This is a genomic window from Leptolyngbya sp. GB1-A1 (assembly GCF_039962475.1).
Taxonomy (GTDB): Bacteria; Cyanobacteriota; Cyanobacteriia; order Elainellales; family Elainellaceae; genus Leptolyngbya_A.
Window position 1 is genome coordinate 1 of record NZ_JAMPLI010000035.1, and the last position, 52,306, is coordinate 52,306.

The 52,306-nt window shown below is 51.4% G+C and carries 42 protein-coding genes; 24 read left to right on the plus strand and 18 right to left on the minus strand.

The window, feature by feature from the left end:
* A partial coding sequence (locus NDI45_RS22930; protein ID WP_348248964.1) for an SNF2 helicase-associated domain-containing protein occupies positions 1–1,577 on the minus strand: 1,577 nt, incomplete at its 3' end.
* Between the two features lie 258 nt (positions 1,578–1,835).
* Here NDI45_RS22930 and NDI45_RS22935 point away from each other — a divergent pair.
* On the plus strand, positions 1,836–2,450 hold the full coding sequence (locus NDI45_RS22935; protein WP_348248966.1) for a thermonuclease family protein: 615 nt from the start codon (positions 1,836–1,838) through the stop codon (positions 2,448–2,450).
* Positions 2,451–2,473: 23 nt separating this feature from the next.
* Here NDI45_RS22935 and NDI45_RS22940 read toward each other — a convergent pair whose 3' ends face one another.
* The 14 genes from NDI45_RS22940 to NDI45_RS23005 all read right to left on the minus strand — a co-directional run bounded on the left by NDI45_RS22940 (position 2,474) and on the right by NDI45_RS23005 (position 15,949).
* Positions 2,474–2,731 (minus strand): hypothetical protein, encoded by a 258-nt coding sequence (locus NDI45_RS22940; protein WP_348248968.1) that lies wholly within the window; start codon positions 2,729–2,731, stop codon positions 2,474–2,476.
* 13 nt (positions 2,732–2,744) lie between these two features.
* Positions 2,745–3,299, minus strand: coding sequence for an aminotransferase class III-fold pyridoxal phosphate-dependent enzyme (locus tag NDI45_RS22945; RefSeq protein WP_348248970.1), 555 nt, complete (start codon positions 3,297–3,299; stop codon positions 2,745–2,747).
* A gap of 284 nt (positions 3,300–3,583) precedes the next feature.
* Positions 3,584–4,357 (minus strand): thioredoxin domain-containing protein, encoded by a 774-nt coding sequence (locus NDI45_RS22950; protein WP_348248972.1) that lies wholly within the window; start codon positions 4,355–4,357, stop codon positions 3,584–3,586.
* Positions 4,354–4,995 carry a hypothetical protein gene (locus tag NDI45_RS22955; protein WP_348248974.1) on the minus strand — a complete coding sequence of 214 codons (642 nt, stop codon included), beginning with the start codon at positions 4,993–4,995 and terminating at the stop codon, positions 4,354–4,356. The genes NDI45_RS22950 and NDI45_RS22955 overlap by 4 nt, the downstream gene beginning before the upstream one ends.
* 15 nt (positions 4,996–5,010) lie before the next feature.
* Complete coding sequence (locus NDI45_RS22960; RefSeq protein ID WP_348248976.1) at positions 5,011–5,403, minus strand: hypothetical protein; 393 nt, start codon at positions 5,401–5,403, stop codon at positions 5,011–5,013.
* A 40-nt stretch (positions 5,404–5,443) separates the two neighbouring features.
* The gene (locus NDI45_RS22965; protein WP_348248978.1) at positions 5,444–7,723 is read right to left on the minus strand and encodes a hypothetical protein; all 2,280 of its coding nucleotides are present in this window, start codon (positions 7,721–7,723) and stop codon (positions 5,444–5,446) included.
* A gap of 49 nt (positions 7,724–7,772) precedes the next feature.
* Positions 7,773–8,405 carry a hypothetical protein gene (locus NDI45_RS22970; protein WP_348248980.1) on the minus strand — a complete coding sequence of 211 codons (633 nt, stop codon included), beginning with the start codon at positions 8,403–8,405 and terminating at the stop codon, positions 7,773–7,775.
* 10 nt (positions 8,406–8,415) lie between these two features.
* Positions 8,416–10,662 (minus strand): hypothetical protein, encoded by a 2,247-nt coding sequence (locus tag NDI45_RS22975; protein ID WP_348248982.1) that lies wholly within the window; start codon positions 10,660–10,662, stop codon positions 8,416–8,418.
* Between the two features lies 1 nt (position 10,663).
* On the minus strand, positions 10,664–12,295 hold the full coding sequence (locus NDI45_RS22980; RefSeq protein WP_348248984.1) for an AAA family ATPase: 1,632 nt from the start codon (positions 12,293–12,295) through the stop codon (positions 10,664–10,666).
* Positions 12,296–12,298: 3 nt separating this feature from the next.
* Entirely contained in the window at positions 12,299–12,955 is a 657-nt protein-coding gene (locus NDI45_RS22985; RefSeq protein ID WP_348248986.1) for a DUF6753 family protein, read from the minus strand.
* A gap of 124 nt (positions 12,956–13,079) precedes the next feature.
* On the minus strand, positions 13,080–14,030 hold the full coding sequence (locus NDI45_RS22990) for a hypothetical protein (RefSeq protein ID WP_348248988.1): 951 nt from the start codon (positions 14,028–14,030) through the stop codon (positions 13,080–13,082).
* Between the two features lie 28 nt (positions 14,031–14,058).
* Entirely contained in the window at positions 14,059–14,508 is a 450-nt protein-coding gene (locus NDI45_RS22995) for a hypothetical protein (protein WP_348248990.1), read from the minus strand.
* Positions 14,505–15,605, minus strand: coding sequence for a hypothetical protein (locus tag NDI45_RS23000; RefSeq protein ID WP_348248992.1), 1,101 nt, complete (start codon positions 15,603–15,605; stop codon positions 14,505–14,507). The genes NDI45_RS22995 and NDI45_RS23000 overlap by 4 nt, the downstream gene beginning before the upstream one ends.
* A 53-nt stretch (positions 15,606–15,658) precedes the next feature.
* The gene (locus NDI45_RS23005) at positions 15,659–15,949 is read right to left on the minus strand and encodes a hypothetical protein (RefSeq protein WP_348248994.1); all 291 of its coding nucleotides are present in this window, start codon (positions 15,947–15,949) and stop codon (positions 15,659–15,661) included.
* 203 nt (positions 15,950–16,152) lie between these two features.
* On the opposite strand from NDI45_RS23005, the gene NDI45_RS23010 reads away from it, so the two are divergent.
* The 21 genes from NDI45_RS23010 (at position 16,153) to NDI45_RS23110 (ending at position 47,501) form a co-directional block, all read left to right on the plus strand.
* Positions 16,153–16,449 carry a hypothetical protein gene (locus NDI45_RS23010; protein ID WP_348248996.1) on the plus strand — a complete coding sequence of 99 codons (297 nt, stop codon included), beginning with the start codon at positions 16,153–16,155 and terminating at the stop codon, positions 16,447–16,449.
* A complete protein-coding gene (locus NDI45_RS23015; protein ID WP_348248998.1) occupies positions 16,446–18,644 on the plus strand; it encodes a relaxase/mobilization nuclease domain-containing protein in 2,199 nt (732 codons plus the stop codon). Before NDI45_RS23010 ends, NDI45_RS23015 begins: the two co-directional genes overlap by 4 nt.
* Positions 18,645–18,679: 35 nt before the next feature.
* The gene (locus NDI45_RS23020) at positions 18,680–19,330 is read left to right on the plus strand and encodes a hypothetical protein (protein WP_348249000.1); all 651 of its coding nucleotides are present in this window, start codon (positions 18,680–18,682) and stop codon (positions 19,328–19,330) included.
* 66 nt (positions 19,331–19,396) lie between these two features.
* The gene (locus NDI45_RS23025) at positions 19,397–22,576 is read left to right on the plus strand and encodes a hypothetical protein (RefSeq protein ID WP_348249002.1); all 3,180 of its coding nucleotides are present in this window, start codon (positions 19,397–19,399) and stop codon (positions 22,574–22,576) included.
* 5 nt (positions 22,577–22,581) lie between these two features.
* Entirely contained in the window at positions 22,582–23,736 is a 1,155-nt protein-coding gene (locus NDI45_RS23030; protein WP_348249004.1) for a hypothetical protein, read from the plus strand.
* Entirely contained in the window at positions 23,733–24,848 is a 1,116-nt protein-coding gene (locus NDI45_RS23035; protein ID WP_348249006.1) for a hypothetical protein, read from the plus strand. The genes NDI45_RS23030 and NDI45_RS23035 overlap by 4 nt, the downstream gene beginning before the upstream one ends.
* Before the next feature lie 3 nt (positions 24,849–24,851).
* Positions 24,852–25,622 carry a hypothetical protein gene (locus tag NDI45_RS23040; RefSeq protein ID WP_348249008.1) on the plus strand — a complete coding sequence of 257 codons (771 nt, stop codon included), beginning with the start codon at positions 24,852–24,854 and terminating at the stop codon, positions 25,620–25,622.
* Positions 25,623–25,641: 19 nt separating this feature from the next.
* On the plus strand, positions 25,642–27,327 hold the full coding sequence (locus NDI45_RS23045; protein WP_348249010.1) for a hypothetical protein: 1,686 nt from the start codon (positions 25,642–25,644) through the stop codon (positions 27,325–27,327).
* Positions 27,324–28,160 carry a hypothetical protein gene (locus NDI45_RS23050; RefSeq protein WP_348249012.1) on the plus strand — a complete coding sequence of 279 codons (837 nt, stop codon included), beginning with the start codon at positions 27,324–27,326 and terminating at the stop codon, positions 28,158–28,160. The genes NDI45_RS23045 and NDI45_RS23050 overlap by 4 nt, the downstream gene beginning before the upstream one ends.
* Positions 28,157–30,280 carry a type I DNA topoisomerase gene (gene topA / locus NDI45_RS23055; protein WP_348249014.1) on the plus strand — a complete coding sequence of 708 codons (2,124 nt, stop codon included), beginning with the start codon at positions 28,157–28,159 and terminating at the stop codon, positions 30,278–30,280. Before NDI45_RS23050 ends, topA begins: the two co-directional genes overlap by 4 nt.
* A gap of 1 nt (position 30,281) precedes the next feature.
* A complete protein-coding gene (locus NDI45_RS23060; protein ID WP_348249016.1) occupies positions 30,282–32,012 on the plus strand; it encodes a TraM recognition domain-containing protein in 1,731 nt (576 codons plus the stop codon).
* A 47-nt stretch (positions 32,013–32,059) separates the two neighbouring features.
* The gene (ssb, locus tag NDI45_RS23065; protein WP_348249018.1) at positions 32,060–32,758 is read left to right on the plus strand and encodes a single-stranded DNA-binding protein; all 699 of its coding nucleotides are present in this window, start codon (positions 32,060–32,062) and stop codon (positions 32,756–32,758) included.
* A 7-nt stretch (positions 32,759–32,765) separates the two neighbouring features.
* Complete coding sequence (locus NDI45_RS23070) at positions 32,766–33,071, plus strand: hypothetical protein (protein ID WP_348249020.1); 306 nt, start codon at positions 32,766–32,768, stop codon at positions 33,069–33,071.
* 77 nt (positions 33,072–33,148) lie between these two features.
* Positions 33,149–34,411, plus strand: coding sequence for a hypothetical protein (locus NDI45_RS23075; RefSeq protein WP_348249022.1), 1,263 nt, complete (start codon positions 33,149–33,151; stop codon positions 34,409–34,411).
* Positions 34,412–34,453: 42 nt separating this feature from the next.
* A complete protein-coding gene (locus NDI45_RS23080; protein WP_348249024.1) occupies positions 34,454–35,290 on the plus strand; it encodes a hypothetical protein in 837 nt (278 codons plus the stop codon).
* A 26-nt stretch (positions 35,291–35,316) separates the two neighbouring features.
* The gene (locus tag NDI45_RS23085; RefSeq protein WP_348249026.1) at positions 35,317–35,571 is read left to right on the plus strand and encodes a hypothetical protein; all 255 of its coding nucleotides are present in this window, start codon (positions 35,317–35,319) and stop codon (positions 35,569–35,571) included.
* Between the two features lie 21 nt (positions 35,572–35,592).
* Positions 35,593–37,356 (plus strand): hypothetical protein, encoded by a 1,764-nt coding sequence (locus tag NDI45_RS23090; RefSeq protein WP_348249028.1) that lies wholly within the window; start codon positions 35,593–35,595, stop codon positions 37,354–37,356.
* Positions 37,353–37,562: a hypothetical protein gene (locus tag NDI45_RS23095; protein ID WP_348249030.1), complete on the plus strand. Its 210-nt coding sequence runs from the start codon at positions 37,353–37,355 to the stop codon at positions 37,560–37,562. The genes NDI45_RS23090 and NDI45_RS23095 overlap by 4 nt, the downstream gene beginning before the upstream one ends.
* A 348-nt stretch (positions 37,563–37,910) precedes the next feature.
* Positions 37,911–39,182: an RNA-guided endonuclease IscB gene (gene iscB / locus NDI45_RS23100; protein WP_348249032.1), complete on the plus strand. Its 1,272-nt coding sequence runs from the start codon at positions 37,911–37,913 to the stop codon at positions 39,180–39,182.
* Between the two features lie 75 nt (positions 39,183–39,257).
* On the plus strand, positions 39,258–39,731 hold the full coding sequence (locus NDI45_RS23105; protein WP_348249034.1) for a hypothetical protein: 474 nt from the start codon (positions 39,258–39,260) through the stop codon (positions 39,729–39,731).
* A gap of 45 nt (positions 39,732–39,776) precedes the next feature.
* Complete coding sequence (locus NDI45_RS23110; protein WP_348249036.1) at positions 39,777–47,501, plus strand: hypothetical protein; 7,725 nt, start codon at positions 39,777–39,779, stop codon at positions 47,499–47,501.
* Positions 47,502–47,539: 38 nt separating this feature from the next.
* On the opposite strand, the gene NDI45_RS23115 is transcribed toward NDI45_RS23110, so the two are convergent.
* Entirely contained in the window at positions 47,540–48,715 is a 1,176-nt protein-coding gene (locus tag NDI45_RS23115; protein WP_348249038.1) for an RNA-guided endonuclease TnpB family protein, read from the minus strand.
* A gap of 124 nt (positions 48,716–48,839) precedes the next feature.
* On the opposite strand from NDI45_RS23115, the gene NDI45_RS23120 reads away from it, so the two are divergent.
* Together NDI45_RS23120 and NDI45_RS23125 are read left to right on the plus strand one after the other, a co-directional pair.
* Complete coding sequence (locus NDI45_RS23120) at positions 48,840–49,466, plus strand: hypothetical protein (protein ID WP_348249040.1); 627 nt, start codon at positions 48,840–48,842, stop codon at positions 49,464–49,466.
* Positions 49,467–49,493: 27 nt separating this feature from the next.
* A complete protein-coding gene (locus NDI45_RS23125; RefSeq protein WP_348249042.1) occupies positions 49,494–50,045 on the plus strand; it encodes a DUF192 domain-containing protein in 552 nt (183 codons plus the stop codon).
* 218 nt (positions 50,046–50,263) lie between these two features.
* On the opposite strand, the gene NDI45_RS23130 is transcribed toward NDI45_RS23125, so the two are convergent.
* Positions 50,264–51,094 carry a hypothetical protein gene (locus NDI45_RS23130; protein ID WP_348249044.1) on the minus strand — a complete coding sequence of 277 codons (831 nt, stop codon included), beginning with the start codon at positions 51,092–51,094 and terminating at the stop codon, positions 50,264–50,266.
* 46 nt (positions 51,095–51,140) lie between these two features.
* Positions 51,141–51,911: a hypothetical protein gene (locus NDI45_RS23135; protein WP_348249046.1), complete on the minus strand. Its 771-nt coding sequence runs from the start codon at positions 51,909–51,911 to the stop codon at positions 51,141–51,143.
* Between the last annotated feature and the right edge of the window lie 395 nt (positions 51,912–52,306).

Here is a 52,306-nt window from a genome sequence, read left to right on the forward strand (position 1 = left end):
ACCAGATTCTCAAACGAGAAGTATTTCTTCTTTTTATCGGCTCCGCTCGATCGCGACTTGCTCTTTGCCTTTAACCGCACCTTTGCCCGCTGTCTGCCCTGAGGTGTCCACCAGGAGGGCACGATTACCTTGTAGCCCGCGTTCTCTAGCACCCAGGCAGACTCTTTTAAGAAGGTAAATGCAGCATCCAGGTTGAGCTGGATACCCACGGGCTGATCGGTCTCTAATCCCTTCCAGAGGGCTGGATAAATCCTTGCTGCATAGCCTAAATTCATCAGCAGGTGTTGTTCAAAGTCTTTTCCCATCTGCTTTTTTACCTGCTGCTGATGTTTGGGGCGCATCCGCCAGTAGTCGTTTAATGCAACTCGCAGAGACGGATCACTTTTGGGAGCTACCCGCAACTGAAGTTCCCACGGATCTTCAAGCTTGACCGGGTCTTGCAACTGAAAACACAGATAAAAGGGTTGCTCAGTTTGCGTGCGAACAATGCGATCGCGCCATGCCTGCCATTGCTTGTACTGCTCCAACTTGTCTGCCGATGTCCAGGGCTTTCCTGAAGGGTGCAAACAGTAGTACAGCAAAGAATTTGCGATCGTTTTTTCGTAAGCCTGAGTCGTGGGCGTATGGGTGACAATATCCGACAACAGACACTCAGAAAAGTGCCGCAGGAGCGTTTCGCGATCGTAAAATTGAGGCGTTTCTTGAGGTTGAGAGAATCCAGCAACACAAGCCAGGGGCATATAGTTCACGTATTGCTGGATGGTTGATTCGTATTCTTCACCGACCCATTCCCAGGCTGGGTAAATTTCAAAGGAGACTGGGCTAGTGGTCTCTTCGACAATTTGGGTCGCTACGGCTGTTTTTTTCGCCAGGTTTGCCGATCGGCGGTTTGTTTGAGTTTTGCTTTTAGCCGTAGATTTACGACCCGTTTGTCGTTTGGGAGTCGGAACAATTTCAACGGGCACGGCTGTTGCCTGAGACGATCGATTCTTTGTTTTAGCCGGAGGTTGCGGCTGTTGGTCCCGATATTTTAGAGCAGGGATATACTGATCTTTGAAAATCAATCGTTTGAGCAGCTGAGTGTAGTGAAACCAGAACAATAAGTCTGACCCTAACTGGATCTCTGTAAGCTGGTGGAGCGCGAGAAAGTGTAGGTCGTTGAGCAGGGTGACAACTGAGTTGACAGCCCCCCCTGCACGAGTTGAGGCGATCGTGCGGTAGCAGTCTATCTGCCAATATTGCCACTGGAAGGCTTCTGGTAATTCTTCCTCTAAATATCGAGATAGCTCCAGTGAGGGAAGTGGCTGATTATCAACGGTTGGCAGGAGGAAGTACTGCGGTGAAATCAAATCCTTCAAATCTCGCAGATTGCCCGGAGGCTGTACGCCGACCTCCTGCTTCAGCAATAGTGCCAAGTCTTCGGCGGCAAGTTGCCTGGGGTGGCGTTGACTCGACTGACGATGCTCGTGCTTCTGGGTCGTTTCAACCCACAGATAGAACGCACCTGATTGGAAAAAGCTTTCTTCGCTTGCAGCCTCGGGCGATCGAGGAATCCACGTTCCATGAAGGATTTGCATAGCAACCAGCTCTGCATAAAAATGCTTACCTTTCAGGGTATCAAGAGATTTAGAACATAAGCGTTATTGCTTGCATCCCTGAAGGCGTTCGGAACCTCTACCCTAGCAGGGGCTACAGCCATTACGACGATCGCTGCCGCACTTCAGCAACGCACCAAAACGCGCAAGTTTGTTCACCATTCTCACTTCCCCTGAGGGAATCCTGATTTTTGACAGATATTCACTACCTTCTGAGGAAGACCATCAGGGGATACAGAAGTGAACAAAATCGGCGGAATGATTGGCTCGGTTGGACTGGGAATATCGCTGCTGGCAGTAGCTTCGCTCCACGCAGTGTTCGCCTTCATCTCAATGACAAAGCAGCTCTCAGCCAATCGCCCGGACTATGACAGCGGTAATCCATCGCCTAGAACGTCTCTTGCCCCTGAGCCAAAGCAAAGTGAGCGGGGACAGGTTGTTAGCGTCAGTGATGGGGATACCCTCGTCGTCCGTTCCGGGGGACGAGAACAGCGAGTTCGATTCTGTGGGATAGATGCCCCGGAAAAGGATCAGCCCTTAGGCTCTGAAGCGAAAGCCTACTTACAGAAGCTAGTTGATGACGCGGGCGGGAATGGGATTCTGATGCAGATCGATCGCGATAAGGATGGACAAATGGTGGCAGAAGTCTTTACACGGGCAAGTGACGGCTCAGAAAAATCGCTCCAGGAGGAACTTCTGATGGCTGGGCTGGCATATGTGTATCCGACATATGTTTCAAGTTGTCCCAATGGCAATAGCTTTAAGCAGGCTGAGGCAATCGCCAAAGAGAAGCGGGTTGGCGTGTGGGGTAGAAACGATCAGCGTCCGTGGGACTATCGGAAGGCAAATCGCTGAAATGGGGTAGAGGCGATCGCCCTTTACCCATAACTTCTATCAGTACACTCTGCCAGGGCTTGGTCTAAAATCATCAGTCCCTTATCCAACTCCTCTTTCGTAACCGTTAGAGGCGGAGCAATCCGCCACACACTGCCCATGCCGGGAAGGGTCGCAATATTCATGCTTAAACCCAATTCCATGCAGCGTCGTGTGACAGCAGCGCCCAGTTCAGGATGGGGCAGGCGGCTGTCTCGGTCTTTCACTAGTTCTACGCCCAACAGCAAACCCTTTCCACGCACATCCCCGATCGCCTCATATCACTCTTGCAGCTCCAGTAACCCAGCTCTGAGGTAGTTCCCCAGCTCCTTGCGCTCGTTGTGCCAAGTTTTCTGTCATCAGCACCTTCAGCACTGCTAACCCCACTTCTGCGGGCAATGGGTCAGAAACATGGGAGGTATAGTACACAAATCCTTTCTCGTGACACTCTGCTTCAATTTCAGCACTGGTGACAGTAGCTGCCAGCGGTAAACCGCCTCCCAAGGTCTTTGAGAGTGTCAAGATATCAGGGATGATGTCCAACTGCTCAAAGGCAAATAAGCTGCCCAGTCGTCCAAAGGCAGTTTGCGCTTCGTCCAGGATCAGGAGCATTCCGCGATCGCGGCACAGCGTTTGGAGCCGTTCAAAGTAGCCGTCTGGCGGTATAATCACACCTCCAGCACTAAGGACAGGTTCTACAATGACAGCCGCATAAGCCCCGACTGACTGACTATCCACGAGACTGAAGCTCACTTCCAGACAGGTCATGTCACATTTGGTTTGACAGTGCTGGATAGGGCAGTGGTAGCAGTTCGGCGTGGGGATTGCCATTGTCCCTGGCAGTGAGGGACCCTACCCTTTCCGAGCCGTAAGATAGATGCTGGAACTGGCAGCAGCAGTCATGCCGTGCCAAGAACCCGTTAGTCCAATCACTTCAAAGCCTTTAAAGAAAGGCTTTACATCCGTACCTACAAAGCTGAAGATTATTTTTAACTTTTGTAGGGTCTAATTTTTAAACTTACAAAATATCAAGATATTCAATCTATTGAAGAAGCGCGAGTACTCAAAGAGTTAAAACCATTGTTGATCTCCCAATATTTTGACGATTGCTTTTCCTACAATTGCGTGGTGTCAATGGCTATCTCGATTGCACTCAGATCGGCTCCGGTGACAGGAGTAATGGTCGATTGCGTTACAACGAGGAACGAGGGTGTACCTGTTACTCCGAGTTCGCCTGCCTGAGCCACATCCGCATCGATCGCTTTCTGGGCCGCAATCGAATTTCGGTCACGCTCCCATCGGCGCAAATTTAACCCAAGCTGCTGCGCTACTTTCCGATATTGATCATTGGACAACGGTTCATCTGAAGCAAAAAGCTCTTCATAAAACTCCCAAAACTTCCCCTGCTGTCCGGCTGCCCAGGCAGCACGAGCGGCAGGCAATGCCTGGTCATGCAGACCGATCAGGGGCAGATGCTTGAAGACAAATGCAACCTGGGGATGACGCTGAAGCAATGCTGCGATCGGCTGATATGCCTGAACGCAAAAGGGGCACTCAAAATCGGCAAATTCAATCAGCATGACCGAAGCCGCAGGATTGCCCCGCACCGGAGAATTGCCCACAAAGGCAGGAAGGTTCTGCCGCACCTGCTCAAGAGCTTGTACCTTTGCCTCCGCTTCAGCGGCAAGCTGCTGGTCACGATAAGCCATCAATGAATTCAAGATGGCTTCTGGATGTCGCGCCACAATGTTCAGAACAGCTTGCTCAGTAGGAGTCATTTCGACTGCCACAGGTTCGACTGCCCAACTTGGCAACGGCAGAAGTCCAATCCAGATCAGCAGGATTAACGCTGTACCTTGAAGAAGTCTCAATGCCTGTCGTGGCTTCATTGCGCTCCTCTCCCATTCGCGCTACCGTTCTCGATCGCTGAATTTGCCATTTTCACTAGCGAATCACGATCGCCCAGTTTGATCCCGACACTATAGCGATAGCCGTTTTCGTCCCACACGACCTGAGCATCCGTGCAGTTAGTCGCACACCGCCAGGGCAGAAACGTTCCTGTGATTCCATTGGCAAGCGTTACCTGCGCGACAGGTTCCTCGGAGCGACCATCGGGATACAGATAATCGGATTCTGTATAGTCGTCCTGCGCCGACTTTGTGGGCTGAACTTCGCCTATCACGGCCCCCAATCGGCAGGCGTTACTGCCATTGCAGTCCTTGCTGTAACCCAACACCACCGCATAGCTGCCGGATTCTACAGAGTCTACGCTGGCATAGACCGGAAGCGACTCAGACGATTGCCGCTGCCCACGACTAGGAATGTAGGTGGGCAACCGTAAGGGAACCTGAGCGCGTCCCAGTTGGGACAGCACAGGCTGGAAAATGGTAGTTGCATTGGCGATCGGGGAGGTAGTCTGGGAAGGCTGATCCGCATTAGCTCCACGCAGCCACCAGCCTGCGCCTGCGATCAGAAACAGTGCCCCAATCAGCGCAATTAAAATCCACTCGAGATTAAAGCGTCTCATGTCTAGGGTTCCCCGTCATTCTGCCAGGAGCGATCGCGCCGTTGCATCGTCAGGCACACCCAATTGACGCAGCGTTGAGACATCCATTGCGCCCCCGCCAAGCTGCACGATCGTCCACTGGTTATTGGCACGACGCAAAAGAGCTTGTCCACCTGCTTCGCCCTGAAGCCAGTGAGCCAGGGTATAGCTGCCTACCACTTTCACTGACCAAACACTTGCCTGAGCAGTACCCCCATCTTTCTCTAATTCGTTCACAACGATGCGAGAGATCTGATCTTGAACAGTTGCCTGAGCAATATAAACAGGCTGTGCTGGAGCCGTCTGAGCGATCGTGGGCAAGTTAGGTGCGTTCGTGACAATTAGTGCCCCCGTTACCAGCCAAATTAGCCAGTTCAAAATCCGTTTCATAAAGTGTTCTCCTTTGGTTTATAAATTGCTCAAGCTATTCCTATAGTTGCGTAACCCGATAAATTCGATTTGTGCCGCCGTAGCGGTCGTAGGCTCCATCAAAGTTGCCGTCCGAGTTCCAGGCGAAAACAGCACGGCTGGACGAGTTCGATCGAATCTGGCTGCACCCGGCGTTCATGCAGATACCAATGTGTCGCTGGTCTTTCGCAATCACAATGTCGCCTGCCTGCGCCTGTGCTGCCCTGACCTGCTGACCTCGCCCGTTTTCCAGTGCGGACTCAACAGATGGTACATAGTTGGGGTTGTCGCCCAGGGGACGAATTCCCGCATTCGAGAGAACGCGATTGACAGCCCAGGCACAGGCTTCTCGACCACTACTGGGACCAGATGCGCTGCTGAAGCTGCCCATGCGCTGCACCGACTGCATGATTCGTTGATCTGCTTCGCCTGCTGGAACTGCTCCACCTGCTCCACCAGCTGGCGCAGCCGTTGAGCAAATTACACCGCTGCCAATGTCTGATCCTGACCCACCAGAGCGAACTAATCCTGCTTTAATTCGATCGGCAGCAGCTCCAATTTCTTCCCAGCGGTATGTCCCGTTTACCTGCTGTCGGGCACAGCGATAATCGACTCTGCCGCCGCCAATACATTCCGCAATCGGGCGACCCTGCCCATACCATCCTTCTTTCATCCCCCGGCACAGGGCTTGCGCGGCAACGTCCGGCTGCTGCAAGCGACGATCGTTCATGCCGCCATAAGCAGGTAGTCCCAGTTCACGGAACACACGCTCCTTGTTGCCGCACCATGTTACCTGCACCATGCCCTCGCCCCAGCCGCACTCGTCGTACATCGTCCGGCTATACTCCTGCATGGTACGAAAATGATCAGTTTCATGCTGCGCGGTGGCGATGATATAGGCAAGCTGGTCACTATCGGTCACACCTGCCTCAGCACAGGCGTTCATGATGTAGGGAACCACATCCATCGCCCCTTCGCGGGATGCCGGATCAACCGAGGCGATCGCCGCTTTTGTCGCGCCGTCCAATTTGGAAGGATCAACGGTGCAGGTGCGTCCGTCTCCCCCGCCACCACCGTCCAAGATGCTGGAATCAAATGTCGTCATCGGGGGGAATCCACCCCCTTTTTTAGCTCTGGTCGGCGTAGAAGATTCTGTAGTGGGGGGTTCTTGTGTGATCAGTCCGACGAAAATAGGATCGTCTCGGTGATAGGTTATGAACGGAATGGGTCCGATGAAATAGGGTGTACAGCCCCAGTTGTCGCAGTAACGAGCAAACAAGGCAGTCGTCACGCTATCGGTCGTTTCGTCCGGTTCCCAGACCACGACTTTGAAGGTATCCCCAAACGGCAATCGTCCGGTTGGCTCTTTGCCATTGTTCACCCACTTGTACGCACCGTGTCCCCCTTCAACTTCCTGGTACTTGCCCGAAATCCACTGCACTCCTTCTAGTGGGGACTGCACTGACCGCCCTACATTTTCCGCATCATCGAGTTCGATATAGGCACAGTCATCGGGATTGCCGATCGTACAGGGCACACGAAATCCCATCACATCAGAACCCGAAATCGTATTGGTACGCTCCGATTCTTCGGGTCCGTGAACAAAATCAACTCGCATGATACCACCACCAACCAGGGGAGGCGCACCGGGAAATGAACCCATCGGCAGCTTGTTGAGTCCCGGCACTTCTTTAAGCGTGGTTTTCTCCCAGCCCTCCAGCTTGGAGATTGGCAGCTTATCGGCTCCGGGCACACTGTCGATCGAAAACTGGCTTAAGTCAATGTCATCTAGATTAAGCTGACTTAACTCCGGGTAATCCTGGAGGAGTTGACTTAAGGAAGCATCCTGAAGCTGACTAGGGTTTAGCGATGCCTTTTCGCCGAACAAGGATTGGAGAACAGGCAAATCCCTCATTGAGAATTGACCCAGTTCCGGTATTGCCTTCAACAAACTGCCTACACTTTGTGTTGCCAGGGGCGTAAAGTCCCCGATCGAAGTGCCGGACAAATCCTGCCCCAGAGCTTCAGATATCGTCTCGAGCGAGAGGGATTGGGGCAGCAGCGATTGAATATCGCCTAGCCGTAGGAACTGGTCAGGCGTTTGTCCCGCAGCCCATTGACGAGTGCTATCTTCTAGATCAATAGAGCCATTGTTGTTAATCGCTGGCAAATCAGAAAAACTAAGCTGAGATAGGTCGTCGGGAACTGCAAAGGCTGGAAATTTTAACACCAGTAGAAGAAAAACGCTGACGATGAAGCAGATGACGCTTCGATAAATCAGCCGACAAAGATTTGACAGCATAAGAGATGAATGAAGAGAGACTAATTCGGGTCATACAAAGAAAAACCTATTAGTTTTTGTCTTTCAAAACGCGCTCGATCTGGTTGGTCACGCTGTACTGCCCACCCGTATCGCAGAGCAAGAACTGCTTGAGAGTTATTTCACTTTCAATCTGATGAATTTGCAGACAGGGATGATCGTTAAGAGACTGTCTGGCTGCTGCAATCAAGGGGATGTTGGGTGGTAAGTTTGGCTGAAGATAGGTTCTTAGAAAAGCGTTAGAGCCAGATTTGTCGTAGATGCCATATAAGCAGCCAGCCGTACCACATAGCTCCGGCTGATTAAAATCCACAGCAACTACGTCATCAATCGCGATAGCTCGGACACGATTAATTTGCTCCTCACTGGGCTGGGTCAGTACTGAATTTGCCACCAGCAGTGCCCCTACCTGATCACGGCTAAACACCCCAGTTGCGTCCCGCCAGGACATTCCCCCGGTTGCCGAACAGCTCCACAAGAAAAAGCAGGAGATCGCCAGAAAGATGGTAATCCCCAGGCGAAAGAAATAAGCTGCCTTGCTGAGCCATAAGGGAGCAGATTCTTCTTCGGCTGAGATGAAAGCGGTTTCTGGTTTCACCTCAGCGACGGAATTGGCTTGAACTGTCGTCTCCGGGGATGATGAGGAATGAAGCGTGTCCTCCATTGAATGTCTCCTATGGCTGAGTAATGCGATAAATTGTTGAGCCAGTCAATTTCCCGTCAAAATCGTGGCTTGAGTCCCAGCCAAACGACTTGAGCGTTCCGTTGTTTGAGCGCACCGTATGACACCCCTCGTCCAGGCAAATGCCAATATGCTTTCCCGATGCTGCAATCACGAGATCGCCTGCCTCTGCCTGGTCAGGGTCATTAACGGTTGCTCCACGCCCATTGCGTAATGCAGATTCGATCGACGGAATATAGTTGGGATGCTCGCCCAGAGGACGGATTCCAGCTTGCGACAACACCTGATTAATTGCCCAGGCTGCTAACTCTTTTCCTTTGCCCGGACTGGAAGCTGTGCTGAACTTGCCTAATCGAGAGAGAGTTGCCGCGATTTGTGCAGCAGGTGTTTGTGCCGTTGACTGCGATCGCAGATCATCCACGCTGCATTTCAGTCCAACACCACCGCCCTGCGCTTCGTAGTTTAATCGCGCTTGCTGCCCGTACTGTTGAAGGGGTAAACCGTTTATTCCTGTAACGGTATTACCGTCGATTGCAGTAGCCGTTCCTCCCACTGACAACTGAGCCACGCGCTCAATCAATCGGCTATCCTGCCAGGTCGTTCCTGCTTGCGGGTCGGGCTGCGTCTGTACAAGTTTCAGCAGCGATTTAGTGTTGTTCGTCAGAACTTGGGTTTGCAGCTCTGGTGGAAAGAACTGTAGGAGTTCTGCGGGTTTGGGTTTGTCGCCAGAGGCGATCGCCTTCAGCCAATCCTGACCGCCTGGTTTTGAAGCGATCGCGGACTGCACGGATTCAGTATTGCTGGGTAGCTGGTATCGCCCTAAGAGCCGTCCGCACTGTCCGTCACGACAAACAAACAAGCCAATGCTTGTCGGACTAGATGGCTCAGAATCGACAGCCGCGATCGCGCTTGCGAGGGTGCTGACGCTGATCCCGCCAACACTCTCGCCCGTACAGCGACCTGGATTTACGTTTTCATAGCTGGTAGTTGCCTGCGGCAAAACGGGCAGTCTATCAGAATCGACAGGCGTTTCACTGTCTGCGCCAACCACAATCAGGCTGCCCATTGGGTAGCGGAGGAAAGGGACTGCGAACTGGTTATAGGGACTACAGGACTGACGGACACAGGTGCGAAACACCAGAGCCGAGCTTACGGTTTGCCTATCAATCCGGGTCAGCACTTGCTTAAATGCTGCGCCGAAAGGATGCCGTCCGGTTGGCTCATAGCCAGGGTCAAGCCCTAACGAAGACGGCAGGAATTGAAGTGCCCCGTAGCCGCCAGGAACAGCCTGACTCGCCCCCAACACCCACTGCTTGCCCGATAATCGCTGCCGATCTTGTGCCTGACGAGACTGCTTTTTATCTGCCGGCGGTGGCTCTACAGAGTCTGCAAGCGCAACCCCTGTACAAGATTGAGAAACGATCGAATTGCGGTCAGGACAGGTAACGTGAAATCCAATCTGGTTGCTGCCCGTCACGGTTTTAGAAATGACAGGGGATGTACCCATTGATTCAATTCGGGCAATTCTCGGAGAGCCATTTAGGACGGGCTGTGGCATCTGGGTCAGGGGAACCCGGCTCAACCCTGGAATATCAGCAAATGACTGCTGCTGCCATCCGGGAAAGGCAAGCAGGGGAGTTGCGGCGGCGTTTGGCAGATCGCTCAGGCTAAACGACTTCAGGCGATCGCCAAAGTCCGTAAGCGATCGTTTTGAGCTATCAGGCTGGCTTGCCACCATCGCTACCGTGCGAGGATCGCCACTTTCGGCATTGACCAAGGCGGCGATCGGAGTAACTTCGCGCACCGGGAAGTTTTTGAGATAGGGAATACTTTCGACCAGTTGCGCCAGCGGCTGTGCGGTGAGCAGCTTAAACTGGGAGAGCTGCACCTGCTCCGGCGTGAAGCCAACCATCCGCACAATTTGCTCAAGCGAGAATTGTCCAGCTCCGAGACTTGGGACATCGCCCAGTCGCAGTACCGTTGCCAGGGCATCTCCCGCTTTCCACTGACGGGTTGCAGTCAGTCCTGATGCGGCATCTAGAGTAATCTTGCCGCCTGCAGTCACTTTCCCCAGGTTGGAAAAGCTAATCTGCGAAAAATCAATACTGGTGAGTCCCTGCTCGCTCAGGTTAAACTCCTGGTCAAACGTTTGCGCTAGAGCCGCCGGAGTTCCCCAGCAGGCAAGGTTCAGATAGACTGCCAGAACGATTGCAGGAAAACATTTTTTCAACCATTGCATATCAAACATCCTCTACAGCCGGATGGCGAGGCACGGGGACAAAGATCGGAGTCGTAGCTGTTCGTACTGCACTTTCATCAATGCCCATCAATTGCTGTGGCGGACGGGCAAAGATCGAATTGTCGGCGCTGGAAACGGGCTTGGCATAGTCTGCTTTGTTCAAAATTGCGGCAATCTGATTGCTGATGTCGCGTTGAGCGGTCGCAGGCACAAACTGCTCGCGCTCAGTCACTAAATCCTGGAGTCGGGCGATCGGCAGTTCACGATCAATGCCACCTGAGTTCATCTGGTCAAAGTAGGTCTTGTCGGCAACCCGCTTCACGGCTTTACCAATTTCATCCGGGCTACAGCCGCGATACTCACGCAAGAGCGTCCGCCACTCAGTTTCCGTAAAGCTATAGCGGAAATACTTCTGCAAGTGCAGATTGAAAATCTGGTACATCGCGCCATCGTGGGGCATCCCAAAGAAATGCGTGTAGTCAAATCGGCGCACCATTTCTGGAGGCAGCATCTCCAGTCGGTTGATGGTGGCAAACATGATGACGGGTTCAGTGTGATCCTGCATCCAGGACAAGAGACGACCCGCAAGCTTACCCGATACTCCGCCTTCTGCGCTGGAATTCCACCCCAGGAAGGCTTTTTCAAACTCGTCAAAAAATAGAATGGCTGTGCCGATCCGCCCCACGAAGTTGAGCAGGTAATCCAGATTGGACATTGATTCGCGGATCGTCGCGCCCACCAGCTTGTTCCAGTCGCAGGCAACCAGCGTCGCGCCGATGTGTTTGGCGGCAAGCTTGGCAACCAGAGATTTTCCTGTGCCGGGAATGCCCCAGAGCAAAACGGCGCGAGGCGGTCTGAGGTTGCGCTGTTCTGCTTCGGGTTGCAGCAAAAGGCGAATTTTCTCCAGGGTTTCGTAGAGCAGATCTAGTCCTCCGGCGTACTGCACATCCGGCTTTGGCAGAAGCGTAATACCGCGCCCCTGAAGCTTTTTAGTTTTGTACTGCATTACATAGTCGGTCAGACTATCAATCGTGGGAGAAACAGCAACACCCCGATTCAGTACCAAATCAATTTCTCCTCGCGGCAGTCCGGCACAAGCCTGAACCAGAGATCGCTGCTGGTTAGAATCATGCTCAATTCGAGGAATCGCTGCGAGAGAAACTTTGACTTGTTGAGCCACTTCACTACGGGTCGGCAGCGGAATTTCCAGCACTGACATCAGGGGGTGGAGGTTCAAAGGAATGTCGAAATAGTCATCCACCAGCACCACGAACTGATTGCCCTGGCTCTGCTGCAAATCGTAGTAGGCGTTGCGGATTTCAAAGCTGCGGCTTGGGTTGTCTTCCAGATCTCCAATAACTCCCTCAACCAGAAAAATGCCCGGTTGGTTGATCTGCACCACAAAAGGGAGAACCGCCCCATTAACCTTATGCGCAGGAGATAGCCCTCTGCCGTCGCTCCGCTGCACCTGCTGAATTTCAGCATAGGCAGGATTCCAGAAAAATAGGGGCAGTTTCAGGTCTGCCGCGAACTGAGCAAATTGACGAAGCAGGTAAGGGCGATCGCAAACAGCACACCGAACGGCAGTGATCACATCACCGTTCTGGACAAACTGCTTCCAGCCATTCAGCATGATCTACTCCTGAAATTTTCGTTTACTGGGAGGTTGAGTCCACAAAAAGCAGTAACCGCTCGTCACTCTGCGATCGCCTACCCGCATTGCACTCAACTCGCGGACTCGCGCCTCACACTCACCGTTCATCAAGTCCGGGTTCCAGTCAAGAAACTGTTGGGCATAGCGACCTTCCTTGCTTTGTCCCCACTTCAACGCAACCACTTCATCAGCAGTCAGTCCCCGCGCGTCCATCTGCACCAGCCAGCGCGATGCACCAAAGCCGGAAAGCGCACCGACGAGCAATACTGTGAGCGTGATAAACCCAGCCCCCATCAGGGATTTATAGGTCACTACATTTTTGGCTTCGCTGCCTTTGGCGATCGCAGCACTCACCAACTGGCTGACAGTCTTGGCGATGTCCTGCTTCATCCCTGCCAGAGCCGCCTTTTCGTAGCCGCCGTACTCTAGCCGTAGCTTCTCAAAGCAATCATTAAACGTCTGTCTCAGGTCATTGGGAGCCTGGTTGAGCAAGACCTGAACGGTGGAGTTAGCGACCATCAGCAGAAACAGTGGGTCGCTCTCCCGCAACCCTGACTCATGCACAACGCTCATCACCTTTGCACAAGTGGCAGCGTCCTGTCCCTCCAGCAATTTTTCAAGCAGTTTATTTTCTGTCATAGCAGATTATTTTTGTCTAATGCAGACTCAGGTCTTGGACAGAGTTAGTTAGACTAGAATCTGAAATGAGTCTAATTAATTGAGTTTTCAGGTGAAGTTAATTAGACTTGATTTTCAGCCAAGTCTAATTATCTGAAATCGATGAATCAGTTTCCGTTACCTGAGCAGGAAGGGTAGCAACAGCTTCTCCTTTCTCTCTTGACCTACGGTATTGAGAGGATTTCGTTTCTTTCGTTGATTTTTCTGTCGTTGCTGGAGGTTCTGCATTCCATGCAGGTAAGTCAACCGTAAAAATTTGGGTTATAACTTCCATTGCTTGCTCAGCAAAGGTTTTGACGCGCTGTGCCTCAATTAGCTTACGTTCAGCCATTAATGCCTCAACACCTGCTTCGTAGGTCAGATTGTGTTTGTCCAGAAAAAATTGCTCCGCACTGCCCAAAACAGGAAAATCCCGCAGGCATACCAGATTGGGTCTGGGTCTACCAATAATCTCTTGATAAAGTGGTTCGTCGTCTAGATAGGCAAAGCTCTTGCTATTCAGTCGTCCCTCGTTACGAATGATAATATGAGGAAGCCTGCCATCCAGCATTTCGATCGACTCTGCTAGCAGCCGGATTGAGGCGTAGCAGCCATCGGTGACAAACCAGTGATACAGGTCAATATTCTGCTCCTGGCAAAGCCGAAGTAAATCGACCGATCGCATCCAGCGAGCCAGGGCATCATTCGTTTCTGCTGGAAGGTTTACGAGAACGCAGTGCTTCTCAATAGCCTGCTGGAAAATAACGTCCGGCTCGCTGTATTTGCGGGGATCGTCGCTAAGTGAGATTGTGACCGCATCTGTGGTCTTGCCGCCTTCAAAGCCACCGTAGACCCTGCCGACATCACCGATTGTAATATCAGCTTCAACCAGACTAAATTGCTGCTGCTTTTGGGTGAGGTATTCCGCTAAGTGGCGAGAGAGAAAAGTCTTGCCGACTCCGCCTTTACGACCCCCAGCTAAATGAATCTGTGAACGAACGGATGCGGTTGAAGCAGGAGATTCTGAAGATGCAGGTTGTGCGACTGAAGAGTTCATTTTTAGTCATAACGAAAGGGCAGGAATGCTATGAAGCAGAACGGCTGGAAGGCACACCCAGCATTCGATCAACCGAATTCAAATTAATACCAGAGCCTTTAGAAACAGGTTTGCGAGTAGGAACTTCTACTTCATGCTCCTCCGGCTCATCAAACTGCGCTGTAGGAGTGGCAATAGAGTCGGGAATGCAGTCGGGAAGCTGAGATTCTGATTTATTGGAGCTTGATTCAATTCCAGCAAGCTGCTCAATCTCGTAGATGTAGCCCTTGAGCTTACCAATGCAATCCAGAGCGATTCTCTGGCTTAATTTGCCGGATGCGTCCAGTGCAGCGGGGCAAAATCGCGCTTTTAGCAACTCCTTAACCACATCAGGAAGACAATAGCCCTCACGGTTAAGGTATTCCAACACCTCGGCGAAATGCTGATCCTGATTAGAGCGATATCGGAGCCGAAATTCGTTTGGGGAATTAACGGTCATGCTACTTTTTGAACCTCAAACTGGGACTCGAATAGGGTCATGACATCTGCAAATCGAGACTGCAAGCATGAGTCGAATTTACTTAATTCACCCACCCGACTTTCCAGCCATTCTGGAGCTGCCCATTCAAACAGCTTGTCTAGTTCAGTTTTAAGGTAAACACCCGTGCCACCGCTGATAATCAAGTGATTAAGGTCATCGGGCACGATTGTATTTAGAAAGTCCTGAACTAGCTGCCAGTACTCATGTCGGGCGATGCGAATTGCTTCAGTCAGCAACTTGGCTTCAGCATGGATATTTTCAGGCTGAGTCGATCGAATTAGAAATTGCAGCTCACGGTGGTTGGTTCGCACATCTGCACCAATGCTGTACACAGCTTCAACCAGCGCATAGCGGTTTTGTCCCGGCGTAAGGGCAATGACTTTATCGATCAGTTTAACAAAGCCAAGGTCAGTGGTGGAGCTATGCTGACCTTCAATTACACCCCGATTGAGCGTAAGACAGCTAATGTTGCGATAGCCGACAATTAGAACTGTAATACGATTCTGGCGAATCCAATCCATACCGTATTTGCGTATGAGGTGACACAGCATCCCCGTCCCCTCGCTGCCACAGTAATAAGATGTAAGCTGTCCCCGGATCAGAGTGTCCTGAAAATAATACTTCTTAAGACTTTTCGCAATTTTTTGTTCAAGCCATTCGCGGCTGTGAATCTCTCCATAGGGAAGCAGCAGCGCAACCTCTACCGCGACGCGATCGACTGCCTCACGTACCGCGATCGCACCGACTGCCGCTAAAAATTTGTAGAAAGCGTATTCATACTTTAATAGCTCGATCCGTTCAACCGCTTTATATTCTCTAGCGAGGAAGCCACAAACCTGAACGGTTTCCGCATCACGCGACAACTTGACCCAGGCTTGGTCTTCGGGTCGTGCGTTGAGCAATAAACGATTCACCGAGCAGGTCGGTAGCGTCAAAACGTCTGGCTCCATCATCAGAATTTTGGGTGGTGTGCCATTAATCGAGTACACGACCTTAGACAGCGAAGCACCGGGATCAAACCCAACTTGCAACTTTGCCGACTGTATCGGTGGCATGAATCTCTTCTCCCTTACATTTTATCTTGTGTTTTTGGCTTAAATTTCATCCGTCAATGGGCATTGTCTAGAGGGAGGAAAAGTGTCCCAAATTGTCCCAAAAAATCTGTCCCAAGTTGTCCTTTTTTGTCCCAAACTGTCTCAAATTGTCCCAATAAATCTGAATTATCTACACTTCTACTACGAAAAAAATAGGAGTCTTTCATCAAATTACCACCATTTTTTCTAAATTTATTAACTGCAAGAAACGCAACCGTCCCAAGCTGTCCCTCTTTGTCCCAAACTGTCCCAAATTGTTCTTGTTCTAGCTGTATAGCTTGTCCTAGTTGAGTTATAGCAAGCAAATCAAAACAGCATACCTTTGATTTTTAGACCAATTCTCAAACGAATTTCAGCAGCTTCAAAAATTCTTTTGAATTAACTTCTACAAATTTGTTGAGTTTTGTTTTTATATTCAATTCAACATTCCAACATCAGAGGGAGAACACTACACTGATTGAAAGCGAGCAATCATTCCTTAGCAGTATTCACTTGTCCTCCTTGAGCAATGTCTTCTCAATCCAAATGCCGTTTTTCTGTTTACGCCACATCGCAAGAGCATCAGATCTTTCGCGATCGGGCAAAAGCTCAACGCATGACAGTTTCTCGCTATGTTCTATCGCTTGCCGAATCTGAGCAAGTCGCAACGGCAGAACGGCTACAGAAAATTCAGCAGCATACGAGACAGCTCACAGCCTGTTTGAGTGGCTTAAGCCATGCTCTTTCAGGCAGCGAGCATTCTTCTCGTCTGTTTGATACAGCAGTCCTGCTGCTTACTCAAATTGAGGAGGAGGCAAGCCGATGATTGGCAAGACAACGCTCTCAACCAGTTTTGAAGGCACTTTACGCTATGTCTACAGCAAACCAAATGTAATGACGGTAGGTGCGACTCTAACAGCCGCATTTACCGGAGATCCTTTGCAAATTGCAAAGGCAATGGACACAGTTGCCCGTAATCGTTCCTCTAAACCCTGTTACCACATCTCACTGTCCCCCGCACAGAGGGATGTCCTGGAAGTTGAGGACTGGCATCGAATTAGCACTGACTTCTTGAAGGGCTTAGGTGCTGACACACACCAAGCTGTAGCGGTATTGCACACCGATGCAGATTATCCCGATGGAACTGCTAGACCGCACCTGCATTTTGTGATCAATCGGTTTGACTCTATCAATTCAGATGCTCGTGCCCTGTGCCTGCATTTTCCACGAATTGAAGCGGTAATTCGCAAGCTGGAACAAGACTATGCACTTGAAGCGGTTCCCTGTAGCTGGGAAGTTGATCGCCGAGGGGATGCTGCCTCACAGTACCACCGCACCCAGCGTGAAGGCGTTCCTTCAGTTCGCACCCAGGTTCAAGATTCAATCGATCAAACGATCGCTCAGGCAACGACTGTGAATAAGTTTCTTTGCGGACTGCAATCGCAGGGTATTCAATCAAACCTTACAGAAGAAGGCATTTCGTTTGAGCAAGAAGGCATTTCGTTTGCAGGCTACCAGCTTGGAAAAGCATACACCCGCAGTCATGTTGAGAAGGTTTTAGGCAGGAATAGCACCATGCTTCAAAGTGACGCAGCACGATCGGGAATGTCGATGGCTGACCTGATGCAAAAAGTTTCAGAAGAGGTGATTCCTGCGCCTGAATCAGAAGAGGTGATTCCTGCACCTGAAGTTGAGGAAATACCTTTAGTTAATCCTCAACCGAAGCCGGAACCTGAGCCTGAGTCGCAGCCGGATCGAAAAGCCAGAAAACCCGCTGTGCCATCTCCAGTCCTGGCAGAAACCGGAACTGTTCTAGAAAACCTGGGGCAGACGATCGGGGGTAGTCATGAAATTGACGGCATGATGCTGGGCGGAGCCGCTACCCAACTGACGGGTGCTGCCGTGATGCTGGGAGATGCTTTTCTTAAGCGAATTGCAGAAGCCAAGGAGCGCGAGCAAAGTGAACGTGCCCAAGGATTAATTGAGCAGTTAGAGCAAGTTGGCAAGCGGACAACGGCTCTAGAAGAAACAGTTCAGACACAATCTCGCACGATAGCCGCTCCTGCTAAACCTCAAATGGCTACGGCATTCGCTTCTGCATCACCCGCAGTCCCTCAGCCTGTTCAGCAGAAAAATTCTCCTCAGCAGTCATCTACAAACCCGTTAGCAGAAAGCTTCGGACTGGCACAGCAACGGCTGGAAAAACTGGAGCGACAGGCAGGACTACCTCTGGTTGAGTATTCTGCCCTGAAGTTTGACCATAACGCTTCGATCGATCAGCAACTTGATCAGATGGAAGCGGCTCTGAAGCAAATCAATGAGCGGCTAGAGAAATTAGAGATTGTGCTACAGCCAGAGGCAACGGTTGTCACAAACAAACCTACGGCTGAACAGGTCGCTGAAAGCTTGGCAAACTATGTCCAGGCAAGAGCACAGTATTACAGGCTTGCACCAACGGAACCTGTAAAAACACGAACAATGGGAACGATCGAGTTTTCTCATTCCGAAAGCGGTCGTGAAACGATTGCTGTAGTAGAACGACCCTTTGGCGCAAAGTTTGAGGCAACGAAACAGGAAGGTCAGTGGGAAGTTGCCAGCAATGATTTATCTGATGGAGAAATAGAAACAATTGCAAAACTGCCGCAAACCGCGCAGGAGTATGAATCAGTAACACAAAACAAAGCACTGATTCGCTATTTCCAGGAACGCGCTCCTCAAGAGTTTGAAGGGGAAAAGGGCAGGATTATCTGGAACAATGAACATAACAGATTTAATTACCGCTTCGACATCGCTACAGATCGAAGCAGTAACAAAACGGTAATCGGTATCGATCAACGTACCGAGAAGATGGTGATGCAGGCGCAAATCAAGCCAGATGGCAGTATTCAAATCGACCGGGCCCACGTTCCCAAAGAACACGCTGAATCGTTGCTGCATCAGCGAGAAGCGACGAAATCTGCCGAATCTAAAGTGACCCAGATCTATAAAAAGCAACGGTCACGTCCTGAACTCTCCCTATGAGTTCCTTTCTCCCCATAACTCTCTTCAAGAAAACCATGTCTAAACAACCAAGAACACGCAGACACAAGCCCAGAACAACGTACCAATTTACCGTTCTGGGACAACCAGTGCAGCTCGATCAGATTCAAACTACCATGCTGGGGATATTTGCTTCCCTCATTGTTTATCTCGCAGTTCGCCAACCCCCGATCGCCGCGATTGTTGTTTCAGGGGTTCTCACGGTCGCAGGAACACTGTTACTTCCTGCTGCCACAAAAGCGATTGTGCGGCATAAAAAACTACAGTGGGCAACTGCGACCACTGCCATATTCCTGGTCATTACAGGAGCCAAACCTGCATCTGCTCAGTTCTTTAATGCTCTGGAGGCAGCGACTCTGGAGGTTGTTGCAGCCTCTAACTCTGGAATTGACGAAGCGGTAATCACAGGGGTCTTTATTCTGGTTCGTGTTTTAGTTGTACTGGCATTTGTTGCAGGCGCAGTCGGAATGCTGGTGCAAATGTTTCGAGGAGGAGACTGGCAACCGATGCTCACCCTAATTGGCATCGGTATGGCATTTGTGATTGGGGTTGAAATTATTAGCAACCTGATGTTGGGTGGACTCGCGGCAAATGCAGGTGCAGTCACAGGCTACGCTGCAACAGCCATTCCGGTTATAGCCGCAAAGGTTGGAATTACGATCGGTTAGCTCGTTGTCGTTCTCTTCGTTGTTAATTGGCTAATCCGCCAGATCTGGCAAGGACTGAAAAAATTAATGAGCAAGCAAATTGATGTCGATCAAGACCCTGTTCGGGTCAGTAGATCGATGGGAAAACGCGCCAGCATTGGTCCGATTCCTGCCGACCTTTTGTTTCCCTGGATGACGATCGGGTTTGTTGCTTATTTCATTATTCGGATGATGCTGGCTGGTAGCCTCATCCTCTGGGCAGGTTGCTGGTTCTGGTTTGCAGTCACTTATTGGGCACTGGCAGGCAACCGTGCTTATCGATACTTCAAGCAGTGGTTAATGCCACCGGGTCAGGACTGGATTAATGGGGATTCGCTGTTCGTGAGGGTGACGGATCACGGACTGTGGAAGCGCAAGCGCAAAGAACAGCAGGGCGCAATTCTGATGCAAATGGACGAGGGGGTTAAACGTTTTATGCCGTTTCAAAAATACTGCCACTTGCATTCAATTGTAGAGATTCAGATTGGCGGACATCGGTTTGCCTGTCTCCTGCTGCATAATCCCCGCAGCGATCAGTGGTCGGCGCAAATTCCGTTTAAGTTTACGGGGCTACATCCGCAGCTTTATCGACAAGAGGTAGAAGAAACGATCGACTTATTGCGGCGAGGACTTCAAGAATTGCCTGAACGTGAAGCGTTAACGTTTTATCTGGGCTGCTCAACAGACATTTGTGAACGTTACGAGCAGCTAAACCAGCTTGCCGAATCGACTTCACTCACTCCGGTTTCTGTTCTCTTGCTCAATGAGCAAAAGCGCATTTTTGAACTGGCAAATCAAGGTGTTCGGCAAATCTGGAGCCAGAGCATTTGGGCAGGATGGACAGCCCAGTACAGCGAGGAGAATAAAACCGACAATATCGGTAAAGCCTTGGTGGGCCTACAAAGATGGGCACAAAAAGGCATCCGATCATTCGTTGGTACAGAACAAACCTTCTTCAATAACTTTTACCGTAACCTGGCACAACAGGTTTATGAACAGGGCTATCTGGAGTGGCGAAACCTGCTTGAAACCAAGTGTGGTCTAGAAGTTGCTCCAATGTTGGCACAAGAGGCGTGGGAGTGGCTGTGGTATCGCTTTAACAAATCTACTGCACCCATTTTGGGAAAGAACCAGTACATTCAGATTCGAGAAACCGAACGGGGACTGTCAGAAAACATTCCCATGAGCGGTCAAAAGGATCTGATCACGCTGCTGATTCAGGGTGAAAAGGGCAAGACGAGTGTGCCCCGCCATAAACAGCAGCACGGCTACGTTTATGTCAACGAAAAAGTTGGCAAAGTTGTGGTTGTGGAAGACCCGCCCGATGGCTGGCGGAATGCGCGTGAGCAGTTGAACTGGGTCTGGACAAGGATGAGTTCCAGCTATATGCGTGATACCGAAGTAGTGATTCAAATTAGACCGAAAGAAACCTGGGTCACTCGTGACGAGCTAGAGAAGATGTCGCGGCAGTCTCATACCGAACTGCGACGAGCAATCGAGGATGGTACAGGTCGCATTGTTCATGCCAATCTCGCAGGGGAGCAAGCCGCCGACGCACTGCGAAAAGTTTTAGAAGGGGTAAAGCCGCTGTACTGCGCTCCCGTTTTCATGATTTGGCGCAATTCCGAAGCCGAATGCGAGGAAGCCGCCATTCAGCTAACCAAGAGTTTTGGAACCGCAACGGCTGTCACCGAAGACGACATCTGCTGGCAGTTGTGGTCTGACAGCCTGCCTATTAACGATGAACTGTTGCTGAAAAAATTCAGCACCTTTTCTGAGCGGCGGCTGACGCTCGATAGTGAGTCGTTGATTGGTTTTCTGCCGCTCGTTAAACCCAGACCGCTGGATGCTGAGGGCGTTGAATTCTTGACTGAGCGAGGTGGACAACCTGTTCACCTCAATCTGTTTGGCAGTAGTCCCGGTCGAATCATGATTACGGGCACTTCAGGCAGCGGTAAGTCGGTGCTGGGCTGGCGATTTATTGAAGAAGCCCTAGCTCGCAATATTCCAGTGGTGGGACTGGACTTATCTTCAGGGGGAGACAACACATTCCGTACCGCTGTTGAGATGCTGGGCGAAAAGGGGGTCTACGTCGATATCTTGAGCGAACGCATGAATTTGATGGAGCCGCCTGACCTGCGAAATTTGCCGTCTAACCTGTCGATTCCTCGCTTCAAGCGGTGGAAAGACTTTATCCGGCAGGCAATCATGGCAATCGCGATGGGGCAAATTCAAGACCAGGAGTTGCAGGAACGGGTGGATTCAATCACGCTGCGGCTTTTGGAAGTGTTCTTCGCCGACTCTGAAATGATCGATCGCTACAATGCAGCGTTTGAGGGCGGTTTCAAATCGGCAGAATGGCAGCTTATGCCCACTGCTCATGAATTACTACGATTCTGTTCCAGGGAAAAGCTGAAGCTTGAAAGCTACGAAGAGATTGATGCTCGTGCAATTAACCAGATTGTGTCGCAGCTTGGCGCGAAGCTGGTAGACCCGAATATTGGGGATGTGATTGGACGACCCAGCACGGTCAACCCCAACCCCATCATCAAGTTTTATGCCCTCTCAGGACTATCCAATGACTCTAACGCCTACATTATGGCGATCACGGCACAAATGGCGTGTCTGAGAAATGCGCTTTCATCCCCGCAATCGCTGTTTGTGGGGGATGAGCTATCGGTACTCCTGAGCAAAAGTGGATTTGCCGATATGGTAGGCGAAATGCTGGCGACCGGACGGAAAGAGGGAGTCGCAAGTTTGCTGCTGGCACAGGATTTGGATGCTATTGTCACCTGTTCTGCTGCTGCCAAAATCAAAGCCAACATTACGACAACCATCACAGGGTACACCACTCATGCTGCCCTCGATGCCTATACCAGCTACCTGCACTATGACCCCAGCATTATTGGCGCAAATGCGACTGAGAAGTTCAGGGGCAACCGCAGCGAGATGTACACCCGCTGGTTAATCGAACGCAACGGACGGTTCTGGCAAACGCGATCGTACAGTCCACCACTGGCAGTTGCGGCTCTGGCAAACGAAGAAGAAGAGAAACTTGCTCGTAATCGGGTACTGATGCAGTATCCGCGAACCGAGCGTGGATATCTAGCTGGACTCAGCGCATTTACCAAAGAGTATGTCGCGGCTCTGCGCGGTTCTCAGTCCATGCAGGACATTGGGGTATCTGACCTTGAAAAGTTCCAATCACGACGACGAGTGAGTGCTTAAACACTATGAGAACTTTGACACAAGCGATTTTTCTAGCCACGGCACTGATGGCGATCCCAGTGGGTGAAGCCAATGCTCAGGTGACACCTCCATTTAACGGGAGTGCATCTGCTAACGGTTCTGCGGCAAATGGAGATTTGCTCAATAACCGTGATTTGCTAAACGGCGGGGTGACACCCCCCTTTAATCCGGCTGGAGGCACACAGGCAGGCTTGCAGCAGCAGGCACAGACCGGAGCCAATCTGGGCGGGATTGGGGCTGATGTGCAGCAAGCGACAGGGGCAGTCCAGGAGGCAGGAGGGATATTTAACGATATTGCCAATATTGGCGATCGCATCGGCAATATTGGCGGTCAGATTAGCAACAGCCTAGGTCGTTTATTTTCTCAGTTCAACCTGAATGCACTGATGGGGCTATTGGGTATCAACCTGAATCCTACGTTTGAGTCGGTTGCTGGGGGGCTGGAGGGCAACGGCGGACTGGATATCGGTGCGAAGCCCGATAAACCTGGTGGTGGGCTGGACATTGGGGCAAAACCCGATAAGCCCGGTGGTGCAGAGGCAGGTGAAGGCGGTTCACTCGTTAGCCGAGGGGCACTGATGCTGCCGGACATTGATCAGGCGCGAGCCGCGATCGCTAACGGCAAAACATCGACGACCGAGGAGTTTCTGGGTGCGAAAACGGGAGGGCAAGGCAGTGTGGTCATTAAGCAGGATCTAGAGTCTCTGCTCATGACCAGCACCACGAGAGAAGTAGGAGAAGCGACGACGCTATCGGCGCAGGGGCAGCAGCAACTTCGAGCTAACGCAGAAGCCGCAAACCAAGCTTTGACGACATCAGGGCAACTGGCAGAAGATTCTGCGAATCAGGATGTGTCGCAGAACATTTTGCGAAACCTTTCCGGGCAGATGCAGGCTTCACAGCAAACTGGGACACTGCTTGCGATCGACGCTCAAATGCGAGCCAGAGACGATTCGCTGAGAAATATTCTGATGGCAAATACGCTGGACGAAATTCAGGGCAACAACATTGCAGAACGGCGAATGGATGCTTCAGCTTATTCAGCCGCAATTACACAAGGAAGCCAGTTTACGCTGCCGGGGTTCAATCCTGAAGGAACCGGGCGTAATCGAACGGCAAGACGGGGACTAAGACCATGATTCAGTTTTTTCTGGCTCAGGAAGGATCTGCCGCCGCCGCTCAGGTCATTGAGCAATCGCTCAATCTTTCGAGAAGCATCACCGCTTCTTGGGATGAGATGTGGCAAACCATTCTGCAAGCACCCGATGACTTTTCACTGTGGACTGCGATTGTACGATTCTCACTCACAATTTCTGTGCTGGCACTGGTTTATTATGCCGTGTCGCAGGGCAATGACATTTTGAAAACGCAGTCGTTCAGCAAGATCGTTGAAATGTTTGTCACGCCGCTGGTAGTGATCTTTCTGCTGGGTGGTAACGGCTTTATGCTGGCAAACATCATTCTGGCAATTCGGGGAGTCGGACGATCGCTGATTACCAGCATTCTTCAGCTTCAGCTTGGCGGCATTTCGATGGAGCAAGCGATTAATCAGGTCATTAATAATCAGTTTGCCGTCCAGCGCATTCGCCAGGTGTTTCAGGAATGTGCCACGCTGACCGGAGAACCGCTAACCCAGTGTCTTCAATCCAAGCAGGCTGAGGCACAGGGAATTGTGGATGCACTGGGTCAGCAAAGCAATGTCCCGCTACAGGCAGCTCAAGCGTTGATCAATTTGTTTAGTGCCGTCATGACGGTCGGTGGTGGAGTTCCCACAATGATTCAGGGAGCCTTCTCCCAGATTATTCAATCAAGAGCGGTTCCAATCATCCAGGTTATTTTGCTGGCGATTCAGTGGGCATTTGTGAACATGGCAGAAGCCTCGCTGCTGTTGTCTGCACTATTTGCGCCAATCGCTGTTGCCATGCTGCTGATTCCACTTGCCGGAAATGCACTCACAATCTGGTTTTGTGGCTTTGTCTCAATCCTGGGGATTCAGTTGGGATATGTTCTGCTGGTGGGGTTTGTGGCATCGGTCCTGGTGGCAACCGATGCCCAGAACGCCATTGCAGCCGCAGGAGATTATGGTTTTTTGCTGTTTATCGCCATTTTTGCACCCTGGATAGCCTTTGCGCTTGGTAAAGGCGGGGGTGAGCAGCTTTATCAGGGAATTTCTCAGAGAGCCGCTCGACTGGCTCAAGCAGGGGTGCAGATTATCGCGTCTGGAGTCAAGTTGGCAGCAGGAGTTTTTTAGGGCATGATTCAAAAACTTTTAAGGCGAAAAACACTAAAAGACACACTTTACAGCGGAAATGAAACCCGTCCGCGCAGTGGATTGGTGCAGGGCGAGTCAAAATTAATGGCAACCTTCTTTGGCTTGGCGATCGCGCTAGGGATAGGATCGCTCATTACGCTCATTCTGGTTGCCAATAACCGTGCCCTTGCCACAAGAGGCAAAGTATTTGTGCAAATGGCAGATGGAACCACTCAGTTGGCACAGGAGTTTGATGTCAACTACAGACGACCGGAGATTATTAAAGAAACCGCAGTGCGGTGGATGCAGCTTGCTTTTGAGTGGGATAACCGCATTCCTGGTAATGATCAAGCAGTCGATGAAGGCATTAATTTCGACAAGTCGAACAAGCGTGTGCCAACCAAAACATATTTAGCCTCCTACTTAATGGAGCCTGGGTTTCGGCAGGAATTCCTGCGACTGATGGCATCCGAAGTCATCCCCATCGATGTCATGACCGGACGACGCAAATCAATTCTGCGTTTTTACAGCGTGTCTGACCCCAGGCAGGTGGCAAAGAACCGATGGGAGATAGACATCGTGGCAACACGAGTCGAGCGGTCAGCCACACAGGAATTGGGGGAAATCAGAGTCAACCGCACCATTACCCTGCAAGCCGTTCCAGCTATTTCCCCCGCGCTCAAAGACAGCGACCCGGAAGTATGGCGTAAAACCCTTTATGAGTTGACCCAAAACGGGCTGATGATTGTCGAAGTCAAGCCCTTAAATCTTTAGAGGAGGGGGGGGGAGTCAGATGAAGACCGATGACCAATATACCCTGATTACTTCCAGTCCTGTCTCTCAACTCGACCCAGACGACTTTGATGAGTCAGGCGACTTGTCGCTTGCGGAACGCCAACAGCTTGCGGGACTGGACGAAGAAACACAATCCCTTATTGCACCTGAGCATCGCATTGATCCAGAGGTCGTTCCGGTCAAACGCGAACTGGCACAATCTCCCGTTTCACGCACCGTATTTGTTCTAGGAACGGTTGGCGTGTTTGTCTCCTTTGGCTTAGGAATTGCGATGATTGCCGGAATTGGACGATCGCGACAGCCGCAGGTTGCAGAGACACCGCCTGCAACCGATAGCGATGTCGTTACTCCGTCAGATGCCGACCTGTATAAAGGTCGGCTGGCACTGGCAGAACAGCAAAATGATCAGCAGCAAAAACCAAATCCTGCTGCGCCCACGACCCCGCCCAAGCGACCTACCGCACCTCGGCGCACCACCGCGACTCCTGCTCGCCCTAGAGCAGTCCCAGCCGCTTCTCCAGTACGGGCACGTCCTGCCCCAATTCCCGTTGCAACCCGTCCAGCTCCACCACCCCGAACAGTCACGCCTCGTCCTGCTCCAATGCCGCAGCGCACTCAGCCGGAGGTCAATCCCTTTGATCAGTGGAATCGGCTTGCCACAATTGGCTCAGCATCCGCAGAAGTGGCAGCAAGACCTGTTGAAGAAGTGTCCTTGATTAACACGCCTGAACGTTCACCTTCGTCAATGCAGCAGACGCAAGCAAACTTTCCTTCAGATGTGATTGGGGACAGCAGCTTTAGCCAAAGCATTAACTCACCCGAACCTGAAATAGTAGGCACAGCATCTACAGAAATTGCAGACGTTTCAGAAGAAACGTCACCATCGATTCCCCAGGAGGTTCTGATTGCATCAAGCGCAGGTACAGGAAACGTTATCAGTCCTGAAACCTCTGCCCCAATTAGTGATGGAACCAGAGGCATTTTAGAGCAGCGAGAAATGGGGAATGGATTATCTCCGAACGGGAATTATCAGGTTGCACTGGGAACCTCGGCGGAGGCTGAAGTCACTGTGCCCCTTTACTGGGAACCCGGTGGAGCGGGAAGAGGCACTCCAGGGCGATTTGCCGTAACCCTGTCGCAACCTCTGATGTCCACTAATGGAGAAGTTGCGCTTCCGGCTGGAACGACCTTTATCACTGAGGCAGAAGTTAGCAGTGACCAGAGCCGTATTGTGAATCAAACGGTAGTGGCAGTGGTGTACCAGGGTGCAGACGGACAAATTCGCCAGGAACCCGTTACCCCTGGAACGATCGTGGTACGTGGGGAAAATAATGAACCGCTCATTGCCCGTCGCCACCAAAACAGCGATCTGGGTGATGACCTGTTGCTGGGTGCAGTGGGGGCACTGGGTCGAGTGGGAGAACTGATTAATCAGGGCGATGTGTTCTCGTCTAGCTCCAGTTCTGGCGGATCATCGGGTTCCTCATCCACAACGATTACTCGTCGCTCTGGTGATACCAATGTGCTTGCTGCTGCCCTGGATGGCTTTTTCAATCCCCTGGTAGAGCGAATGCAGTTCCGCGCTCAGTCGCAAGATTCAGCCCAACAAAGCACCATTCTGGAAGTGAATGAAGAGCAGCCTGTCTCAGTTTTTGTTAACGGTCTTTTGGAGGTTGCCCGATGAAACGTTTGAAGCGCAGGCAGTTCTGGTGTAGCGTTGCCCTGTTTCCCCTGCTCTTGGCGATCGCCTCCCCTGATGCAAAAGCAACCTCTGTTCCGGCTCCAGCTGAACCTATTAATCCACGGGTTCGATGGGAAACGCCAACGCCGCCAGGAACTCTGACTGAAGTTTCGCAGGCACAGGCGCAGCGGTACGCTCAAACTGTCGCCATTTATGCAGGACGTAACTCTGCAATTACGTTTCGCACCGGGGAGCGGATTCAGTTTTTGCAGGTTTCTGACCCGTCCGCGATCGTGTTCAACACCAATACACCCGTTGAAAGCGGACAGGCAACCGTTATTCTGCTACGGCTGATTCGACCGCTTCGCTTTCCAGGGCTACTGACAACTGAACGCCCGAACCTGACCGTTACCACGACCAGAGGAACCTACTTCTTCGATTTGCAGCCCGTTCACCAGGAACAGTCGCGCAATCAGCCTAGCGGAGTGGCGATTGTGCCGGGTAACTCACTTAGCTTTGCTGCCTTTGGGCAAACCACGATTGTTACGTCACGGGGACGGGCAACGGCAGAGGATATTCGTCGGGGGCTTTCGGTTGCCATTGGGCGAAACTACACCCGCCCTGATGATCCGGTGGTAACGCAGGTGCAGCGAGCAATGACCCTGATGCGTCAGGGTGCATCAATTCCTGAAATTGTTGCGACGACCTCTGCTCCAACTCTGCCGCAAGTGCTGGCAAGACTAGGGGAACTGGGAATTGAAAGCGGACAAGTCAATCCCTCTCAGTTCCCTAACGTTTCCCCCGATGCTCTTTCAAATTCTTCTTCCGCATCATGAGCAAACTCCTCATTATCGAAGCTCCGGGAAAGCTGAAAAAGCTAAAGGCGATTCTTCCCGACTGGACGATTAAAGCCAGCGGCGGACATATCCGCGAATTGGCAAAAGACAAGCAGGATGCCTTGGGGTTTCAGCTACAGGGCGATCACGTTGTTTGCCGATGGACACCGCGCAGTCCCCAAGCAAAGCAGACAATCGCGGAACTGCGAGCCGCCGTGAAAGCAGCAGACCAAGTAATCCTGGCAACGGACGAAGACCGCGAGGGCGAGACGATCGGGTGGCATCTGGCGGAGGAACTGCGGCTCAAAAACCCTCTCAGAGCAACCTACCGCGAGATTACCCCGAATGCGGTGAAAGCGGCGATCGCCAGCCCCAGACCGCTCAACCTCGATCTGGTTCATGCGGGACTGTGCCGCTCGGTGCTAGATAAGCTGGTAGGCTTCAGGGGATCTCCCCTGGTGTGGCAGCTGAACAACGGAGCGAAGTCCGTAGGGCGAGTGCAGTCGGCAACACTGCATCTGGTCGCCGAGCTAGAAACCAGAATCCGTAACTTCAAGCCACAGGACTACTGGACGGTATTCGTGCAGTACGAAGAGGGTTTTCGCGCCTTCTATCACGGCGGCGTATTTTCCCCGGCAGAAGCCGAGAAATCAGACGCAGCGATCCCTGGCGAGGAAAAGCCCGACGAGGACGCCTCGCCAGAGGCGGCAGCCCAAGGCGATCGCGTCACGTCCCAGGCAGAAGCCGATCGCCTGGTCGCATTGGCGCAATCGCAACCACACCGAGTTGTGAGTATAGAAGGCAAAACGGTCTTGAAACAGCCACCTGCACCCTTCACTACCTCCACACTTCAGCAAGCTGCCAGTGCCAAGCTGAAGATGAACCCGGAAACCACAATGGCAGTGGCGCAGAAGCTCTACGAAGGTGGCTATATCACCTACATGAGAACTGACGCGACGTTTCTGGCTCCGCCTTTTGTCCAGTCGGCGCGGGAGTGGATTGCCTTTCACGATCCCGACAATTTGCCGCCCCAGGTGGTTCAGCACAAAGCGGGGAAAAATGCCCAGGAAGCCCACGAAGCCGTGCGACCCACAAATATATGGGCAACACCTGATAAAACAGACCTGCGAGGGGCAGCGATTGAGCTTTACGACCTGATTTGGAACCGCACCCTCGCTTCACTCTGTCAGCCTGCTCAGGTACGCCTAACCAAAATCATCACCCAGTCCGGTACGGCTCAGTGGCTTGCTAAAGGTCAGGTTGTTCAGTTTGAGGGGTTTGCCCATTACTGGCGGTCATTGGGCGCAGATGCAGAACTTCCGGCTCTGCAAAACCAGGAACTACTCACTCTGGAAGAAGCAGGCAGCGTCAAGAAAAGGACACAAGCCCCCAGCCGCTACAGCGAAGCGCAGCTAGTACAGATGATGGAGCGGCGAGGCATTGGTCGCCCCAGTACCTTTGCCTCCACGATCGCCACGCTGAAAGAGCGGGAATACGTTCGCATCGTGAAAAGCAAGGTTGAGCCAACCGATCGCGGCATGGAAGTGGATCGATTCCTGGCTCAGGCAATGCCAACGCTAGTAGACACCGACTTTACCGCCGAGATGGAATCTCAGCTTGATCTAATTGCCGAGGGCAAATTGAATTGGGAAGGCTGGCTGATCGAGTGGAACCAAACACAGTTTGAACCCGCTCTGAGCAAAGCCCTTCGCATTATGCCCCAACACGCTCATGCTCATCCAACCTCTGAGGTAAGCTGCCCAAGCTGTGAAACACTCATGCAGCAAATCACGAGCGCAAAGGTTAAAAAGGGATTCTTCCTCAAGTGCCCAACCTGCGAGGACTGCGTGATGTTCTGGAACGATCGCGAGCAAGGGTGGGAGCTACCCAAGCCCAAAACGGCAGGCAAAATTACGACGATTCCCTGTCCGGTATGCCAAAAACCGATGGAGGAACACATCTACTCCAAAAACGGTGCGGAAAAGGTGATGCTGCGGTGCAGCGATGAATCAGCGCGACAAAAAAGGGATCACAAGGAAGCCGTGTATTTTCAGTCGAGCAAGGGTGGATTCTGGAGTCCGAAGTTCGGCGCGATCGATCACAGCCTGATGGGAGGGTAACATGGCAGGCTCATCACTTGGCACAAACCTGTGGACAACCCTCTCCTACACATTGGGAGGCAGAACAGGGTGGATGCTGCTGATGCTATTGGGGATATTGTTGGGACTTAAGATCATCAGTCCCAGGAGAAAAGGACTTTTGACTGCCGCAGAATGGGCAACCACCGGGGCAAAATTGAATGCAGTTCGGCTGGCACAAAAGCAGTTGAAATCGACCAAAGTAAACGATGTGTGCCTCTGGATTGGCAGTGCCTCAAGGTGGCAGCTTCAGGGCATTATGCCTATTCTGCTGACTATGACAGGCAAGCCGCCGACCGTTTATGTACCCCAGGCGAACCGATCGGTTGCAGTCGTGGGAAAACCCAATTCAGGAAAAACCTTCAGTGCGCTCAACCCAATGATCGTTAGCGCGATCGAACAGGGAATGTCGCTTGTGCTGTACGAGTACAAAGCCGATGAGCAAGGTCTAGGCGGACAAATGGCGTATTTGGCAACGCTGGCTGTGCGCTATGGCTACAAGCTCAATATCTTTGCCCCTGGAAAGCCCTACACCTGCATCATCAACCCACTCGACTTCATGGAGAATTGCGAGGACGACACCACCGCAGCAGTGCTGGCAGAAGTCTTTCACGCCAACTTGACCGGAGGCGGCAAAAAAGGCGATGAGTTCTTTGGCTCTGCCGGGAAGCGACTGATTCAAGCCCTGTTTCAATTTGCCAAAAGTACCAAGTATCCAGATTTGGCAATGGCGTTTAACGTGCTGTCGCTGCCCAAGTTGGTTGAACGGCTCGACTATGCAGCGAATCAAGGCAAGCTGCCGTACTTTGTGCGCGTGAGCTTCAGCCAGTTCATTTCTACGCTGGGTGCAGATAAAACCACATCCGGCATTCAGGCAACAGCATCAGATCTGCTGACGCGATTTATCAGTCCGACGATGCTGCCATCACTGATGGGTAAAACGAACATTTCCTCCATCCTGAACAGGAAGGAAATGATTGTGTTTCAGTCTGATATTTTCCGGCAGTCGGTCGTTAACCCTTTGCTGGCAGCGATCATCAACATCGTGATGAACAAAAACTTCTCGATCGCCCGTACCAGCCCGATTGCGTTCAGTGCAGATGAATTGCCCAGTATCTATCTGCCTAAACTACCAACTTGGGCAAACGAACACCGCTCGAAGGGATACACGGGATTGTACGGCTACCAGTCAGCAGCACAGCTTCGAGAAGGGTACGGCAAAGACGGTGCAGATATTTTGCTAGGCGGTCTTGCATCAACCTTCTGGTTTCTGCCTGCGAACCATGATGAATCTCGAATGTACCAGGAGCAGCTTGGCAATATCGAAATCAAGGTTCGCAATAAGTCTTGGAATCCAGGTAAGGGCGGTGGCACATCCTACAGTGAACAACTGCAAACCCGACCCCTGATGCTGGCAGACGAGTTTAACGGATTCGATATCGGAGAATGCGTCTTTCGCAATCCTGCCTACAAAGCGAATGGGCGAGCCAACTTGCCACAGCATTTCAAGCAGCTAACGGTTCCCAAAGCCGATATCGAGCGAGAAAAAGAGTGTGAGGAAATTTGGAAAACGGAGCTGCGGCAAAACCTGACCGAACGGGAAACCGCTCGCAGACCCAAGCTCAACCTGCTGCAACAGCTTGAGGCGCGACTGGCAGAAGCCGAACGACTGTTACCGTTGCCACCTGATGAGGAAGATGACGATTACATTTAGCTATCTCTCTTAGCGTTCACGTTCATATTCACTGAAGGATTTTTATCATGAACATTGGACTATTCACAGGAACGATTAAGAACTCTAATCTGCGTCAGACAGAAAGCGGCAAAACAGTTTGTAATGTGTGGCTTGAGATTGCTCCAGCAAGTGATCAGCAACCCTCGTTTATTTTGCCTGTTACAGCCTGGGATGAACTGGCAAGCGAACTGGGGCAGATTGGCGAGGGTATAACTGTTACGGTTGAAGGCTACGTTGAGATTGAGGAAACCGAGCGCAGTGGGGCAAAGCAGGAAATCATTACGATGACGGCAACCCGGCTGGCTCCGTTCAACACCTTAAGCTTGACGGGTCGGGCAGGCGGCAACCCCGAAGTAAGGGACGTTGAGCAAAAAGACGGCAATTTTACAAAGGTTGCTAAATTTCGGCTTGCCGTGGACCGAGGAAAATCCGATGGCGAGGCAAGCTGGTTCAATATCGAGGTGTGGGGACGCACGGCAGAAACGGTCGAAAAGTATGTCCGCAAGGGAAGTCAGATTGGTGTGACCGGAACGGTGCGAGCAGACACCTGGACAGATCGCACTACAGGCGCGAATCGCAGCAAGCAAACCCTGAAGGTTTACCGCCTGGAGCTCTTGGGCAGCAAACCACAACCCAAAGCGCCGGAAACGCCTGAAGCCGCACCTGCCCCAGTGGAGAAAGCTCCAGAAGGCAAGGGCAAGAAGCGAACCCGTACAGCAGTGTGAGGTCGATATGACGCAATATGTGTGTCCGATTTGTGGTCAGCCTTTAGAGGAAGCGTCTTATTCCAAAGATGGCACTCTCAAAACCAAGCTGATTTGCTCAGACCCGATCGCTCGCCTCAACGAAGACCATAAGCCTGTGGTCTATTACTCGTCCAGCAACGGCGGTTTTTGGAGCTTTGGGCTGAAGGCAAGACCGATCGTATTGGGAGAGCAATCAAGCCTCCCTGTTGTGGCTCCACCCGAACATAAACCTACCAAACGAAGACGGCGCGGTGGACGTGCTAGTAACCGCCAACGACAGCTTTCACTTTAACCCTTAAACCCTTTATTTCTTTAAGGGTTTATATCTTGAATCGATAAACCCCTCACCCTGATTGGAGATAGATTGATATGCCACTGATTAACAAAGAAATGGCAGCATTGATGGACGATGAGCCACAGGCAATCGAGGATGCTCAGCCTCGTTCCAAAAAGGTCATCCCCGCACTGACCCGAAGTAGAGAGCAATCTGCTGAACCTGCTCCTGAACCCATTAAGATTGCCGAGTTCAGGGAGTTTGGAAAAGGTTCAGGGGCAATGCTGTTTGGCAAGGCGGCAGAAGTCGTTGCTGATGCCCTTCGGATTGAGCAGCATACCACAAACAGCGATCGCCCTCGCCCTTATGTGAAGCTGACCGCTGAGCAGGTTGCGGCGGCGGTTCCTGTCCTGGAAGAACAGGGGTGGGAAGTTCGTCAAAAGAACGCTGAAATTACATTGCATGGTAAGAGCGCAAGTGTTCGTGGTGATGCAGCCGTCGCGATCGCCAACGAGTTTGGCTTTGCGCTGGGAGCAACCACAACGGGCATAGCGAAAGTTAAGTTTGACCAGGGGAAGCTAGAGGAAGTGATTGGCTTCCTCAAAGACCAAAAGTTTGTCGTTGAAGTAGATCAAGCGGAGCCGAGCGAAACGAATAATAAGAAGCCTGTCGTTGTCTTCCGCGAGTCGCTCGATAGCGACGACTACAAAGTGTTTGATACATCGGCAGAAAACCTGGCAAAAGCTCTGGGGAAAGAGCCGGATCGAACTCCAGGCGGACGGGCAATGATGGAAGTGACGGCAAAGGAGCGCAAACAAATCGTGCGCGACCTGGGCGATCAGCTTGATACGTCAGTGAAGCCGATGCCGGAGGCAAAGCTAACCCTGTATGCAATGGGGGGTGGCAACGTCATTGGGGCAGCAGCGACAGAAGTAGCAGCAGCATTGAACCTGGAAACAGAGTCGGTAACGCGCAAGGCAGACGGTGCAACGTTTCCAAAGGTCACTTTGAAGGAAGACCAGATCGAGGCAGCAACATCCGCTCTTGAAGGGCTATTCACAATCAAAACGGAGGAATTGGAACCGAAAGCCTTTATTAAAACAGATAAGGAGAAGCAGGAAATTGTAGTGGTCGGGGCGGCGGCTCCATTCGCGGCAACCGCAAAAGGCGTAGATCTAAGTATGGGCAATAAAAGTCCCTATGTCCGACTGCCTGAGTCAGACCTGGAATTTGTTAAATCAGTGCTGAAGGAAGCCGGATTTAATGAGTTTGATATCAGCGAGTCCAAGCCACTACAGCGATCGAGTCAGGCATCGGCTTCTAGATCTCAAAGGCAAGCAGCAGAGCCAGAACTATAGCTCAATCCATTAACAGCTATCTTCCTAAACCAGGGGGTTATCATGCCGGAATTAGAAGAACTGGATACATATTCAAACACTTTAGATCCAATCTTTGAACATCTCAACGAAATTGACAACACATACGAATTAACTGAAGCATTGAGAACCGCAGGATTTGAGTATGGATCTACGATTCCGGATCATGGAGGAGCAATTCTTTCAGAAACATGGTTTCATCCAACGCTGGGGTCTTTTGGATTCAGCTATGAATACGGATCGAACACTGTTGCAAGAGAGGAAGACTATTCCACTGAGGAGGAATTAGATTACGAAGCAATGATGGCTTATGGCGCAGAAGAGTTTGCCAGAGAAGCCGCAGCAATGGGGATGAATACAGAGGAATACGAGGAGTATTTGAACAGTAATGCCCCTTCTTCCGATGAGCCGGAGCAAGAATGGGATTACCTTGCTGATTTAGATATGCGTCGTTTCCTGGCTGAGAATGCGCCCGAAGAGTTAGCTCGGTTAGTTGCAGAAGACAGGCAGGAGAACCTGATGCAGCAGATCAAGAGCGAGGGCAGCGTTAGCTTTGAGGATGAAGCAGGCAATGTCGTTGTTGCCACGCTGGAAACAATGCCCGGACAGAGTAAGCCTGATCTGCTGGTTGCGAGCGGACAGGTGCAGATTGATCGCACGGTAGCCGTGCGTGACCCTGAAGCAAACCCGCAAAAAGTTAAGCAGGCATTTGAAAGCATGGGACTGTTGAAAGGCGACATTGCTTCCTCTCCGGCTGACCCAGAAAAAGCGGAAACAATTCGAGGTATGGCACGAGATCGAGCCGTCCGTAGCAATAGGGCAAGAAACCGAGAAAAAGAATCAGGAGGTATAGAACTTTAGCTCAGATGGTTTCTCCAGAGGTTTTTATGGACGCTTACACCTGGCTTCAATCAAACTACGCTGCGGTCGCCGAAGAACTGGAATCTGTCCGATCGCTCCCTCCTATTCCACCCGATGCGACAGAAGATGCGATCGTCGTCCTGATGAACGATGTAGAACTGCCGCCTGATGCCCAACTCGAAGCCGACTTTGTACCAGAACTGCTTACCTTCTACCTGAACAATCAGCTCATTTTCCTGAAAGCGCAGGATGAAGTATTGCTCAATCGATTGCCCGTTTAGACCCATCAGGAGCTTTGAACGATGGACATCACCCTAGAAACAGCCGTTCAGAAGTCTAACGCCCCAGGACAATTGGAGCGTATAGATTCTCATAGCCCAAAACCTGAGCAACTGTTTCGGGAAACGCTTAAAGTGACCCTGGAAGCGGCAGGCATTGACTCAGGGCAGCCTGTAAGAATTCAATTTGGGCGAGAAGTCATATTCAAGGGAACAATCGACAATCCCACGGTGAATAAGCTTAACCGCCCCTCCCTCTTGAGGGTGCTGAATACTGTCCTGGATCTTGTCAGTGAGGGCGAATCCTCTAACGAAGCTTCTGGGTCGCAGCGCGGAGTTCTCAACATTGATGTAGGAGATCGTCGCGTTGTGCGACTGGAGGGGGGACAGGTCAAAATCAACGAACTCGCTGCAGTTCGGATCGAGCAACGGGGACAGGAAAAGCTGGAGCTAATCGAGGCAGTCGATACGGTAACTGAAGCTGTTTTGGAGGGATCAGGCGATGCCCTGAAGCGGGTCGTGCAGGACATCCCTGAAGGATTTGATGCCTACCGAGAGGTGTGGCAAACCGTTAACAGGTGGGTCAGAGAAGCAATTCCCACAAATTCTGATTTACAGGCTTTTGCCCAGCAATTCCCTTCCCAGGTTGAAGCGATCGCCGGAAGGTTAATGGAACGACAATTAGCTCCTGTAGGATCTGCATTGTCTTCAGTAACAGAACTTCCAAAACAAGAGCCATTTGCTACGCCTGGTCTATTAATTCAAACTCAACTCAGTGAACTAACTGCCTCTGCCCAAACTCTATGGAGCAATCGACAGGCAAAGCAGGAGTTGCGCCAGTTTGACCAGAGACTTAATCCGCAGCCACAGAAGAACCCACTTCAGTCGATTGCTGCCAGTGCTGCAACCGTGACTGATGGCTGGACAGATAAGCTCAAGGTTCCAGCGGCGGCGATCGCGTTGAAGGAGCTTTATCGCTCGAACCTCAGTCCATCCGCGCAGCAATGGGCAAAGAAAGCACTAGAGCCATTACACAAAGCCGCAGGGCTTGTCCCTGAGAATTTGCCAGAACAAACACTGGATTTGACTTCAAAAGCAATCTCCCAGATTAGTGCGATTCCGGGAGAACTGCGAAAGCGTCAGATGGCAGATACAGTCGTCAGGCTGACGAAGACGCTGGGAACTGTACAGGACGCTGGCAAATTTATCCCAGATGCCCCAGAGGGGCGCAAGGTGGTTGGAATTGACACGGGAAATTTCAGAATTCATGTTTGCAACACCCATCAATACATTGTCAGCAATGCGATGGGCAAGGAAATCATGCGCTTCAGCCAAACGCCGCTGGGACCGAAATTTTCCTGCTGTAAACCGAACGCACTCGAGCAACGGGACTTCCTGCAAGCTCGCAAGCATCTGACCCCTGATCTTGCGAAGTATTCAGCGGAAACGATCGCGGCGAAACTGGGGAATCTAACGCCGATCGAAAAGCAGGCGGAAGCTAGAGATCAGCAGACGCAGCAGCTTGTCGATCGCATCAATCGCAGACTGGATCGATCGGTGGCTGAAGGTAGTTCTGTGGTTGAGAAAAATGGCCACCGCCTTCAGCAGCACTCTGACGGTAGCCGCACTCTGACCTCAAAAGGGATGCAGCAACCGAAGCTAATAATTCAGGCAGATGGTGAGATTAAAAGCTCACTACAGCCAGAAGATTTTGCTCGACTGAGGGCATTGCCAGAGCCGCAGAAGACCGCACACAAAACACGCAGGGAAAAGGGAGCAGAACTATGAAATCAGGACTTCGACCGGACGTTATCTCGATCCACTACAACGGGGAGGAGGTCTGCCGCTGTGAGAGAGGGCGGTGGATCGAGGTTCCCCTGCCGCCTTCATTCAATCCGGCTGTACTGCCCCACCGAGTTCAGTTTTTCTTCGATGGGCAGATGGTTTATGACCTTAACCGGGGCGTGGTGGAAAGGAACGAGTTAAGGGACTGACTCCACTAGCCAACCCAGAATTTTTGCAATGTTGATGACTGAACCTTACAAAAACTTTCCTCAACGCCCGAAGTCTGAAGCCGTGCAAGCACCCTCATTTAACAGTAAAGACCCGTCAGCACCCCGCACTAAAGTACGGGGCTTCATGCCTCCGACTTGAGTTAGCTGACCAGCCTCAGGCTTAATTGGCTACGTTTTCAAGGTCACGACACCTTAGAGTGCTTTCCAGCTTTAAGCTCTGTCGCTAACGATTAAACATCTCTACGAGGGGTATAAGAAGTGTCGTTAGCCGAACAAGCCTTGAACACATTGGCGAGGAACACATTACCCGCACTGCGGAGACTTTCAATGTCTAATCACGTTTTTGTTCTTGATACCCACAAGCGACGACTCAATCCAGTTCCTCCTGGAAAAGCACGGCTTCTCCTCGATCAGGGGAAGGCTGCTGTCTTTCGCCGCTATCCGTTCACTATCATCCTGAAAGAAGCTTACCCTGATGTTCCGGTACAAGACCTAGAACTCAAGGTAGATCCAGGTTCTAGGGTTACAGGTATTGCACTCAAGCAAGGCAACAAAGTTATCTTTGCAGCCGAACTTCAACATCGAGGACAACAGATTAAGGATGTGTTGCTGTCTCGCCGTCAGCTGCGGCGCGGTAGGCGAAATCGCAAAACTCGCTATCGGCAAGCACGATTCCTGAACCGAACTCGCCCTGTTGGTTGGCTTGCTCCTTCCTTGCAGCATCGTGTTTTGACCACGCTCACTTGGGTACGCAAATTCATGCGACTTGCGCCCATTTCGAGCATTGCTCAAGAGTTAGTCAGATTCGACCTGCAACTGATGCAAAACCCTGACATCTCAGGGGTGGAATACCAGCAAGGGGAACTCGCTGGCTACGAGTGCCGGGAATACCTGCTGAAGAAGTGGAGTCGGAAATGTGCTTATTGTGGAGCTGAAAATGCCCAGCTTGAAGTTGAGCATATTCAGCCCCGCTCTAAGGGAGGCTCAGACCGAGTATCGAACCTCACACTTGCCTGTCATCCTTGCAATCAAAGCAAGGGGAATCAGGATGTTCGAGACTTCCTGGTAGACAACCCTGATTTGCTGAACCGCATTCTCAAACAAGCAAAATCACCGCTTAAAGATGCCGCTGCGGTTAATTCAACTCGTTGGGCATTGTTTAATGCACTGAAAGAGACGGATTTGCCTGTGACGAGCGGGACAGGAGGACAAACCAAGTTCAATCGAACTCGGCTCAATTTGCCTAAAGCGCATTGGATCGATGCGGCTTGTGTGGGTCAAGTTGATTCACTTCAATTGCTGACGGCTCAGCCTTTGTTAATTGCTGCAAAAGGGCATGGCACTCGCCAAATGTGCGGTACGGACAAGTATGGATTTCCTATCCGACATCGCGCCAATCAAAAAACTTGGTTTGGATTCCAAACAGGTGACTTGGTTTGTGCTGTCGTTCTATCTGGAAAACATGCAGGCCGATGGACTGGGCGCATCAGCGTTCGCTCTAGACCAAGCTTTAAGCTTTCAGGAAAACAAGTGTTTGATGTTCATCCTAAGTACCTAGAGGTGATTCATCGTGCAGACGGTTACAGCTATGGATTTTAGGCGGCTAAAGCCGCATGAGTCAGTTTTCCTCCTTGCTCTAAAGAGCAAGGCTCCCAACCATACCAGGAGATTCTTGTGGACAACTTTGACCTTCCCTACAGCGAATATCTGAATCGAGGACGTGCCTGGTCGCCCTCCTGGACAGCCAATCGGCATGGCTTTGACTGCTGGCTTGTATTTGCGCCCCCAGGAGTAGCGGTGCTGGAGTCCCCGGAAGACTATTTCATGCTGCTATCACGGCGACTCCAGCATCAGATTGAAATTTGGCTGGATCAGTACAGCGACGAATTGCCCGTCAGCGTCGATCGCGAAGACCCGGAAGCTGTCTGGGATGGAACGCTGCAAATGGTAAGGCAATATTTTCCGCTTGAGCTATCGACCGATCAATCGGTTCGTGAAGTCGCGCAAGCGATCGCCCAAGCAACCGTGCCCCCACTTAGCAACACCCAATTTCCCGTTGAACTGCCGCTGCCGGAGCCGGACGAGGACTTTGGCGCGTGTTTGGAAGATGAATCAACTTTCAAGGGCTGGCTGATCGAAGCAAGCTGATTCTTCGCAATCCCTGTTTATTCAAAGACTTTATAAAAATCCATCATGGCTGAGCTTGACCCCTTTTCCCCCGATCTCGCTGATTCTGAAGAATCAGCCCAATCCGAAGCAGCAGAACCGCCCACGCAGGTTTCCTACCGTCCCCATAGTCAGGGGCGATCGATTCAGACAGTTTGCCCTCCTACAATGGCAACGCCGATGAGCGTCAGTCTCGATCGGGTAGAAGCCGTCACCGGGCAATCAATCGATCCGTTTGTCGCCGATCGCCTGGGCATTGACCAGGAAACCCTGTTCCAGCGGTATGCGGCAGAACAAATTGACTGTCTCTCGATTGCCTTTCTGAACCAGGATCGTGGACGACCAACGCTCATTGGCAACGATACAGGAACCGGAAAGGGGCGGATTGTCAGCGGTGTCCTATCGCCAGTGCTAGCAGACGAAAATAAAATTGCCGTTTTTATTACCGCCAAGCCCGATCTCTACGTCGATATGCTGGCACGGGACATGATCGATACGGGTGTTCGAGAGCAGGTACGCCCATTTTTCACCAATTCAGGCTTAAATCTTGAACTGACCTCTCCTGATGGCGAAGTGCTGGGCACGATCGAAACGCCCTCTAGTAGGCAGCACCAGGCGGACACGCGAGCTTTGATTGAGGAGTTCCGGGCAACCGGGCAACTGGGCGAATACAACTGCATTTTTACCACCTATGACCAGCTCGCGCAGAAAGGGTCACTGAGGCGTGAACTGATTGAAACGATCGCGCCCAACGCAACGTTTGTGCTAGATGAGTGCGACCTGGGCGGTGGGGCATCTGGTCCCACTCCGCCCCTAACAGAGAAAGACCGACAACGCGCTCTCATGGGGCAGGATATTCGCAGCGTCTCCACATTCTTAACCCAGAGTGTGCTGCCCTACAGCGATGCCTATGTGCTGCTATCAGCGACGGCATTCAAAGACCCCTTTGTGATGACTCGACTGCTGTACTCCAAGAGTGAAATCAAAGAGACAGGCATTGATCGAGAAGCCCTGGCAGAGCGGCTGGTCGCGCAGGGCATTCCAGGACAGCAGGACTTTACTAACAAACTGGCTCTGTCCGGTGAACTGGTGCGACTGGAAAAGAGCATGGAGGGGATTACCTTTCAGACCGAGGCAGTTCCCGTAAATCTGGAAGCGGTCGATGCCGCAAGCCGGATTACCTCTAAAATTGTGCAATTTGACCGCGCCAAGCAAGAAGCGGTTGAAGTGCTGAGGGATATGTATGCCGGAGCAGGTTCAGCCATTCAAGGCAGCGACGGCAGTGCAGGCACTCCCAGCGTTGATTCCACCAACTTCACCAGCACAGCATTTAATTTTCAGCAGCAATTTCTGTTCTTCCTCAAAGCGGAAGCGGTTGCAGACCGAGCCATCGAATCGATCGAAGCAGGGCGCAAACCCGGCATTATTTTCTTTAACACGATGCAGGCGGCGATTGAAACCCACCTGGACAATAAGCGGGAGGATATTGAGCAGGAAGTTCTACAGGAGCTTCAGGAGGAGAACGGAGGAGAGCCTGTCCCGGACGAGCAGGTACAGGAGGTTGCTAGAACGCGATATCACGAATGGCTGCGGGGCGAGCCTGCCCCAGAGATTACCTTGAACCTGGGAGATTTGCTAGAGCGGCAGCTTGACCGATCGCGCATGGTCACGATCAAAGATGCTTACGGTGAGCGAAGACGGCATTACCTGACCGATGAGGAATTGGGCAGCAGAGCCGTTGCTCTGGACAATGAGATTCGCTTGCTCTGCCAGAACACCGATTGGGGCGACATCAAGATTAGCGGTGTAGATGCCGTGTTGCAGCGTGTAGAGGCAGCAGGCTATATGATCGCGGAAATGTCGGGGCGTAGTCTGGGAATCGATTACAGCGGCGACACGCCACGATTCCGGGAAGTGGATGCGAGCAATCGGGACGTGCGAGCAGCCGCTAAAAACGGCTTTAACAACGGCGAGAATGATGCCCTGATCACGAACATCACAACGGGCTGGTCTGGGCACGCGAGCCGAGGAGTGCGCGACCAGCGGCAGCGGGAAACAATTCTGGCGCAGGCGCATCCAGACGGGAATAAGCTGGTGCAGTCGCTAGGACGATTCAATCGCGTTGGGCAGGTTGACCCAAGCCAGCATGAGCCGAACTGGACTGATAGCAACGGGAATCCAGGCTGGGGTGAGGTGCAGGGCAATCACGGTATCCCTCCGGCATTTGGATTGCCCATTATGACAATGGTGTATGCCGATGGCGTAGCGTATGAGGAACGCATTACGGCAAACATCAACCGGAAGATGGCAAGCCTTAACGCCAACACCACTGGCTCACGCAATTCTGGCGTGAATCTGGGCGATGTGGATTTCCTCAATCCTTATGGCGATCAGGTTGCCTGGGATTTGATGAACGATGACCCGGAACTTCATGAGAAGCTCGATTTTCCGCTGGGAGAGCCTTTCCCCTACAAAGAAAGTGTGGCAGGGGCAATGGCAAAAGTGACCGGGCGCAGCTTGCTCCTGCCGCTGGACGAACAGCGAAAACTGTTTGACACACTGAAGCAAAACTTTACGGAGTACATCGCGCAGCGTGAGGCGATCGGTGAATCGCCAATGGAAGCCAAAACCCTTGACTTACAGGCAAAAACAATCGGGCGGATTGAAGTCGCTCCGGCTAGATCAGAGAGCCTCTTTGCCGGAGCCACTTACGTCGAAGTGGTGCAGGCACGATCGCTCAGGAAACCCATAACTGAGGAAGCCGTTGCTAATCAGGTGCGTAAAAGCCTGGGGATGGACAAGGTTGATGAAGCGATGATCCGCGAGTTTGAACCGAATGGAGAACCGCGAACGCTGGGTAAAGCAGCGATGGAAGCTCGGATTCAGGCAGTACAGGAAGTTGTCGAGAATAGAATTAAATCGCTCGACGCTCGAATTGACTTTAAGAAACAGAGGTACGAGAAAGAATCCCCCATTATTCAAAAGCGACTTGATGATCTACACGCACAGCTCAAGCCAGTGGAAGAACAGCAGCGGCAGCACCTTGAACAGCAGCAGATCATGGAGCAACAGCTTCAGGCAATCCCTGAAGAAGACACAGAAGCGAGGGCAAAGGTTAAAAAGCCGGAACCCAACAAGGAATTAAAGGAGGCGATCGACAAACTGAATAAAGCGATCAAAGCTGAGAACAAGGCAAAGACTAGGCTGGACAACGAAACCAATACCTATCAGGAACAGCAGCAAAAGGAATCCGTTCAAGAGCGATGGAAGGCAACCAAAGAGCGGCTTGAGCTTTGTCCAGTGGGTCAACCCGTCCATCTTTACGATAAAGAACTCGGTTCAATCTATGGAATTGTGACCAACGTGCAGCGTGTGGAGGGCATCAAAAATCCGCTCGCAGGTGGCGCGTGGAAGATTAAGTTTGCGCTGGCGGATGGGGCACAAGAAATGACCCTAAAGCTATCCGATATCAACGTCCCCAAAAAAGTACAGGTTCTCCAGGCTGAATCTGTGGTTCAATACAGACCGCCCTTTGATCGCATCCCGGTTCATCGAATGTTTAGCGAACTTCAGCAGGAGCGGTTCGAGACACGCCAGATTGTGACGGGCAACCTGCTGGCTTCTCCGGTAGGTAGGAAGTACATCAACTTCACCAATAATCACGGACAGGTACGCCAGGGATTACTGCTGCCGCGCAGCTATGACATTGAGGAAGCTCTGGAGAAAATGCCTGTGGTGCTAAAAACCCGCGAACAGCAGTCAACCTTCCTGGCGAAAACGGCAGGGTCAGGCGCAAAGATGCAAACGGCTGATGAAGGCTTAAAGCTTCAGCACACGACACGAGCAATTGGCGGATCACCCCAGGCAGGACTGCTGCTGGATGTGCCGTCTTCTAAAAAAGGCGGCGGCAAATACTTCAAAGATGCTGATCTGATGGCGATTGTCGAGGGCGGCGAATTTGAAAAGCGCAGTAAAGGAATGCAGGGCTTTATTCCCAGTTCCCGCATTGGTGAATTTCTCGACCTGTTACATCAAAAGTTTTCCGGTCAGCTTGCTGTGACCGACGAATACTACAAACCGCTGGCGCGTGAAATCACAGGCAGCGAGGTTCAGATGATGGAGTGGTTCAAAGACGACCAGCCTCTTGACCTGGCAGCTCAGGAACTCGAATTCTCGACCGAGGGTATTGCCGCTCGCATTGCTGAACAAAAGGCGCAGGCACAGCAGAAGAAAGAAAATGAAGAACGTGGTCGGCAGGAGCGAGCATTGCAGTCTGGGGATCTCGATGCAGCAAAACCCTCTGGTGAAGCACAGAAGCGAGAAGTCTCCCAACACCCGGATCTAGAAAAACTGGTGCAGGTGTTTGAAGCACATTTCGGGACAGGTGGCAGGTTCGATCGCATCACCGATGCGCGGAAGTTTGCGCTTGCCACGCTTCAGGATCGGGGCAGTGACTTGGCGAAGACGCTAACCAACAAGCAGGTGGATGAATGTATCGAAAAGTCACTCGTGCGGGTAGCGCGAAACATCACGCAGTCCCTAGAGCCGATGACCAGCTTTGACTTGCTGGTTGATCTGTACGATCGTCAACCTCACCTCAGTTCGCGCACATCCTCCAGCATTCTGCTTCAGCAGTACAGTACCCCCACCCCGATCGGGCGACTGGCACAGCAGCTTGGAGACATTCATCCTGAAACGACTGTGTATGAGCCGACTGCAGGTAACGGTTCACTGCTGACCAATGCCAGCCCGGACAAAGCGATCGTGAATGAAATCGATGGGCGGCGAGCCAGTGAATTGCAAGCACAAGGGTTTGCTGTCACTCAGCACGACGCGACGGAGTTTGCACCCCAGAAAAAGTCGGTAGAGCGGGTGATCCTTAACCCGCCCTTTGGTGCAGCCACGGACCCGACGACCGGACACACAAAGCGGTGGACGATCGAGCTTGACGATCCGGCTCCGGGAACGCGTCCCTATGAAACGAGTGCAGTAGACCATGCCATCACGTTTAAGTCCCTGAGCGCGATGAAAGACGATGGAAAAGCGGTTGTCATCCTGGGTGCGCCGATGGAGCAGAAGATGGGCTACGACGCTTCTGGGGCATATAACGAAGGGCAGACGCGATCGTTCTTCTTTACGCTCTACAACAACTACAACGTGGTTCAGCACTTCACTGTCACTGGGGATAAACTCTACGACAAGCAGGGCACAACCTTTCCAGTTGATGTGATTGTGATCGGCGGACGGGGTAAATCTGAATTGCCACTGCCTGCGGTCACGCCTCCACCTGCCTATCGTACCTGGGAAGAACTGCGGGGCGTAATGGCAGAATCTCTTGGATACGAGTTTTTGTTCAGAGACGAAGACAAGACGCTGCATCCAGAGGTTCAAGCCATGCTGGATCAGCTTCCGGCTGAATATTGGCAACAAATGGACTCGGCTCTAGGATTGTTTGAGGAGGACACGCAGCCAGCCCGACAGGATCTACTCCAAAGAATTTCCGATCGGGTGAAATCGGGAGAAACGCTAAACGAAGCGATCGTTCAGGTCGGTGAAGATCTCCGTAGCCGCAAGCTGGAGTTTGAATCCGCAGAAGATCTTGCCATCAGCGAAGCCAAAGTTCACGAACTCTCGGAAGCAATTCGAGAAGGATTGGGCATAAACCTTTCAGACTCGCATTCAGAAGCAGAACCAACTAATGAAGCAAAGCGGCTGCATGAGATTGAACTGGCAGAAGCAATTGATCAACCTTCTGCGGATGACCGTTATTTGCCGGAGGACGAACCTACGCCTGAGTCTGAGCCAACACCTGACCAAGCAGCATCACCTGAACCTCCTCCAGAAGACGAAGCAGATGAAGCATTCTCCTCTGTCGTTGCCACAACAGAAAGCCCGTATGGAGAGCTAAGCGTTCAGATTATTCCTGCCGTTGATGACGATGAATTCTACCTGCTCAAGTTTGAGGGTGTGACAGCAAACTGGCACGGGTATGCCAACATCTTTCGAGATGAAGCTCTGCCCAAATCCAAGTTTGAGCAGATGGAGGGGTTTGATTCCCTTCAAGATTATGCTCGATTTGCCGTCGAGGAGGTGAATGCTCAATTCTTAGCAAATCTGGGACAGGAGAGCGATCGCATTCTACCCATTCTGAAGCGATGGCTGAAAACGAATGACCCTGCTGCAATCGATGACTTCCTATCGCAATACCCCGAAGCAGATCGTCATGGCATCCCGCCAGAACTGCAAAAGCTAGTGGTGCAGTTTACTCTAGAAAACGCTACCCCTCAGATTGACACCCAGGAGAAGGTCAGTTCTGCGACGGTATCTGAAGCAGAGCCATTGGAACAATCGCGCATTGTGATTCAAAGCCTGGTGACAGGTGAGCAAACGTTTTTGGATGCTCCGCCTTTATCTGGGGGAGAACCTTCGCCTCAACCTGCTCCGCCTGAACCTGTGCAGGAGCAGACGACCGAACAGGCACAATCTCCAGAAGCAACAAACGCAGAGCCACCTCGAATTCTGCCTGCGCGTGAGCAGCTAAGGCAGGCGGAGAAGAACATTGCAAAACTGCTAAATCAAGCAGGACTCACGGCTGCGATTGTGGACGGCAATCTGAATGAGGACGATTTCTATCTCCGAGTTGAGAACGAACCTTATCTGCCTCTGGTTATTGAACGCCACCAGGACAAGCTCTATCTGACCCACTACCGGGATTATGATGGTGAACTGGTTCACGATGGCGAAATGATCTTCCAGGTTCAGCCCACAGATACCGGAGACTTCAGACTTCGCTTTTTAGAAACGGCTGTTCAAAATCCATTCTCAGGCGGCGAGTCTCGCGCTCAAGATCGCTCCTTCGCCACGGTATTCTCGCGTAACCTGATTCACCAGGAATTTGGCAGCGCGGCATTGGAAGCCTATACAAAACAGCAGTCGCAAGAGGCAGATACGGAAGCAGCCGCAACCGCTGCAATACCTCAATCTGTCGAAGCTGTTAATACGGAAACTGAGGCAATCTCCAGCAGTGCAGATGCCAATGTAGCCGAAACACCGGAAGTGCCCTTGCCTGCGGGAGAGACTGTAATCCAATCAAGCAACGTGACTCCCATTCAGGAAAAACCTCAGAGCGACCCTCAACCGCCCATTCCTGATCAGACTGCCAAAATTCTAGACATGACGCAGCAGGTTATGCAGCAGCATGACCCACAGACCGTAGCGGCATTGCAGCAGCCGAACGAGGAAGGCTGGAGTCCTTCGCTCAGCCAACTGCGACTGTGCTTTATTGCGGCACAATCATTGGGTCGAGACACCAGCGAAATTGCCCAAATTGCTGAACAGGTGATTGCAGGTACACCGGAAGCAGATAAGCCAAAGTCTGAACGTGATCCAAATTTTGTAAATCCTAACGTTAGGATCAGTGGAGAAACGCTAGAACGGATTAAGTCGCACATTGGGGATGCTCGCTCCCAAGCAGTGATGAACAACTGTCAGCAGATTCTACGGGATTTGGGCAAGCCTCAACGAGGAAATCCAAACTGTATCGAATTTGCGAAGCCAAATGGCGATCTCATCATTACTTTTGACCGCACGACGAAGACTCTTACAGCGTTCTCCAGAAAACAAGACAGAACACTCCTGAAAGCCGTTGAAGGTGTAGTGCAGGAGGGACAGACTGACGACGTGAAAGCTCTGAAACAGAAGACAACAAAGTTTCTGGAACACACTCAGCAGCAGGCACAACAAATGGCTTGACATCCTCCCATGTCTAAAGAACGTGGGATTCCTAAGACTCACGACTTAGGTTTCTGCTTCGTAGCACCTGCCTTCCGAGACTTACTCTCTTCGGGTCTTACGGTCGCTCCACAGACTGACACGGTGTGTCCCACCGCCAAGAGATTACGAGCCGCATTTACATCGCGATCATGGTGAGTTCCACAATGAGGACAATCCCACTCACGAATATTCAACGGCAGTCGCTCAATAATGTGACCGCAGTTCCCACAGCATTTAGAACTGGGAAACCACTGGTCAATTTTGACGAGCGTTCGACTATACCACTCGCATTTGTACTCCAGTTGGCAAACCATCTCACCCCATCCCGCATCGCTAATTGCACGAGCGAGTTTATGGTTCTTGACCATGTTCTTCACAGCCAACGACTCAACGGCGATCGTTTGGTTTTCACGAACTATCCGGGTCGTAACTTTGTGCAAATGGTCTTTTCTGGAATTCGATATCTGCTTCTGAATCCGGGCAACTTTCACCCGTGCTTTATCTCGATTGCGCGATCCTTTTTCCTTCCGGCTCAGGGACTTTTGCGCTCGCTTCAATCGCTTGTAATGGCGGTTAAAGTGTTTCGGGTTGGCAATCTTCTCGCCAGTCGAAAGCGTGACCAGGCTGCTGATTCCTGCATCCAATCCCACCGATTGAGCAACGGGTTCAAGTTTCAGGTTGCGCGGATCGTCAAAGCGAATGCTGATGTACCACTGACCAGACGGATTCAGCCTGACAGTCACGGTAGACGGCTCAGCACCTTTCGGCAATTGTCTGGACCATCGGATATTCAATGGTTCAGAACACTTTGCCAAATATACTTTGCCGTCTTTCCACTTGAATGCAGACTTGGTGAACTCTGCACTGCCGCCATTCCGCTTCTTTTTGAAGTTGGGATATTTCGCCCGACCCACAAAGAAGTTCGTGTAGGCGGTTTGCAGATGCCTCAATCCTTGCTGCAAGGGAACACAACTCACTTCATTCAAAAACTGGAGGTCTTCTTGCTTCTTCCATTCGGTCAACAGTGCAGAGGTCTGGTTATAGCCGATTCTCTGCTGTCTCGAATACCAGGCTTCAGTCCGTTCTGCCAGTGCTCGGTTATAAACCAATCGCACACAGCCCAAAGTCCGACGCAAGAGATGTTCCTGTTCGGGTCTGGGATAGAAACGATAGCTGAAAGCCTTGTCTGTCATAGCTTCTATTTTAACACTTCCTTTGTGAAGCATTGCATTATTGGCAGCCTTCGACTGCCGCTCCTATCCCTCCCACCCTTTCAAGGGTGGGTTTCCCGGCGATCCATATGAGGATTTGAGGACAATGAAATTACTATCTCCCTATGAGCAACAATTTCAGGCACTTGGCGTTGACCCCAGCACAGCGGCTCAGGCTGGAGCGATCGTCCAGAAGCAAGCCAACGATCCCTCCTACACCCTGAGCAACGAGGATCAAAACATTAGAAACGCAGCCTTTCAGCAGATTCTACAGAATCAGCTTGAAGCCGCCATGCAGCAACAGCAGGAGGAACAGGAGCAGCGGCAGCGCGAGGAGGAAGAACGAATTAATGCAGCCGTTTTTGAATACGTGCGATTGCTCGAGCAGGCGCAGGAAACCGAGTCGATCGGACTAATTGATGCAGCGGCGGCAGTAAAACAGCAATTGCTGGCTGAAGGTGTCTTGGAAGCTGAATTTAATCAGCGCGTTAGTGCGATCGATGGAGTGCTGTGGTCAGAGTCCTATGACTACGACGAGAGCGACGACAGCGCATTTGAAGCACGGTGGCAAAAGGAAACGCAGAGTATAGGAGTTCCAGGCAACCTACAGCACTCAGAATTGCTTGACGACCGCTTCCGCGAACTCAGAGAACAGCAGCTTGAGCGAAACGAGGATGAACAGGAGCGGCGGCGATTGCGGCATCACGTCCAGCAGGCAGATCTTGACCTTTGAGCTATCAACCCTTTAACTCTTAAGACAATGGTTTCATTTAATCGAAAAACACTGTTTGGATTGATTGTCCTGGTAGCTGGGTTTATGGTTGCGATGGCATCCGTGGAATCGCTAGAACAAAGCGTTATTAACCACATTTCTCAATCCCAACCGCAGGCAGTCTTAGATGTTCAAGCCCTGCCGATTGCCGCTCAGTTCAGGGTGAACAATCGTGTCATCAAGCTAGAGGTTGCGCGAACCATCCAGGAACGGCGGATTGGGCTAATGAATCGTCCCCGGATTGATCCCGATCGGGGCATGGGATTCGCAGTTAGCCCTCCACGCGACGTTGAAATCTGGATGAAGCAGATGCGGTTTCCGATCGACATCATCTTTTTACGAAACGGCAGAATCAAGGCAATTCAGCTAGAAGCTCTGCCCTGTCAAACTAAAGTTTGCCCGACGTATCAGGCAGGAACTCCAATTGATCAGGTGATTGAACTGGCAGCAGGACAGGCTAACAACTTGGATTTGAAAGTCGGAGACTTACTGACGATTACGCAAATTCAGGACCCAATCCAAGCTGCTCCACTAAAATAACAATGTTCTGATTTTTAAAGCTGATGGGCTTTACGCTCCCTTTTGTAATACTGTCAAAATTTTGTAAGGTTAAAATATAAATCTTACAAAAAGGAAGAGATATTAGGAACCTCCAATTCTGCTCCGCACATATCGCTAGGGCAGGTGGAAAAGTTTACCAACAAACTGGCAAGAACGAGATCCCCGATCCTGCCTGCTTGTACAGTAGATTCAAAAATTTATTCCTTGTCTAGACTGATTGGATTCAGGTTAAACCTGACCTCGCCGTTCAAGAAACCACCCCGATCGTCTCCATCAGCATTAACGTTGGTGTGATTGTTCAGGTAAAACAATCCTTCTCCGTCACTCCGGGCAGCACTGGCAGCAGCTTGTTCTTCTGGAGTTAAAGCGAAGTCACCAGAGATTGTGCCAGATTTGGCATCATTTTGTTCCACGCTTAACGTCCGAATAATCGTGGCATCTGCCTCTTGTTCTGGCGAGAAGTGTAAATGCACTCCAGTCGGCTCAAACCCTTTAGATTCAGCATCAGCCCGGAATCGATTCACAAGATCCTGGGGAGCATCATTGCTGAACACTGTCGCATCTTCGGCAGCTTGCTCATTGACCCCTTCTGCCTCAAACAGGGGCACAGCGTCAAAGTTGCTAAAGCTTCCGTCAATCTTTAAGCGACCCTCTTCCAGCACCGCAGTTGCACTCATTTCCCCTGGAGAATCGTTCGGGAACGGAAACTCATCGGGTCCGGTTCCAGAACCACTAAACTCAATCCGCTTCTGTCCAGCAGAAATGAAATCATTCCCATCATCCCCGGTCAGGGTATCACTCTTACCCTCATCGCCATCGTGCTGAGTGTAGCCACCGTCAGAAGTGGATCGCCCACTGGGAGGTGGGGGAGCATCATTGTGGCTATGTCCCAATGCTTGATCTAGCGAGTGTGCAAGTTCAGCGTCTTGCAGTGAACCACCCTGACCCGAACTAGAATCGTGCGATTCCTGGGGAACAAAGGCATCTGCGACAGCAGCTCCGTGTCTATCATCGTGAAATCCTGCCATAAAGCATCTCTCCTATCCTACTTAGAAAAACTATTGAGAAAACCTGTTAAGCCTGCTCTACTAAGTCTGGTGCGGCACTCTCATCAAAAACTACAAAGTTCTTTTCAGATAAATCCTCGGCGTTCGTGAATCGCGTTGCTGCCAGCGTGTGCCCTGTGTCTCGATCGAGGATCAGTGTATTGTTCTCGCTATCTAATGGTTGCTCCAACCCACCCTTGTCAGGGTTTTGCCCTTGACCATAAATAATGCGGTCAAGGGTCAATCCCTCTCCAAGTGCAAACTTGTCTGTATTCGTATCAAAGTCTAAAATGTCAGCCGTAGCTTCTAAATCCAGCACAATCACGTCATTGCCAAATCCAGTCGCGATCGTATTAAAAGCTCCTTCTGTATCGCTTTTAATCACATCGCTATCGCTTCCGGCGATGATCGTATTGGTTCCACCCTGACCATCGAGCAAATCACCCGTTTCTCCTAGAAATTGAGTAACATCCCCGCTCACTCGCTCAACCTGATTCGGGTCAAGTCCTCGTGGGTTAGCAAGTTGGTCAGGGGAAAAGTGATTTGCTTCATTTGATGCGACATCAGATCCAGAATCCTGATTGTCTTCACTGGAACCACGTGTAACAGGGTCTTCAAGTGCTTTCGACAGTGATTCATCCAGGCTTGCTTCTTGCAAATCTGATCCCTGTCCACCTGAAAAGGATTTCGATTGCGATTGAGACTCACCTGCTAGATCAATTCCGCCTTCATCTTTCAGGTCTTTCGAGTTTTTATCATGCCCGAAGGCATTCCCATTTCCATGTCCAAATTCGCTCATGGCAACCTCTATTGCTCCAGTGAAGTGTGCAAAAAATAGAAACGCTGACTGCCAATTGACCTGCTCCTTATCTCATTGTAGGCAAGTTAATTGGACTAACTTTTTAGCTCTAGTATAGTTACCGAAAAATTTAATAAGCTCATGCTTTTGATAGAGGCTACTCCTTTATCAGGTAGGCAGAACGGCGTACTTGAATCCCAAAATCACTTTTTCTACAACTGAATACATTGCGAGGGTTCCTTATGAGCAGGAGTAAATTGCAGTTTTAGGAACCCCTGCTACCTAGTAGCCTGCCACATGAATTATGACAAGCTGGCGGTTGGATAGAGACGCTTGAATTTGGTGCGGGCATCGACGGTAGAAAAACGCCAATTGACCGTTGCTTTGTTTTGATT

Bases quoted from the DNA above. Each gene is read 5' to 3' on its own strand.
- NDI45_RS22945 (WP_348248970.1), bottom strand. From the start codon at position 3,299: ATGGCAATCCCCACGCCGAACTGCTACCACTGCCCTATCCAGCACTGT.
- NDI45_RS22950 (WP_348248972.1), bottom strand. From the start codon at position 4,357: ATGAAGCCACGACAGGCATTGAGACTTCTTCAAGGTACAGCGTTAATC.
- NDI45_RS22955 (WP_348248974.1), bottom strand. From the start codon at position 4,995: ATGAGACGCTTTAATCTCGAGTGGATTTTAATTGCGCTGATTGGGGCA.
- NDI45_RS22960 (WP_348248976.1), bottom strand. From the start codon at position 5,403: ATGAAACGGATTTTGAACTGGCTAATTTGGCTGGTAACGGGGGCACTA.
- NDI45_RS22965 (WP_348248978.1), bottom strand. From the start codon at position 7,723: ATGCTGTCAAATCTTTGTCGGCTGATTTATCGAAGCGTCATCTGCTTC.
- NDI45_RS22970 (WP_348248980.1), bottom strand. From the start codon at position 8,405: ATGGAGGACACGCTTCATTCCTCATCATCCCCGGAGACGACAGTTCAA.
- NDI45_RS22975 (WP_348248982.1), bottom strand. From the start codon at position 10,662: ATGCAATGGTTGAAAAAATGTTTTCCTGCAATCGTTCTGGCAGTCTAT.
- NDI45_RS22980 (WP_348248984.1), bottom strand. From the start codon at position 12,295: ATGCTGAATGGCTGGAAGCAGTTTGTCCAGAACGGTGATGTGATCACT.
- NDI45_RS22985 (WP_348248986.1), bottom strand. From the start codon at position 12,955: ATGACAGAAAATAAACTGCTTGAAAAATTGCTGGAGGGACAGGACGCT.
- NDI45_RS22990 (WP_348248988.1), bottom strand. From the start codon at position 14,030: ATGAACTCTTCAGTCGCACAACCTGCATCTTCAGAATCTCCTGCTTCA.
- NDI45_RS22995 (WP_348248990.1), bottom strand. From the start codon at position 14,508: ATGACCGTTAATTCCCCAAACGAATTTCGGCTCCGATATCGCTCTAAT.
- NDI45_RS23000 (WP_348248992.1), bottom strand. From the start codon at position 15,605: ATGCCACCGATACAGTCGGCAAAGTTGCAAGTTGGGTTTGATCCCGGT.
- NDI45_RS23010 (WP_348248996.1), top strand. From the start codon at position 16,153: ATGTCTTCTCAATCCAAATGCCGTTTTTCTGTTTACGCCACATCGCAA.
- NDI45_RS23015 (WP_348248998.1), top strand. From the start codon at position 16,446: ATGATTGGCAAGACAACGCTCTCAACCAGTTTTGAAGGCACTTTACGC.
- NDI45_RS23020 (WP_348249000.1), top strand. From the start codon at position 18,680: ATGTCTAAACAACCAAGAACACGCAGACACAAGCCCAGAACAACGTAC.
- NDI45_RS23025 (WP_348249002.1), top strand. From the start codon at position 19,397: ATGAGCAAGCAAATTGATGTCGATCAAGACCCTGTTCGGGTCAGTAGA.
- NDI45_RS23030 (WP_348249004.1), top strand. From the start codon at position 22,582: ATGAGAACTTTGACACAAGCGATTTTTCTAGCCACGGCACTGATGGCG.
- NDI45_RS23035 (WP_348249006.1), top strand. From the start codon at position 23,733: ATGATTCAGTTTTTTCTGGCTCAGGAAGGATCTGCCGCCGCCGCTCAG.
- NDI45_RS23040 (WP_348249008.1), top strand. From the start codon at position 24,852: ATGATTCAAAAACTTTTAAGGCGAAAAACACTAAAAGACACACTTTAC.
- NDI45_RS23045 (WP_348249010.1), top strand. From the start codon at position 25,642: ATGAAGACCGATGACCAATATACCCTGATTACTTCCAGTCCTGTCTCT.
- NDI45_RS23050 (WP_348249012.1), top strand. From the start codon at position 27,324: ATGAAACGTTTGAAGCGCAGGCAGTTCTGGTGTAGCGTTGCCCTGTTT.
- topA (WP_348249014.1), top strand. From the start codon at position 28,157: ATGAGCAAACTCCTCATTATCGAAGCTCCGGGAAAGCTGAAAAAGCTA.
- NDI45_RS23060 (WP_348249016.1), top strand. From the start codon at position 30,282: ATGGCAGGCTCATCACTTGGCACAAACCTGTGGACAACCCTCTCCTAC.
- ssb (WP_348249018.1), top strand. From the start codon at position 32,060: ATGAACATTGGACTATTCACAGGAACGATTAAGAACTCTAATCTGCGT.
- NDI45_RS23070 (WP_348249020.1), top strand. From the start codon at position 32,766: ATGACGCAATATGTGTGTCCGATTTGTGGTCAGCCTTTAGAGGAAGCG.
- NDI45_RS23075 (WP_348249022.1), top strand. From the start codon at position 33,149: ATGCCACTGATTAACAAAGAAATGGCAGCATTGATGGACGATGAGCCA.
- NDI45_RS23080 (WP_348249024.1), top strand. From the start codon at position 34,454: ATGCCGGAATTAGAAGAACTGGATACATATTCAAACACTTTAGATCCA.
- NDI45_RS23085 (WP_348249026.1), top strand. From the start codon at position 35,317: ATGGACGCTTACACCTGGCTTCAATCAAACTACGCTGCGGTCGCCGAA.
- NDI45_RS23090 (WP_348249028.1), top strand. From the start codon at position 35,593: ATGGACATCACCCTAGAAACAGCCGTTCAGAAGTCTAACGCCCCAGGA.
- NDI45_RS23095 (WP_348249030.1), top strand. From the start codon at position 37,353: ATGAAATCAGGACTTCGACCGGACGTTATCTCGATCCACTACAACGGG.
- iscB (WP_348249032.1), top strand. From the start codon at position 37,911: ATGTCTAATCACGTTTTTGTTCTTGATACCCACAAGCGACGACTCAAT.
- NDI45_RS23110 (WP_348249036.1), top strand. From the start codon at position 39,777: ATGGCTGAGCTTGACCCCTTTTCCCCCGATCTCGCTGATTCTGAAGAA.
- NDI45_RS23115 (WP_348249038.1), bottom strand. From the start codon at position 48,715: ATGACAGACAAGGCTTTCAGCTATCGTTTCTATCCCAGACCCGAACAG.
- NDI45_RS23120 (WP_348249040.1), top strand. From the start codon at position 48,840: ATGAAATTACTATCTCCCTATGAGCAACAATTTCAGGCACTTGGCGTT.
- NDI45_RS23125 (WP_348249042.1), top strand. From the start codon at position 49,494: ATGGTTTCATTTAATCGAAAAACACTGTTTGGATTGATTGTCCTGGTA.
- NDI45_RS23130 (WP_348249044.1), bottom strand. From the start codon at position 51,094: ATGGCAGGATTTCACGATGATAGACACGGAGCTGCTGTCGCAGATGCC.
- NDI45_RS23135 (WP_348249046.1), bottom strand. From the start codon at position 51,911: ATGAGCGAATTTGGACATGGAAATGGGAATGCCTTCGGGCATGATAAA.